Raw genomic sequence first — 57,671 nt, 5'->3', positions numbered from 1 at the left:
TGACAAAGCTATTTTTGTTTTCAAAATTTAAACTTACTAAATTTGGCAAATTTCTAACTAGACTGCGAACCGATTAAATTTATTATCTATAAAATTTATCTTAATACTTTTTGCTAAAGCTATTTTGACTTGCTATCCTTATTAAATTTAGTAGATTTCTGACTTTATCAAAAGGTCACAAGCTATTTTAAATTTAATACCCATAAATTTTGGCAAATTTATCTAACTTTGAGCTTTTTTGCCAGTTGTATTCAGTCTCATTTGCGATCTTTTGGGCTAGCTCCTTGCCAAAATGATCACTGATAAATCCAAGCGCCATATCCATGCCAGCAGCCACGCCTGAAGCTGTGTAAAATTTACCTGCCCTCACCCACCTAGCGCGCTCTTGCCACTTTACAGCTTCGCCGCAACTTTTTACCCACTCAAGCGATCTTTTATTTGAGGTAGCCTTTAGTCCGTCAAGCTCTCCTGTGCGAGCGATGAGCGCCGAGCCAGTGCATACGCTTAGGCAAAATTGTGAAGCCAAAACGCACTCTTTAAGTCTTGAGATAAACTCACTATCATCTACAAGTGCCCTCGTGCCTTGACCTCCAGGAAGTAGCAAAGCGCTCTCTTTTGGCATCTTACTAAGCTTTTTGGTCTTTATAAAAAAGCCTTGCTTGCTTTTTTTCATCCCGCCATCAAACGAGACGTAGCTTATCTTCATTTCAGGCACCCTTGCTAAAAACTCCACTGGCCCCATGAGATCAAGCGTCTCGTACTCATCAAATATAAGGCAAAAAAGATGCATAGTGCGGTCCTTTTGAACTAAAATTTGGCTTTATTTTAGCTAAATTTTCAGATCAAAAACGATAAAAATTAACAAAACTTAAATGTTTTTTATAAAATTTTTAGTAATCTTTTTTGCTAAGGTTTGCTTGTGATTAGCTCTGATATAATAGCCGCAAAACGGCATAGCTGTGTGATTTTAGCATATTTAACCAAAGCTTAAATCATTTAAGCTTTAGCAAATAAAGGAATAAAATGACGAGAATTCTTACTCTACTTTTTACATTGTCTGTTGTGGCAATGGCCATTGAAGGACCAACTGGTGTCAATCAATTTGACAGCACCATTTGGGCAGCACAGAGGATAGAAAATATCAAGCCTTATGAGCATGGCTGGGGCCCGATATTTACTTTTATACAAGGCAACGACTACTTCGCGATAGCTGCACTTTCTATCATTTTAGCTGTTATCGGCGCGTTCGTGCTACACTTCTTGATCATCGGACCAAAACACTTTAGTCACGAGGGCAAAAAAGTATTTGCATTTTCACTAATCGAACGTATAGCTCACGGCTTGGCTGCGATCTCTTGGATCATCTTGGTGCCAACTGGTATCATCATCATGTGGGGTGCAGAGCTTGGCGGTGGCACATTTGTGCGTTTCTGTAGATACTTGCACGATATAGCGACTATTATATTTGCTATTTCTGTGCTTCCTATGTTATTTGCTTGGACTATCAGAATGCTTCCAGCTGTTTATGATATCAGATGGATGATGATAGTTGGTGGTTATCTTTCAAAGAAGAAAAGACCAGTCCCAGCTGGTAAATTTAACGCAGGACAAAAAGCATGGTACTGGATCGCTATCCCTGGTGGTATCGTGATGATCATCACTGGTGCTATCATGTACTTCATGGATCTTAAAGAACCAGCAGTTGCTAGTTGGTTTGGTATCCAACAAATCGATCTTTTAAGATATAGTGTAGTTATCCACAACTGCCTTGGTATCGTCTGTGCGGTATTTTTCTTAGTTCATATCTATATGGCTGCGATCGCTATACATGGCGCTATCTGGTCAATGATCACTGGATACAAAGAAGAAGAAGAGGTCTATGTTCTTCACCACTACTGGTATCAAGAGCTTGTTAAAGAAAACAAGATCCCAGTATCTGACTACGAAAAATCTTACACAAATTTAAAATAATTAACCTTGACCTTGCGGCTTACGCAGGGTCAAACTCTCTTTTATAGCAAATTTCACAGCACAAATCCTTTTAAAAAATTAATATTTTTTAGCTATAATCCAAAATCAGTTTCAAGGTTTGAAATACTAATCACAAAGGAAAAACAATGACAAGAACAATTGATTGTAGAAATTTAGAGTGCCCAAAACCAGTCATCATGACTAAAAACGCACTTGAGGGTTTAAATGAGGGAGAGAGCCTAGAGATAATCGTAAATGCCCTAGCTCCAAAAGAAAATATCTCAAGATTTTTGAAAAATCAAAATATAGAATTTAGCCTAGAAAGCAACGGCAATGAGACTAAAATTTTAGCCATCAAGGGCAAAAGCGCACTTGAGCTTACAAATTTTGATGAATTTGTCTGCGACATAACACCAAAAAATGAAAAAGTGCTCTATCTAAACGAAGAGCGTGCAGGTAGCGGCGATGTTGGCATAAATTTGCTATCAAAATTCCTAGGCGCACTTCTTCAAGTAGAGAAAAAACCAAAGATAATCATCTGCGTAAATAACGCCGTTAAAATGACAACAAACCGCTCACATCCAAGCTTTAAGCCGCTTAAAGATCTTGAAGCTGCTGGCGTTCAAATTTTAAGCTGCGGAAGCTGCTTGGAGGCTTATAAACTAGTAAGCGATCTTGCAGTTGGCGAAATTTCAAACGCTTATGAGATCATCGACATACTCTCAACTCACGAGCAAATCAAACTATGATCTATCACGACAAAAAGCTTACGCAGTTCGTTAAAGCCGCTGGTTGAGCTGCTAAGCTTGACCCGTCGGGTCTTCACAAAACGATTAGTAGTTTAAATTTATCTCATCCAAACCTGCTCTCAAGCATAGGCTCAAACGAAGATGCGAGCGTTTTTAAGCTCTCAGACGATCTTGCGCTCGTTCAGACGCTTGACTTTATCACGCCAGTAGTCAATGACCCATTTATCTACGGTCAGATCGCTGCTGCAAATAGCCTAAGCGACGTCTTTGCAATGGGTGGCGAGGTGATAAACGCCCTAAACATCGTGGGCTTTGATAGCTGCAACCTTGCACCTGAAATTTTAGGCGAAATTTTACAAGGTGGAGCCGATAAAGTAAGAGAGTGTGGCGGCGTCATCGTTGGCGGACACACGATAGAAACGCAGCAGATGTATTATGGGCTAAGTGCGACTGGCAAGGTGAGCCCACAAAATTTCTGGGCAAACAACACAGCAGAAGTTGGTAACGTTTTGATCCTTACAAAGCCCCTTGGCAGCGGCATCTTAAGCACAGCGATCAAGGCTGATCTGTTAAGTTTGGAGCAAATAAATGAGGTCGCAAGCATCATGGCTCAGCTAAATTTCTACGCTCTAAAAGCACTAAGTGGTATCAAAGTTTATGCGGCTACCGATGTGACTGGATTTGGATTTTTAGGGCATTTAAGCGAGATGTTAAACGACAAGATCAGCTTTAATGTCTTTGAAAAAGATGTGCCAGTGATCGCAAGTGCGAAAGAATTTGCCGATATGGGCATCATCCCAGAGGGAAGCTACAAAAACCGCGAATTTGCAAAGCATTTTGTGAGCAAAGAGGCTGATATCTTGCTATATGACGCGCAAACTTCTGGCGGACTTTTGCTAGCTATTAGTGAGAACGATGCGAGCCTAGCACTAAAGCGCCTAAAAGAGGTTGGCTATGAGCGCTCAGCCATCATCGCACAAGCGGTCCAAAAAGGCGAGTTTGATATATTTTTAAACTAACTCTAGGCTAAATTTAGCCTATTTTAAGGCCAGCTAAAGTCTGGCTAAATTTCTTTTAATTTACCTAGTCGCTTTATAATGTCAAGAAATTTAACAAAGGAGATATGATGAACTATCTTGAAATTTTAAAATTTCGTCACGCTTGCAAAATTTTTGATGAGAGCAAAAAGATAGGCGCTGGCGAATTTGACTTTATCTTGGAGGCTGGCAGGCTAAGCCCAAGCTCAATTGGGCTTGAGCAGTGGGACTTTTTGGTCGTGCAAAACAAAGAGCTTAGAGAGAAGATAAAAGCTGTTTCGTGGAACCAAGTGCAAATCACCTCTTGCTCGCATTTAGTTGTCATTTTAGCAAAGATCAAAGAGATAAAATTTGGCAGCAACTACGTTGATAAAATGATCGCTAGAAGGGCTGATAAAGACCCTGAAGCTATCGCTGCAAGGCAGAAATTTTATCACGACTTTTTGCTATCAAATTTCAAAAATGACGATGAGCTAACATTTCAGTGGTCACACGAGCAGTGCATGATAGCTGCGACAAATATGATGAACGCAGCCGCAAGCCTTGGCATAGATAGCTGCCCTATCGAAGGCTTTGACAGACACGCTTTAAATGAAATTTTAGGCCTTGATGAGAGCGAGAAAAGAGTGGCTATCGTAGTGCCATTTGGCTACCGCCTAAACCCACAACCTGAAAAACTACGCAGACAAAGATCTGAAGTAGTTACTTGGATCTACTAAGTCACGGGGCAAAACGCCCTGTGATCTCTTTAAATTTAAACAAAAAGGCATTTTATAAGCTAAAAAAAGTAAATTTGCGTTAAAATCATGGCTAGTTTTAAAAAGCGAGGCTTAAATTTAATGCAAAAAAATAGTGTTAAGTCGATTTTGCAGATTTTTAAGAGGTTCTATGTAAAGATAGCACTACTTCTTTTTGCCTTCATCTTTCTTGCACTTTTTGTCATATTTGCTGGCATAAACGATATAAAATATGAAATTTCAACGCTAAATTTAATCACTAGAAACAATATCGTGAGTACATTTGTAGAGGTAAAAGACAATATCACCACAAAGGCAAGACTCATAGCAAACGGCGTAGAGCCATTTTATGAAGATACTGTTGTAAGTAAATTCTACGCCGCTTTTTACGTGATAGCAAAAGATAACTCCTTGCTTTATGAGCGTAAATTTGATGATGCCTTTGAGCTTCATAGCTACGATATCTCGTGGTTTTCAGATATCAAAGCAGGCGAGTTTAGGCTCTCTGATAGATTTTACAAAAATAGGCGCTTTAAAGATATCTACATAGCTTACGGACTAAAAAATGGCAATAAAATTCTCGTTCAGCTAAATCAAAATCTTTTAAAAAACAAGGTAGATACAGGCTACAATAAAAACCTTGCCGCATACGTCTTTTTGGTTGATAAAGATGGCAACCTCTCAAGAGATGAGTTTTATAGAAAATTTATAAAAGAGGACTTTAACAAATACATCTCGCAAGGTGGCGAGTTTAAAGCTGACAAGATCATTTTTATACTAAAGGATATGAATTTTTACAAGATCAGCTACCTAGAAGAGCAAAAGCTATTTGTCATAACAGGCTCTAGCAGACAAGCACAGATCTTTATCCAGCTAGTTCTAGTCGTGCTTTCGTTCTTCTGCTTTGTCGCATTTAGCATACTTTGGCTACGTGATAACTCATATATAAAAGATAAAATTCTCTCTCCATTTACTAGGATCACTCTTTTTGCGGCAGATAAAAGTAGGCTGGCTGATGAAGAATTTGACGTAAAAGAATTTATCTCGCTAAACAACAGCATCAAAAAACTCTACGAAGATAGAGATAAAGCTTACGAGACGGCACAAAGCTACGAGAGTAGATTTGGCTATGTCTTTGAAAAGAGCTTTTTAAAGATCGTGGTCTTTGACGCTTATACTGGCGTCATCACGGACATTAGCAACGCTCTTTTAGAAAATCTAGGCTACAAAAAAGATGACGTAGCAAATCTAAATATCAAAGAGCTACTTGAAGATGAGTCTAAAAATTTAGCAGAAAATAGAGAAAACGCTATAAATAATGATCTATCTTATGAAGCTAAGCTAAGACGTAAAAATGGCGAGATAATCGATGTTTTAGCAACACAAAGTAGCTTTGAGCTAGAAAACACAAGGCTAAATTTCATACTCATAAAAGATATCACTCAAGAAAAGATGACGCAAAGAAATGACGATATCATCAAAAGCTACGTCTTTTTATCGCCAAATGTCATTGCTATCGCTTCGGCACAAGAGCCATTTTTGATCATCCAAAGCACAAACAATGTCGAGAGAATTTTTAATGTCCAAAGCCAAGGTCTCATAAATTTAGAAGATATCATCGCAAGCGAGGATTTTGATAGCTTTAAAGCTGCTGTGCTAGCAAGTAAAAAAGCCTTTTTACAAGCAAGCTTTAAAAATGAAGAGCTAAATTTCATAGCAAATATGACAAACGCTTACGGCAAGAAAATTCCATTTAAGATAAAGGCTAAATTTATCGATGCAGAAGGGCAAAAGGTCATCTACTCATTTACCGATCTTAGTGATATGCTAAAGCTTCAAGAGAGATTTGAAAAACAAAGCAAAGAGAGCAAAGCACTGCTTTGGGCGAGTGAGGCAAATGTCTTTACTTGGGATAAAAGAAGCGACATGCTTAACATCTCAGATGAGCTAAGTAAAATTCTTGGCACGCAAAGCACTCTAAATTTCGAGCAAGCAAAGTCGGTCTTTGTCGATGAGTTTGATAGTTTTTATAGCTTTTTTGAGAGTTTAAGAGATGCTCAAACATACATCAAAGATATCAAGCTTTACAGCATAGATAAAGAAATTTTACACTTTAGACTAAGGGCAAAAGCGCTTGAATACGACGAATTTGGCGAAGTAAGCTTGATAAAAGGCACATTAAGAGACCTTAGCCTAGAAGATAGCTTCTTTGTCTGCCAAGACCTGCTTGCAAAAATTTTCTCATTTAGCAAAGAAGAGGTCGTCTTGCTTGATGAGGAGATGAGGGTTATTGATGCAAATGACGCATTTTTTGAAAGTGCGGGCGCAAAAGATAGCGTATATCTAAAAGATATCACCTTTATAAAGCAAGGCTTAAGCGATATAAAACACCAGATCATAGAGACTATAAACCAAGGTGGCTCGTGGAGTGGCAAGGTTTGGAGCGAAAATAATAAAAATAAGAGCAAGCTTGAAGTCATAGAAATTTTACCGCTTATCGATGCGAGCGAGAAAAAAACCGGCTACATCATGCTTGCAATGCTGGCAAATAACGAAGCGCAAAATGAGAAATATCTAGAATTTATCGCATATCACGATCCGCTTACAAAACTACCAAATAGATTTTTACTCTACAACAAGCTAAATTCTCTCATACAAAAAAATGAACAAAAAATAGCCGTCATCTACCTTGATATGGATGATTTTAAGAGCATAAATGACAACTTCGGCCACCAAATAGGCGATAAATTTCTAGTAGCTATCTCTGAAAAGATAGGCGCTATGTTTAATGGCAAAAATATCTTTGCAAGGATAGGCGGAGATGAGTTTGTAGGCGTCATAAACTACGAAAATTTAGGCGAAGTCTATGAGATAGCGCAAAATATGCTAAGGCTAGCTTCAGATGAAGTAAAGATAGACGAGCTAAAACTAAAAGCAAGCGCTAGCGTAGGCATAGCCTTGGCTGATAGTGAGCTTGGGGCTGATGATGTGCTACAAAGAGCCGACTGGGCGATGTATCAAGCCAAGATAAGTGGCAAAAACAGAAGCTATACATTTGATGCGAAAAAAGATGTCTATTTTAAGAGCCAATACGAAGATGGCTCAAAGATTTTAAAAGCGCTTGACGCTGGTGAGATGTTTTTAGAATTTCAACCAGAGATCAGCTTTAGCACGGGCGAGACTTTAAGTTTTGAAGCTCTTATTAGATGGAGAAAAGATGGCGAGATCATCTATCCAAGCGACTTTTTACCACTTATAAAGACAAGTAGCGCATCGAGTAATATCGCTTTATTTACGATAAAAGAGGCGCTTTTAGCTAGAAAAATGTGGCTAGAAAATGGCATAAGCGCAAAAGTTCGAGTAAATTTAAGCGTTAAAAAGCTCTTTACAGAAGAATTTTGGCATAAATTTAAAGCGATATTTGATGAGGATAAAAGCCTTGATCCAACTGGGCTTATCATTGATGTTATCGACGCTGCAACAGCTACAAATTTAGAAGTTTTAGAAATTTATGTGAGAAAATATAAAGAGCTTGGCATACACTTCTCGCTTGATGATTTTGCCTCATACTCAAGCTCGATAGAAGCTCTTGGTATGCTAAAGACAAACCGCTTTAATATAGATAATAAATTTTGCAAGCATATCTTTAGCTCAAAAGAGGCGCTTGAGAGCATAAATATGATAAGGTTTGTGGCTGATAAATTTGGACTAAATGCGACTATAAAAAATATCGATGACAAAAGAACGCTTGAGTTTTTACTTGGTCTTGGTTTTGATAAATTTCAAGGCAACATTTTCTCATTAGCACTTTTGGCAAAAGATGCTGCTTCATTTAAATTTGAAAGACCATATCTACACATAAAAGACTATAAAAATAGCGAAAATTTCGAGCTTTTCAAAGGCTTAGTCGTGCTAAAAGAGCTTGCAAATGAAGTGATAGCAAATTTAAATCAAGACGACAAACTAGCACAAAGCCTAAAACAAAAAATAGAAGATGAGATAAAAAATATAGGTAAATTTAATCAAGAAATTTCTATAAATTTAAGCAAACTAGCAAGTAGCAGCGACAGTGGCGAACTCTATAATCTAGCCATGTCCATCATCAAAGAGTGCGATATAAATTTAGGTTTTAGTAAGGAGATAAGAGTTGAGTGATGTAAATGTTTATGAGCACGAGATCCCAAACGGAAGCAAACTTTACTTTGCAAAAAGTGCAAAACTAAAGAGAAAAATCGAGCAAAAAGCGAGTGAAATTTTAGAAGATGAAGGTTTTAGCGAGATCGTAACGCCGTTTTTTTCGTATCATCAACATCTAAGCGTAGATGCGACAAACCTTCTGCGCTTTAGCGACAGTCTAAACCACGAGATAAGCCTAAGAGCTGATAGCACGGTTGATACCGTTAGGATCGTGCTTAGAAGACTTAAAGCAAACGAGCCAAAGAGGTGGTTTTACATCCAGCCAGTCTTTCGCTACCCAAGCCAAGAAATTTATCAAATAGGCGCTGAGCTTATCGGTGAAAACGACATTTTAAAGAGCATAAACATCGTAGCAAAGCTCTTTAGCGAGCTTGAGATCGGCGCTTGTTTGCAGCTTAGCAACATGCAAATCCCAAGGATAATTTGCGAAATTTTAAACTTAGAGATAGAAATTTTTGAAAACTCATGGCTAGAAAAAATTTTAGCCCAAAATGTGCCGTGGCTTAGCAAACTAGCCCTTTTAAAGGACGCTAGCGAGCTTGATGAGATAATAAATTTAGTCCCTGATAAGCTAAAAGAGGCGCTAAAAAATTTACAAAACGTAGCCAAATCACTAGAATATAAAAATTTAAGAATAGTTCCGCTATATTACTCAAAAATGAGATATTATGATAGTTTATTTTTTAGATTTTTAAAAGACAACGCCATCTTAGCAAGTGGCGGGAACTATGAAATAGACGATATTTCAAGCAGCGGTTTCGCTGTTTATACTGATGCATTGATAGAAGAAAAAATTAATTTAAGGAAGTAAGAATGAGAAAGGCTGATTTAGTAGTTGGTGTTCAATGGGGTGATGAGGGCAAAGGCAAGATAGTTGATATGCTAGGACTAAACTATGACATGATTTGTCGCTCTCAAGGTGGCCACAACGCTGGTCATACGATCTGGGTCGATGGCGTAAGATACGCACTTCACCTTGTCCCAAGCGGAATTTTGCACAAAAATATCATAAATATCATCGGCAATGGCGTCGTTGTCTCTCCAGAGGTACTCATCACTGAGATGGCGCAGTTTGACAACTTAGAGGGCAGACTTTATATAAGCGACAAAGCACACTTAAATTTAAGCTACCACAGCCAAGTCGATCAAGCAAAAGAGCGCTTAAAAGGTGAAAAAGCGATCGGAACGACTGGCAAAGGCATCGGACCAACATACGCAGACAAGATAAGCAGAAGCGGCCACAGAGTTGGCGAGCTACTTGAGCCAGAGCGCTTGTGCGATGCTTTGATGCATGATTTTGAAACAAATAAACCAGTATTTGACGCTCTTGGCGTAAAGATACCTGAAGAAAATGAGCTACTTGAAGAGCTAAAAAGATATAAAGAGGTGCTTGCTCCATTTATCGCAAACACTACAAATTTAGTTTGGAAAGCGCTTGATGAAGATAAAAAAGTCCTACTTGAAGGCGCTCAGGGCACACTTTTAGACATCGATCACGGCACATATCCTTATGTAACTAGCTCAAATACCATAAGCGCTGGCGCTTGCACAGGCCTTGGACTAAATCCAAAAGAGATAGGCAAGGTCATAGGTGTCATCAAAGCATATACAACTCGCGTAGGGCACGGACCTTTCCCAACTGAAGACAAAGGCACAAATGGCGATAAGATGTGCGAGATCGGTAAAGAATTTGGCACAACAACAGGCCGCCGCAGACGTTGTGGCTGGTTTGACGCAGTAAGCGTAAAATACGCTTCAAGACTTGATGGCGTCGATACTTATGCGCTTATGAAGCTTGACGTGCTTGATGGCTTTGAAGTGGTAAAAATTTGCAAAGCGTATCAATATAACGGCGAGACGATCGACTACGTGCCAACAGACCTTGAAAATGCAACGCCTATCTATGAAGAGCTTGCGGGCTGGGACAGCGTAAAGGGCATCAGCAGATATGAAGACCTGCCAGCAAACGCAAGAGCATATATCGAGCGTATCGAGGAGCTAACTGGCGTGAAGGTCGGCTATATCTCAACAAGCCCTGAAAGAAGCGATACGATCATTAGATGAAAAGTAAATTTACCTCCGTCGTCCGCGTCAAAAAGCAGGAGATGGATAAGGTAGAGGCTAAGCTCGTCGTTGCTAGGCTAAATGTAAGAAATGCTGAAGAAAAAATAGCACTCTTAAGGACCAAGCTCAACGAATTTAGCCTGCCAAAAAGTGGCAACATAGGCGAGCTAAGAGAAAATTTAGAGCTCATAAATATAGCAAGAGCCGAGCTGAGTGCCTGCAAAGAGAGCTTAGAGATAGCAAAAAAAGAGGTCTTGCACTACGAGCACAAATATAAAAATGCAAATTTAGAGTATGAAAAGATGAAGTATCTAGAAAAAGAAGAATTTAAAAAAGAGATAAAACGCATACAAAAGGCTGAAGCGCTTGCTCTTGATGAGTTTGCGGTTATGAAATTTGCAGCCAAAAGCGAGGCGTGATGAGAGCTGTTTTACTCTTTTTTATGGTCGTAAATTTTGCATTTTGCTTTGAAGTGCCGGTTGATTGCACTCAGATCTTTGAAGCTAGAAAAGAGGAAATTTCAAAGGAGCTTGAGGTCATCGACGAGCAGCGCCAAGCCCTAGAGGTCTTTCGAGCAAGCTCGGCTGCAGCTTATGAAGAGAACAACAAAAAGCTCGCCAAAAAAGAGGCTGATCTGAATGCGACGATGAAAGTGATCGAGCAAAAGCGCAAAGAGATCGACGAAGTTGTCGCTAAAAATGAGAAAATTTTAAAAGAGCTTCGCACGATGACGACTGATAAAGTCAATGAATCCTACGCCAAAATGAAAGATGGCGCAGCAGCCGAAGTGCTCTCACAAATGCCTAGATCAAACGCAGCCACCATACTTTACGCCCTTGATGCAAAAAAGATATCAACCATCATGGCTAAGATGGATCCAAAGGTTGCCTCTGAAGTGACTGCGCTACTTCAAAAAGGGCCTCCATTTGTAGATGAAAAAGGCGATATGCCCGCTCCAGCTGGAAGCATAAATATGCAGTAAATTTAATTTACTGCCAATCTAAAAAACTAAATTTAACTGATAAATTTAACCTATTTGCTTACCCGTCTCTTATTTTTGCCCCTGCTCTTGTTGGCTTTAGCGTGCAAAAAGATGAGTTTTGGTTTAAAGAGCTTAGCGGTGTTAGCCTAAGCGCGGATGTAGTGATAAATACCAAAAATGAGAGCCATAAATTTAGTGGCGATCTACTTTTTACGCATAGAGGCATAAGTGTTCCAGCGATACTAAATGCCTCACTCTTTTGGCAAAAGGGTCGAATTTGCATAAATTTTTTGCCTAAATTTAGTGAGAAAAACTTAGTAAATGGTAAAAAGCAGCTTAGCTCGGTTTTGCCATTGCCAAAGAGATTTGTGCTGGAGTTTTTAAGAAATTTTGGTTTAAAAGATAGGGCATTTTATGAATTTAGTGATGATGAAAAGAGCATCATAAAAAGACTTTTTGCTTATGAGTTTGCCCCAGCTGGGACATTTGGCTTTGAAAGAGCTGAAGTTACAAAAGGTGGCGTAAAAACTATATTTTTAGATGAAAATTTAGAGAGCAAAAGCGTAAAAGGGCTTTACTTTATAGGAGAGGTTTTAGATATCACTGGTATGCTTGGTGGATACAACTTGCATCTTGCATTTGCAAGCGCTATAAAGGTAGCTAACGCTTTAAAAAATAGCTAATTAAATAGAAGTGAAATTTAGAGTGGCAGCCAAAACTGCCACTAAATTTACTATTTCTCGCAAGCTCACAAAGTCCCCAAAGCCCAGCCCTGATCTTATAAAATTCTTTATTAGTCTGAACTATCCGTCTTATACTAGCAAACGGGGTTTTGCTACCCCAAGTGCTAACATCAGTTTTATGGTAAAGATCAAAAAGCGTTGCCATGCCACCAAGGCTAGCTAACGCTTCTACTACGCACTTTTTTTGGTTCATTTCTCACTTAGATACTCTTGCAAGCTTTTTACTTCAAGTGCTTTGCCAGTTTGAACTGTGCTTAGCGACTTGGCAGCTGCAAGTGCTGCACGTATAGTTGTAAAGTATGGGATCTTAAATCTAAGCACATTTTGACGTATCTTTTTGCCGTCATCCACGCTTGATTTAGTATCGCTTGTGTTTATAACAAGTGCTATGTCGCCATTTTTTAGTCTATCTTCGACGTTTGGTCTGCCCTCGCTTATCTTATAGACAAACTCGGCCTCCACGCCAGCTTCGCTTAAGTGCTATGTCTATAAATTCTGGCTCCTTTTCGAGACCAACAAAGTCTCTACCTAACGAATTCTAATACAAGCATATTAGTTGGCATATTTTGCTAGCAAATTTATCAAAAATGATAGGTTTTAAATAGTAAAACAAATGCAAATTTATTGAAAACAAGAACTATAAATAGTGATAGATACTTGCGATATAAAATTATAAATTTTTTGTATCTGAGTGAAGTATTTTATAGTAAGTTATAATCAAAATTTTTATGAAAAGTATTGCATTTAAAATGGTATCAGGCTCAAGAGCCTTAATAGATTTTAACTATCAAGCTTCTTTTATAAAACCGACAGCTTCAAGCGGATTTGCAAATATATGCTCGCTAAACTGCCTTAAATCGGACTCTTTACCATATCCACATGTAAGACCAACACCAGTTATAAGAGCAGCCTTAGCAGCTTTTAGATCCATGATGGTATCACCAGCCATAAAGGCATTATCTTTTTCTTTTTCTAGCCTTTTAAGAGCTAAATTTATAGGTTCTGGATCTGGTTTTGGATTTACTACATCATCTCGTCCAACAACCGTTTTTATAAATTTCATAACGCCTAAATGTTCAAGCAAGATGATAGAAAATTTTGATGTCTTCGTCGTAACAACACCAACATCAGCAAACGCACTAGCTTCTTTTAAAGCATCCATAGCATACGGTAAAAGCACAGTCTCGTCTAAATAGATCTTCTCGTAGCAAGCTTTATACTCTTTTACATATTCACCTATTAAATTCTTTTTAGCACCAAGTTTTTCAAACATTATTTCAAGCGGATACCCTACTAGAGATTTTAGTGCATCATGATCAGGCTCTTTCTTGTCGTGAGCTAAAAACGCCACATCAAAGCCTTTTAAAATAGCAGAAGTAGAGTCTATAAGTGTGCCGTCTAAGTCAAAAAGTATAGTTTTTTTCATGATAATCTCCGCAGAAATAAAAAAGGGCTCAGCCGAAGCCAAGCCCTAAAGAAGTAATTTTAAATAATAAAATTATTTATGGAAAGTAGCTTCAACACGTCTGTTTTGAGCGCGACCTTCTTTAGTTTTGTTTGTAGCGATTGGTTTAAGTTCGCCGTAACCAACTGTAGAAATTTTAGCTTTATCTACACCGTAACCAGCAAGAACCTCAGCCACTGCTTTTGCTCTTTTTTCAGATAGTTTTTGGTTGTAAGCTTCTGCACCTACGCTATCAGTGTGACCAGCAAGTACAACTTTATAATCTTGGTGTTCACCCATAAAGTCAGCTACTTTTTTGATCTCAGCTGCATATTTTGGTCCAACTTTGTAGCTATCAAATGCGAAGTTAACATCTAGGTCTCTAAGAACGATAACTTTCTCGCATCCTCTTTCGTCAACAACTACACCAGCTGGAGTGTTAGGGCATTGATCGATATCATTTGGCACACCGTCATTGTCATCATCAAGAACTGGAGCTGGAGCTGCTGCTGGAGCTGCTGGAGCTGCTGCTACAACTGGAGCTGCTTTTGAATCAAGACCGATGCCAAAGCCTAGTGAATAGAATAGGTTGTGATCAGCATGCTCAAATTTGATAGCATCTCTTGCCTCTGCTTTAAGAGCAAATCTATCAGTTACTTGATATCTTAAACCAAGACCATATTGACCAAAACCGCCATCTTCGTTTTTAACAAAAATAGCTGGAACGTCTTCATAACCAGCACCGATTAAACCATATAGGCTAACTGGTCCAAAGTCAACGATATTTTTTACAAGGTTAGCGTGGTATCTAAGAGCTCTACCCTCTCTTACAACGTTACCTGTTCTCTCTTTAAGTTTTTGAGAGTAATCAACACCAAGTTCAACTTGATCAAAGAAGAAATCTTCAAGGTTTCTAGCCGCTCTAATACCAACAAAGTTGTGGTCTTTTACACGTAGATTTCCTTCTGGATGAACACCACCGATAGTTGGAGTGATCTCATAGTTGTATGCTGCGTTAGACGCAAAAACCGCTGTTGCGGCAACCATAGCTAAAGCAATCTTTTTCATAATAGAATTCCTTTCAAATAGGGGTTTTTAATGTTGACTATAATTTTACCTAAATAAAAATAAATCAACTTTAAATTATAACCAAATTCTTAATGTAAATCTGACAATTTACATAACCTAAATTTTGCAAATGCAAAAGCACTTGCAAAAAACCATTAACGTTTAGAGAATTGTGGGCTTCTTCTAGCCTTTCTTCTACCAAATTTCTTACGTTCAACAACACGAGAATCTCTAGTTAGTAAGCCTTTTGGTTTAAGCGCTGCTCTAAAATCAGCATCCATATCAGCTAAAGCACGTGAAATGCCGTGTCTTAAAGCCTCAGCTTGTGCTGAATAACCGCCACCTAAAGTTGTAGCTACTACGTCTATTAAACTCTCTTGTTTTGTTACTAAAAGTGGTTGAATAACTTTAAGCTTGATAGCCTCGTGACCGCCAAGCCAAGTGTTAAGATCCATACCATTTACTACGATTTTACCGCTTCCAGACTTTATCCAAACCTTTGCTACGGCAGTTTTTCTTTTACCAGTTGCATAAACTTTTGCCATAATTATTTTCCTTCTTTTTTAGCTATTTGTGCCGTATGAGGATGCTCACTGCCAGCATAAACTTTTAGTTTTTTTATCATCTCTCTTCCAAGTTTAGTCTTTGGAAGCATGCCACGAACAGCTAGCTTGAAAAGTTTTTCTGGCTTATTTGCTATCAAATCGCCAAATTTCTCGCTCTTTACGCTGCCAAAATATCCTGAGTGTCTGTGATAAAGTTTATCTTCAGCTTTGTTATTACCAGTAAATTCTACTTTAGAAGCATTTATGATGATAACATAGTCGCCACAATCTACGTTTGGCGTGAAGCATGGTTTGTTTTTGCCACGAAGTATAGTTGCTACCTCAGTTAGCAATCTACCAAAGCGCTTACCAGCTGCATCAACTACGATCCAGTCTCGCTTAACTTCGTTTGGCTTTGTTATTTTTGTCATTTTCTTACCTTTGCCAAGTTAATTTTTGAGTTGTGATTGTATTTAAAGAATGCTTTGACAAAGCTTAAATTAAGTAGCGTTTAAACTTCAATATATAAAATTTTGCCTTCAAGTGCATAAAAAATGACGGCGATTATACTATGTTTTTCATAAAATTTAGAAAGCGCATCTTTATACTCTTTTACCTGCTTTTTGTTCTCTTCTATATTTTTATCTGTCGTTTTATAATCAATCACGCAAATTTCACGCTCATTAAAGCAAAAAAGATCCATCTGTTTTAGCTCATTTTTCACTTTAAATGGCTGCTCTTTATAAATTTCTTTTTCTTTTATACACTCTATAAATTTTGGCTCTCTTATAAGCATTTTTGCCCTAGAAAAGACATCTTCAAGTGCTTCAAGTGGTAAAAATTTATGAAATTTATTTAGCATCAAATTTTTAGCTTTTTCTAGTGAAATTTCATCAAATTTCTCGCTCATCTCAAGCAGATAGTGAAACGCCAGACCAAAATATATCGCACTTAAATTTTTACCACTCGTCTTTTGCTCTTTTGCCTCTACCTCTTGCCTCTCTATCTTTAAAATTTCAGGCATTTTTTCATCTTTTTTTAGCTCTTTTTGCTCAGTTTTGCTAGGCAAAATTTTGCCAAAGCTAAATTCTTTTAGATCAAGATAGTCGTTTGCTTCGCTCTTGTCGCTTCTTGTGTAAAATGAAAAAAAGCTTGGGCTGTTTCCGCTTGGTACGGCTTGCTTGATGATGATGAGCGACTTTGTTGCCCTTGTGAAAGCGACGTAAATTTTATTGATATTTTCTTGCTTTTCAAGCTCTTTCATCTGCTCTAAAACGCTTGCATAGTCGCTGTCAAAATTTTCTCTACCTGAAATTTTACTCTTTACGATCCACTCGCCCTTTTCGCTGTATTCGGTTATGAAATTTGAGTCATCACCCCTGCCCTTGCCCATCATGTCGCAAACTATGACGTGAGCAAACTCAAGCCCCTTTGACTTATGCACGGTCATCACTCTCACGCCGTCGCTACTTTTTGGGCTGATTTTAGAGCTAAAGTTTTCAAGGTTAAATATAAAATCACTTAAATTTTTATACCCCACACTTAGCTCAAACAGCCTCAAGATATCGACATCTGCCATACTTATGCCTAAATTTTTAGCTAGGTAAAATAGGCTATTTGTCGCGCTCACTTCTGGCTTTATATTTAGTTTTTTGACATTTGCATTTACTAGCGCTTTTACATTTTTTTCATAAATTTCTTCTTTAAAGAGGCAAAATTTCGCATATTCGATGATCGCAGCAACAAGCGGCGTTCTTTTTAGCTCCAAAGTGCCTTCATTGACGCTTTTGATCCCTGCGCTACTAAGCACTTCTGAGATGAGGCTAATGTCGCTATTTTTCCAGCAAAGCACAGTTATATCGCTTGCATTTACGCCAGCTTTTAAAAGCTCTTTTGCTTGCGAAACGACCGCACCTGCGATATCTTCATCGCTTAGCACACGCAAGTAGCCGTAGTCATCTTTTTCTACTTCAAAATACGCACACTCGCCACTTACCTCGTAGCTTAGCGTCTCATCTTTTTTAGCTGGCTCTTGTGGCTCAAAACTAAGCCCATATCTATGATAAATTTCTTCAAAAACGGCGTTATTAAATTTTACCAAAGCCTTTAAACTGCGGTAGTTGCTTGGCAAATTTTCTATATCTATCTGAGTAAAATCATCTCCAAGTTTATCAAAAAGCTCCTTTTTGCCACCCCTAAATTTATATATGCTCTGCTTCGTGTCGCCCACGTAAAAGAAGCTTCCAAGCCCGTTTTGTCCGTATCCGGAGACGATTTCAGCGATTAATGGCAAGATGATCTCATACTGGATCACGTTTGTATCTTGAAACTCATCGACTAAGAGGTGATTTATCCTGCCATCGAGCCTAAAATAAAGCGCCTCTTTATCCAAATTTTGCACCAAAAGCTTAAAAACCAGCTTGTTTATATCAGCAAAACTTAGTGCATTTATCTCCTTGTTTAGCTCTAAATTTGACGTCTTATAAAGCTTTAATAGCTTGCTAAAGCCACTTAGCCTATACTTTTCGACCTCTAAAATGTAGTTTTTCGCTGCCTCTTTTAGCTCAAAAAAGAGCCTATCAAGCTCAGGAGTATAAATTTTGCTAAAAGTGCGGTAGTCTAGGCTTTCTCTAGCAAAAACCTTACTCTTAAATAGCTCAAATAAATTCTGCTCTCCAAATGTCTTTTTAGCCACATCGCTAGCGCCATTTTGCAAGGCTATATGCTCATTTATCGCCCTTTGCGCCGCCCTTACTTTGCTATCATCTGGATAGCTTGCGCCACTATCTTTTAGCTCGCCGCCAAAGCTTTCATAAAATTTCGCCAAAGTCTGCGAAAAGCTAGCCTCTTTTTGGCTTGAGATGATCATCATTAAGGCAAGCTCACTAAGAAGCTTTTTATCTTTGCTCGCCTCTTTTACAAATTTTTTCCACGCCAGATCTTGCAGGCTATCTTGCACGCTATAGTCTGGACTAAGCCCTAAATTTTGGCTAAATTTTTTCAAAATCCCAGAGAAAAACGCATCAAATGTATAAATTTTTAGCTCACTTTGCAAAAAGACGCCAAGCCTCTCATCTCGCCTTTTTATCGCCTCATCTTGGCTTATATCAAGCTCCGCGCACACCGCTTCAAGCTCGCCCTTTTTGTTTTGCAAGTCCAAAAAAGTAGCGATTATGCGCTCTTTCATCTCGTTTGCTGCTTTTTTTGTAAAAGTTAGAGCGACGATCTCGTTTATATTTTCGCCTCGAAGCACCAAAGCGATGTAGCGAACGCTTAGCGCAAAGGTCTTACCGCTTCCAGCACTTGCTTTTAGGGCTAAAAAATTTTTCATAACTCTCTCCTACAAAGTGTGACATATTCGCAAAATACGCAAGCACCGCTCTTTCTTTCAAAATTTATCTTAGTTTTGTTTATGGTTTTTAGCTTTTCTATCTCGCCGCTTAGATCCTCTACGCTTTTTTTAGGGCATAGTAAGCTAGGCTCGTTTTTTAGAGCATAGTAGGCACTTCGCACCTCGCCGCCGTAAAGTGCTTCGTAAAAGGCAAGCTGGAGCGAATTTACATTTGCTTCGCCCGTTTTGTAATCAAGTATAAGCACGTCGCCGTTTGCGTTTGCATCGATCCTATCGATAAATCCCTTTATCTGCACGCCGCAAAACTCGCTTTGCACCTCTTTTTCGCACTCAAGCACCCTAAAACCGGCCCTTAAACGCTCGTTTTCATAAATTTCATACTCTTTAAATTTATGCGTCCAAATTTCAAACTCAAGTGGCGTAAGATTTTGCTTTGCTAGCATCTCTTTAAAAACGGCTAGATCAAAGGTGTTATTTTGCTTATAAAATTCACTCGTATAGTATTCAAAAAGTGCGCTATGAACGCTATTTCCTTGCTTTGTGCCAAGCTCACTTGCTATAGCTTTTGGCGCATCTATGTGAGCTATCTTTGTGTAGTAGTATTTTCTTGGGCAGGTTAGAAATAAATTTAGTGTCGAAAACGAGAGTGGGTTTGTGAAAAAATCATGTTCTAAAATAACCTCATCATCACTTAAATTTAAGCTCACCTCTCCTTTTAAAAATAGCTTCAAATAGGCCTCGTCGCTAAATTTTTCATCTTTTATCGTTTTGAAATTTTTTAAAAATCTTGAAGGTATGCTCTCTTCATTTACGCAGCAACTTATCGCCACTTTTTTGGCGTTATTTATGAGGCTTTCGTAGTAAAATCTCTGCAAATTTTCACGCTCAATGTAGCTTATAAGCCCAGCTTTTTGCCTCACTTTTGAGTTTAAAAACATCTCGTTTGCGCTTCTTGCTGGGATGAAGTTGTCGTTAAAATCAACTATGATGACGCCATCAAATTTCATCCCGCGGCTCTCTAGCATGCCCATGACGCTGATCTTTCCGCCGCCCACGTCATCGATGCTTAGGCGCGAGATATTTAGCAAGAAAATCTCACTTAGCTGCTTTAGACTAAAGCTAAAATACCTGCATAAATTCTCCATCCTAAAAAGCTCAAGTGCGAGCTTCTCTTCGCACCTTGGCTCATTTTCAAGCACCAAAAGCTCATCTATTAGCTCTTTAAATTTGCTAAATTCACACGCCTCAAAATAGCTAGCCTTAAATTTCTCAAAAAGCTGCTCGCTCACGCCAAATTCGCTTAAAATAAAGCCAAGCTCCTCGTAGCTCTCACACTTACTTTGATCAAAAACTGGGCTTGCCTCTTCGTTGATCGCTCTTGTGATGTAGTAAAGCGCTTCATAAAATTTTGTATTTTTAAAGCTCTCACCCATGGCGTAGTTGAAAATTTTAGCGCTATCATGAAGCCTTAAAATCTCGCTAAAGCCCTCATCTGGCAATATGACTGCGATATTTTCAGGCTTTATACCATCACGCACAAACTCACTAGCCTTTGCCATAGCATAGGCGCACTGCAAGCTTCTTGTGGCGAAATTTCTTACTAAAACTGGCTCAAATTTTGTGATATTTTCTAGGCAAACTAGCTCATTTGTGTTTAAATTTAGCTCATATTTTTTATAGTTTTCAAACTCGCTAATGGCTGAAATTTGCCTTATCTTTTCTATTAGTTTTTTATTAAAAACGCTAGTTTGAAAGATGATCTTTAGCGTTGTTAGTTTTGAAATTTTTTCTAAAATTTCCCACTCAAACTCGCTTAAAATGCCATCAATATGCAGTGAAATTTCACTAAAACTTCTTATGTAAGCTTCATTTATCGAGTAAATTTTTGGCGGGGTTATATCATCATAAAGATCCTCTTTATCAAGCAAGCTCTCATACTCTTTTAAAACCGCTTCAAGTATGCTTAAATGCTCCTCAAAATCAGCGTAAATGTCGTTAAATTTGATCTCATTAATGCTCTTTTTGCTGATAGCTAGCTCTTTAAAAAATGAAAAAAGATAGTCGTTGTTTTTCAAAAACTCAAAAAACTCAGTTGGGATTTTAAGCACCGAGTTTGCCTCTTTGACGCTGGCACAGGCTCTGTTCATAAGCACCAAAGCATAGGTGCTATCGCACTCAAAGCGGCCATTTACAAAAACGGCCTTTTTATAAAACTCAGCGATGCTTAGACTTTTTGGGATTAGCTCGTCATTAAAGCTAGCGTTAAATTCCCTGATCTTACGCGAGTTTGTAAAGACGAAAAGTTGATTTAGATTGCGCATTTTTCTCTCTTAAATTTTTAAAAAATGATAGCCAAAAGCTGATAAAAGAGCGCTTTTTCTCACTTAAGCTAAGCTTTGAAAATTTTTCTAAATTCATTAAAAATTTAAGCCTTAAAGTGCTGGGGGATACAATTTCAAAAAGGAGCAAAAATTCATAAAGAGTTAAACAGATCTGGCTTTTACTACGGCTTTCCCGTCCTACTTGCCACCACAAAAGATCAAAAAGGGCGAGATGATATCACCGTGCTTTCCTCCTCTTGGACGCTAGGAGATAGCGTGGTGCTTGGCATCGGAGTTGATAACAAAGGCTATAAAAATATCCAAAATGGCTCAGACATCACGCTAAATTTATGCGATGAGAGCTTGCTTGAAGCTATAAAAAAGATAGAAAAACTAACAGGCGATGAGGACGTGCCAGAGGAGAAAAGAGCTCTTGGATATAGCTACGAAAGTGATAAATTTAAGGTGGCAAATTTGCACAAAGAGCCAGGTGTAAAGGTAAAAAGCGCGCGCATAAAAGAGTGCAAGATACAGATAGAAACAACCCTAGAAAAGTGCGAGATAAAGGAGTGGTTTTGCATAGTCACTTGCAGGATAGTTGGCATCTTTGTGGATGAAAATTTGTTAAAAGATGAAAAGATAGATACTAAAAATTGGTCGCCTCTAATCTATAAATTTAAAGAATACGTCACAACTGGCAAGCGTTTGGGATTAAATTTTGGTTTTAAAGAGGTTTGATCTGGCGTTTTGGCTGGCTAGAAAGTAAAATTTACGGGTAAATTTATTTGGTTTTGACCTTGGCTAAAAACTTTTGGATGCAAATTTAACCCTGCTATCAAGTCTTAAAAGCTCGCCGCAAGCAGCCTTTGCGCGCTTACAAATCTCTAAAATTTCATTCATTTTCGCTCCTTAATCTATAAAAACCGTGCGCAAGCGTCCCGCTCCCGCAAGCGCGGCATGGCAAATTTTAGCGACGCGTCTACTAAATTTACCTTTAAATTTGACTTGACTATAGCCAAATTCGCCCGAATTTTATGCGAGCGTAAAAATACGTTATAATCGCCAAAATTTATAGAAAGGAAGCAAAATGGGCGGAATAAAAGAGTTTTTAAAACACGAAGCCAGCGGCGGGATTTTGCTGATGATCGCTACGGTCGCGGCGCTACTGTGTCAAAATACGTTTTTGAGCGATTTTTACAACGAATTTTTAAATACCAAATTTACCATGAGCTTCGGCGAATACGGACTAAGCAAACCCCTGATCTTGTGGGTGAACGACGGATTGATGGCGGTATTTTTCTTTCTCATCGGACTCGAGCTAAAGCGCGAGATTTTGGAGGGCGAGCTAAAAAATCCGTCGCAAATCGCGCTGCCTGCCATCGGCGCGGCAGGCGGCCTGATAGTGCCCGCGGTTATCTTCTATCTTTTTACGAAACACGACTCCTTCGCGCTTGGCGGCTGGGCGATACCGACGGCGACGGATATCGCGTTTGCTCTGGGGATTTTGAGCCTACTTGGGCCTCGCGTACCGACTAGTTTAAAAATTTTCCTCATGACGCTAGCGATCGTCGACGACCTTTGCGCGATCGTGATTATCGCGCTATTTTACACGAGCGAGCTTAGTGCCCAAATGCTTGCGGTAGCGAGCGTTTGCCTAGCCGCGCTTTTCGCACTAAACAGACTCGGCGTAAAGAGCAAGGCGGCCTATCTAATCGTAGGCGCGGTGATGTGGGTAGCAGTGCTAAAATCTGGCGTTCACGCCACGCTTGCGGGCGTCGTGGCGGCCTTTTTCATACCGCTTAGCTTTAAAGACGAGCCTGACAAATCTATGCTAAAAAGTATCGAGCACGACCTGCACGGCTGGGTGGCGTTTGGCGTGCTGCCGATATTTGCCTTCGTAAACGCAGGCATCTCGTTGCGAGGCGTCGGACTGGACGAGATTTTGTCTCCAGTCGCGCTAGGCACGGCGCTGGGGCTTTTCATCGGCAAGCAAGTCGGGGTATTTTCTTTTAGCTTTTTAGCGATCAAATTTAAGCTAGCCAAGCTACCAGAAGGGTCAAATTTCATCCAGCTTTACGGCATCGCGGTACTTTGCGGCGTAGGATTTACGATGAGCCTTTTCATTAACAGCCTAGCCTACAACGACACGGACGCCTTTGCCTACGCCGACAAGCTTGCTATCTTGCTAGGTTCGGTAGTTTCGGGCGCCGCCGGGTTTATATTGCTTAAATTTAGCGCCAAAAACCAAAGCGCGCGCATAAAAGAGTGATTTTGCATCGTTACTTGCAAAATAGTTGGCATCTTTGTGGATGAAAATTTGTTAAAAGATGAAAAGCTAGATACTAAAAATTGGTCGCCTCTAATCTATAAATTTAAAGAGTACGTCACGACTAGCAAGCGTTTGGGCTTAAATTTTGGCTTTAAAGAGCTCTGATCTAACATTTAGCGAATTTGCAGGTAAATTTATTTGATTTTGGCTAAAAGAGACTTTAGGTGCAAATTTAACTTACTTTGTAGCGTTAAAATCAAATTTATAATATCTCGTATCTTGCTTGTCGCTTAGCCTTAAAAGTAGCTGCCACCTGCCCTCTTTTAGGCCAACACTCTCGCTTACAAGCTCGTTTTCTTGCCATGAAGCGTTTAATGTTTTGTTGTCTTTGTTTGTTTGTGGACGGGTAAGTAAAATTTCATATCTAAGGCTTGAAATTTCGCCATTTTTTGGTGTTAGGAGAAATTTAAACTTACCCTGCAAACCTTTAAATTCTGGCTCAAATTTAAGGCCAAATTTCTCATCAAACCTAGCCTCGCTCTCTTTTATAAATGTGATGTTTTCATCGACGCTTTGATGACTTTGCATATAAGCGCTATCCATCTCGACTGGGTTGTTGATCGCAACAACGATGGTTGCGGCGCAAGCCAAGATGATAGCAACTATACTAAGCACGATACCGTAAGGCCAAAAGCTCTTTTTAGCCATTTTTTACCTTTTTATAAAAGATGATGAGCACGAAAAATGCGATCAAGCCGTAGATAAAGATTCGCAAGAAATTTAAGGTCGTCTTGTTTGAGCTGCCGATGCCACTTTCTAGCTTTAAATTTAAGCTCTCAGCGATCTGCTCGGCGATATCAGCGTAGCCGTTTAAGATAGCGGCGTTATAGACGTCTTTGCCGTTTTTTGAGACCAAAATGGGGATAATGGTGCCTGATTCTGGATTTACACTTAGAATTTGCTCCTTGTTAAAGAGCTTTGAAGTGTTTGTATCGCTAAAAATTTCAACCTTTTGTTTATCTTTTATGAGCACTAAAAATACAAAAGGCGAGCTTAAATTTTGCTCTTTAAAAAGCGCGTCTAGCTCGCCATCTTTATATACGCCAACTACTAAATTTATGCCGCTTTTTTGATAAAGCTCACTGCCGATCTCATTTAGTTTTTGGCTCACTTTTTGGCTTAAAATTCCATCATCATTGATAACAAAATTTGCACCCCAAGCCAAATTTTGCCACAGCAAAATGATAAAAATGAGTGCAAATTTCTTCAAATTTAACCTACAAATAGGTGATTTGGCGTAAGTACTGACCAGGCACAAATGGCGCCTGCGACGACTATTAGCAGGATAATGGCTTTTTCTATTATGCCTAGCATCGCTACTCCTTTACAATGACGTGTTTAGCGTTATCTACGCTCTTCATCTCGATGCTAGCTGCATCTTTTAGTGAGTAAGGTTTGGTTGCGACCTCTTTTTGCAAGCCGATGCCAACGTATGTAAGCACCGCTAGGATAGAGAGCAAAAGCACCACCGCTATTAAAAAACCGCTAATGCCGTTTAAGGCAAAGATGTTTCTATTTTTATTTTCCATTATTCGCCCTTTGATAGCGATATGACGTACTCGCCAACTGCTTTTTGCTGGATATCATTTAGCCTGCCATCATTAAATTTAGGCATAGTGCCGATCGCTCCTTTTTTGCCACGATTTAGCACATCAGCCACAAAGCTAGCCGAGCCATATTTGCTAAGATCAACTGACATACCATCCATGCCCTTGCCATCTTCGCCGTGGCATGAGGCACAAGCAGCATAAAGCTCTTTGCCAGTGGCTACTAAATTTTCATTTTTAGTGCTTTTTATCGCGCTTATCTCTTTAGCTACGTAAGCTGCGATCGCCTTTGCACCATCAGCATCGGCTAAGCCTGCTGGCATCTCACCCATAGGGTAATCAAGCCCTTTTGAGCCATTTAGTATAGTCTCGACTATACCTTTTTCGCTGCCCCAAATTTGTAAATTTGCAGCCTTGCCGCCTATGCCATCGCCTGTGATGCCGTGACATGCTGAGCACTGCACGAGATATATGCTCTCGCCCATAGCGTGAAGCGTCTCTTTGCTTGGGTTTGCATACTCTTTTTCAAATTTGGCGTTTGCTTCTTTAACCTCTTTGTTATACTCGCCGATTTGTGAGTAAGAATTTAGTGGGTAGCCCAGCAAATAGTACCAGATCGCCCAAACTAGCGCTAGTAAAAAGACAACCGCCCAGCCAAGTGGGACAGGGTTTTTGTACTCACCTATGCCGTCCCAGTTGTGCTCGCTAAGCTCAACGCTCTCATCTTTTTTAACCTTCATCTGCCCCACATACCTACCAGCTACAACGATGGTAAGCACGATGATTAGAGCCGCTCCTATAAGAGCTAGTAAATTTACATTATCTTCTAAATTTAGCCATTGCATACGCTCTCCTTTGTAGCCTTACGCTCTAAAATTTCGCCACCGATCTCATCGTTAAGCGCTAGTTTTGAGTACTTTTCATAGTTTCTTCTACCAGTTTTTTCGCTCTTATAAAGATGAAAAAAATAAGCATACAAAGTGATCGCCAAAAATGCTGTCAAGAAAAAATAGCCATAAGCTTGAAACTCTCTAATGTTCTCCATCTTACGCTCCTACTTTAGGCTATTTAGATAAGCGATCAGTGCTACGATCTGGCGAATTTCACCTTTTTCAAAAGCACTTTTTACCTGCTCATCTTTCATATTTTCAACGATAGCTGCAGCCTCGGCCTTGACATTAGCATTTGTCTGCTCTAGCGTGCCAAGAGCTGGCATATCTTTTTCGTCATAAGGCGTGTTAAAGACCTTTTTAACCGTTAGCGCTTCAGCGTAAGCAGTCTCTATGTCAGCATTTTTCTTAAATAAAAATGGATATGCTGGCATGATCGAGCCTGGCACTACTGAGGCTGGATTTAGCATGTGATTTTCATGCCAGTCAGTCGTTCTATAGTTGCCCACACGCATAAGATCTGGACCTGTTCTTTTTGAGCCCCAAAGGTGCGGACGATCATAGGCAAATTCGCCACTTAGCGAGTACATGCCGTATCTATCAGTCTCAGCTTTAAACGGACGGATCATTTGTGAGTGGCAAGTGTTGCAGCCATTTTGCATATAGACATTTTTGCCAGCTAGCTCTAAAACGGTGTAAGGCTTTGTGCCCTCAAGTGGTCTAGCTCTGTTTGCAAAGTCTGGTAAAATTTCTATAACACCAGCGTAAGCGATGACTATAAAGACGCAAACTGCAAAAAAGAATGGATTTTTTTCTAACCAAGCAAACATCACATCACCTCCGCACTAGCTTTTGCCCCGCCGCCCATTGGCGAAGCGCTTTTTGGCTCTGCTAAGATAGCTTTAGCAGAAGTTGATTTGTAGATGTTATAAGCAAACATCAAGAAGCCAACTAGATAAAGAAGTCCGCCAATAGCCCTTATATAGTAGTATGGGATAAGCACGACTACCGTGTCTATAAACGAGTAGAGTAAATTTCCGTAGCTATCAGTCGCTCTCCACATCATACCTTGCGTGATGCCAGCGATCCACATAGACGCGAAGTATAAGACGATACCTGTTGTTTGTATCCAAAACTGAGCTTCCATTAGCGACTTTGAGTAAATTTCACGCTTAAATACACGCGGTGTCATGTGATAAAGTGCCGCCATGATCATAAAGCCAACCCAGCCAAGAGCGCCGTCGTGAACGTGTCCTGGTACCCAGTCAGTAAAGTGTGCTAGGGCATTTACAGACTTGATAGAAAGGATAGGTCCTTCAAGTGTCGAGAACATATAAAATGTCGAAGCTAGAACCATAAATTTAATAAGCGGACTCTCTCTAAGCTGCGCCCACTCGCCCTTCATCGTAAGAAGGATATTTATCGCTGAACCCCACGAAGGCAGGATCAAAACGATAGAAAAGACTGAGCCCATAGTCTGCATCCAATCAGGCGTAGCAGAGTAAATGAGGTGGTGCCCGCCAGCCCAAAGATAGATGAACATCAGACCCCAAAATGAAAATAGCGATAGTTTATATGAAAATATTGGCTGACCGCTCTCTTTTGGTAAGAAATAATAAATTTGAGCAATGATCGCCACTGTAAAGACGAATGCAACTGCGTTGTGGCCGTACCACCACTGAACCAAAGCGTCGTTTGAGCCAGCGTACATAGAGACAGAGTGTAGCCATGAGCCATATCCGCTAACAAGTCTTGTTGGAACTTCCATATTGTTAAATAGATACAGCATCGCAACGCCAAGAAATGTAGCGATGTAGTACCAAACTGAGATGTAAAGTGTCTTTTCGCGGCGGATACCGATGAGGCCAAATATACTAACGCCCCAAAGCACCCAAACAACGACTACTGCGATATCTAGTGGCCACTCAAGCTCAGCGTACTCCTTAGCTGTGCTCTCGCCCATAAAAAGCGTAACAACAGCTAAAATCATAACAAGCATATATAGCCAAAAGTGAAGCTTGCCGATAAACATCAAAAATGGCGACTCGCTCATCGAGACCTTTAAAACACGCTGTCCGATGTAGTACCAAGTGGCAAAGATGCCTGAGAGCATGAAGCCAAAAATGATGCCATTAGTATGAAGAGGACGCAACCTCCCAAACGCCGAATATTCGCCGGCAATGTAGTTAAGCTCTGGACAGGCCATTTGAAAAGCTATAACTACGCCAACAACCATGCCTATGATACCAAAGAGTATCGTGGCAAACATAAATAGCTTTGCTACACTATAATCATAGTGTAGTAGCTGAGATGGTCGCATAAAATATCCTCCTAGTTAAATTTATATTAATGATTCGTTATTTTAAAGTATAAGAACTATAAAAAAACTTAATTAATATAAATTCTCATTAACTAAGAAAGTCTTCTATCTATTTTGTAACCAAGTCCTGGGACATTTTTTATAAAGTTGTTGCCAACTTTGTCTCTAACGCGCTTAACAAAGGTTCTGATAGCTGCTTCTGTAACGCTCTCGCCAACCCAAACGACGCTTTTGATCTCATCATGAAGCACGAGCGTACCAAGTCTTTTTATCAAAAGTGAGATAAATGCAAGCTCTTTTTTAGTAAGTGAAATTTCAACACCGTCTCTGATAAGTACGCGCTTAATTTTGTTAAAGCTATATCCGTTTGCAACTTGGATGATGTTTGCAGTTTCTATCTTGCTTTTTGCGACATTTTCTATCGTTTTTAAAAGATCATCTGCCATAATAGGTTTTATTAGATACTTATCAACGCCAACATCGATAGCCTTTAATAAAGTCTCTTTTTCGCTATGCGCACTTAGGACGATGACAGGTGTGTCTTTAGAAATTTCCTTGATATATCTTGTCATATCAAGTCCATCACTAATTGGCATAAATACATCTGTAATTACCATATTTGGGTTGTATTTTTTAAATTTTTTCAAACCTTCATCACCATTTTGAGCAGTAAAAACTTTCTCAAAATTGTCACTTAGCACATCGTGCATGATCTTTTTGCTGTCGCTATCGTCTTCGACAAGCAAAACCGTTAGGTTCTTTAAAATTTTATTCATCTATCTCTCCTTTGTGTGGTAACTTTATTAAAAAACAGGCTCCATTATCGCTGTTGCCCGCTGTTATTTCTGCGTTAAATTGATCGATTATTTGCTTTGACATATAAAGTCCTAAGCCAGTGCCTTTGGCATCTTCTTTGGTGGTAAAATATGGCTTAAATATCTCATCTATCACATTTTTATCTATGCCACCACCGTTATCTTCTACGCTTAGGTAAGCAAATTTTTCATCGCTATCAATCTTTATTTTTATATTTTTATCTTCTATCTTTTGTAAATTTAGTGCGTCTTTTGCGTTATTTAGTAAATTTATGATGACTTGCATGAGCCTGTTTTTATGACCATAAATTTTCGAGTCCCCTAACACCTCAAGCTCTATATGAACACCCTCTTTTTTCATCACGCCTTTTACTATTTGTATCGACGCTCTGGCTGCGTCTGCTAGGCTAAATTCTTGAGAAAGTGTGTTTGGATTTAAAAAGGAGCTAAACTCATCAGTAGTTTCTGACATATACTTTATGATCTGCATAGCCCTCTCATAAGAGCCGATAAATTCACTATCTTCGCTACCAGCGAGCTTTTTCATCTTATATAAAACTAAACTTAGCTAATTTAGCGGCTGCTTCCACTGGTGAGTTATATTTGCCATCATCTCGCCCATCATCGCAAGCTTAGCAATCCTTATGCCATCGCTACTTGATAGAAAATTTTCATCCAAATTTAAACTAGGCATTTGCTCTATATCCTAAAAATGATAGATAAAGTCCGTTTAAGATCATTATGCAAGCTGAGAGCTTAAACATGATCTCTTTAAATTTCTCTCTTAATAAGCCAAAAACAAAGCTAGCTAGCAACATCGCTGGCAAGGTGCAAAGCCCGAAGATAAGCATTATCAGGGATGCGTCAGCCACATTTGCGCTTAAAACCCCAAGCGCTAAGAAATAATAGACCACACCACAAGGCAAAAGACCATTTAAAAAGCCAAGTAGCAAGAAATTTGCCAAATTTCTCTTTTGCACGCTTGTTTTTGCCATTTTTACTATAAATTTAAGTGCTTTTTCGCTCTCTACAAATTTTAAAAGCTCACCCCTAAAAAGCAGTGCGATACCAATAAATGCGATCACTAAGCCAACTATGAAAAATATCACGCCCCTTGCTTGCATACCAAAACTAATGGCTGCCCCAAAAGCACCAAACAAAGCTCCCAAAGCCACATAAGCAAAAATTCTAGCTAGGTTATAAAGCGCGCTTAGCATTAAAATTTCACTCTTACTTTTGCCTTTAAAAAATAGAGCTTGCAAGCTCAAAAACCCACTACACATGCCGACACAATGACTAAAGCTGCTAAAGATCGCAACTGAGATAATCACGTAAAGGCTTATGTTTTGCATATTATAAAATTTCTAAAAACTGCTTAAATATATATTTGCTCTCATTAGGACCGCTGCTTGCTTCTGGGTGATGTTGCACCGAGAAGATCGGATAGTCCTTGTATCTTACACCCTCGATCGTGTTGTCAAACAAATTTCTATGTGTAACAACCGCTACTTCAGCGATGCTCTCTGGCACGTTGTAGTTGTGATTTTGCGTTGTTATCTCGATCGCTTTTGTCTCTAAATTTAAGACTGGGTGGTTTGCTCCATGCTGGCCAAATTTAAGTTTATATGTCTCGTATCCAAAGGCATTTGAAAGCAGCTGATGTCCAAGGCATATGCCAAATATAGGGATTTTTGCCTCTATCATTTTTTTGATCTCAGCTATTTCAGCCTTTAAATTTTTTGGTTCACCTGGACCATTTGATAAAAATACCCCGTTTATCTCGCCATTTTTAAATTTATCTATCAAAACTTCAGCCTTAGTATCGTGTGGCACGACGATGACCTCAAGGCCAGTTTCGCATAGCTCATTTAGGATGTTTCTCTTTACGCCAAAGTCAAAAACAGCTATCTTTTTACCGATACTTTTTAGTGGCTTATATGACTTTAAATTTCTATCCCAAGCGCCTTTTTTATGCTCATACTCGTCCATAGCGCTGACTGTTTTTACATAGTTTATGTTTTCTATGCGTCCGCTACTTTCAAGCCTGCGTTTTAGCTCGTCTTTATCGCTTATCTGCGTTGAGATATAAGCCATCAAAGCGCCTTCGTCGCGTAGCATCTTTGTCAAATATCTAGTATCAACGTCATAAACGCCAAATTTGCCCTGCTCTTCAAAAAATTTGCCTAAAGATTTTTGCGAGCGGTAGTTTGAGGGAATTTCGTTATAGCTTCTCATTATGACGCCACTAGCATGAATTCTAAGGCTCTCCATATCATCTTCGTTTATGCCAACAATGCCGATCTCTGGCATAGTAAAGACGATAAACTGACCAGCATAGCTTGGATCGCTCATGATCTCTTCATAGCCAGTCATTGAGGTATTAAAAACGAGCTCGCCTGCACACTCGCCGTGAGCACCAAAGGCTTTCGCCTCTAAAAAAACGCCGTTTTCAATGTAGATATAAGCTTTCATTAAAGCATTCCTCTTTTTTTAAGCTCATCTTGATACAAACGCTCAAAAATCAGGTCGTATTCGTCAGTTCCAGGGATAAGTTTGCGTTTGTAGTTTTGCATCATCTCATAGACGCTATCTTCTATCTTCTCATAGCTTTTTAGATACTCATCTATCGAGCTATAAATGACATTTTTCACGCGGTTTTCTGATACGTTATACTCGACCAAATCGCTCTTCCAGATAGCTTCAAGTATCTTGTGGGCGACATTGCTAAATCTATCTTCATGAGTTAAAATGACGTCAAATTCGCCAGCAAGTTTCTTTTTGACGAGCCAAAACATATTTTTGCGGTCGATTTGCATAGTCTGCATCTCGTCCTCGTTTTTCTCTAAAAGCTCATTTACTCGCTCATCCAGCGCTCTTTCTTTTTGAACGTCAGTAGTTAAAATTTCACTTGCTTTTGCTACGATTGGCTCGATACCTTTGTTTAACTTTACAAAACCACAGTTTAAAAGATCTATTGCTATTTTATGTGATACATAAGGTACGTGTGGAAGTTTTATACGCATTTTAAACCTTTAAATTTTTATGCCATTGTAACTAAATAAAGGTAAAACTTTACTTTGAAATTTTAACGACTTTATCATTGTCACTTCTTAGAAAATAAATTTCTCTTCGTCCGTCATAAAGGACTTTACCGCTTGTTTTTTGCTCGCTTTGTAAATTTGAAGATAGATCCATCTCAAGTGGCTTACTCATAAAATAAGCCTCGCCCAAGCTTCGTCCAAGATCAGGATACCAACTAAGTGCGCAAAGCACGAGCAAGAGCAGATAAAAGGCTCTAAAAATTTTTCTAAATGGCGCGTAAAAGAAACAATATCCAAATATAAAAAACACAGGTAAAAGCCACAAAAAAGGCACGTTATCCACAAAAATCACATTGAAATACTCGTTTATGCCGTAGTGTGAAAAGTAGTTGTTGTAAATTCCGACAAATAGCGTAAAAATAGGAGCGAGAACAAATATAATGCCAGTAAAAAATGCATTGAAAATTTTCATAAGCTCTCCTTTTTCGTGGGATTATATTAAATTTTAGCTTTATTATTGCTCTAAATTTATAAGCTAAGAGCTTTTAAACTCCAAAATGTCACAAATTTTCAAAAACAAGAGAGTTAAAACGATAAATTTTAAATTAGTGTGACATTTTTTAGATGAAAAATAAGAGATTTTTTTGAAACTTTTAAGGTAAAAAAGAAAAATTTAAAAGTTAGCCTTTGCCATAAAAGCAAAGACTAAAAGGGAGTTTTTAAGCTTTTTTCTTCATATCAAATTTATTAGCCATGAAGCCAACAAGACCAACAAAGAAAAGACCACCGCAGATGTTGCCAAGTGTAACTGGGAGCAAGTTTTTGCTTAAGAAATTTGTCCAGTTGATGACATCTAGTTTATCAGCTGTAGTGTGAAGTAAAGCTGCTGCAGCGTTGATGTCGCCACCGCTTGCTGCTATGTAGTGAGCTTTAGAGATGATAGCTTCAGTGATGATGAACATATTTGCAACGCAGTGCTCCATTGAGCAAGCAACGAATGCGCCGATCATCCACATAATGGCAAAGAATTTACCAGATAGGTTGCTCTCGCTTGTCGCAGTCCAGATAGACATACAAACAAAGACGTTACAAAAGATACCACGGAGAAATAGCTCATGAAATGGTGCTGTGATCTTGCCAATAGCTGCTGGCACGAAGTGTTGCAAGATGTAGCCGTCGTATTTTAGTGGCAAACCAGAGTAGTAGTACATATAAGCAATCAATGCACCGCCAACGAAGTTAAATATCCAAACGATTACCCAGTAGCTTATGGTTTTGCCAAGTGGCAATTTACCCTCATACGCACTAACGCCGCTTAAAACAGAGCTAGTAAATAGGTGACCGCCATAAAATACAACCATCATGAGGCCGCAGCTAAATGTGATACCACCGATGAAATTTGAAAGACCGATAGACTGTTTTTCAGCCATACCAACTGTTGAGTGAGCCCAAAAGATATCACCCATTGCAATAGCAGCTCCAGCCATGATAGCAAGGAAGATAATGCTTACAAGTGGCGTATGAGCTTTGTGCTCCATAGAACTTGACACCGCTTGAGCGGTTTCTGCCGGATTTAACATCACGTCTCCTTTTTATTTAACCTTCTTTGATCTATAAGAAATAAAAGCAAAGAAGCAGTGCCAAAGATAGACTTTTTAGCGTCAAAATTTAATGTTTAAAGCTTGTTTTTACACTAAATTTCAAATCCAAAATGATCAAATTTATCTTTAGCAAACCCCAGATTTAATTTAGCACTTGCTAAATTTAACCAACTAAATTTTTATCAATCTCTACAATTCTTAAAAAGGCTTTTCTCGCACTTTTTTTAGCCTGCTCGCTTAGACCCTCTTCAAAATCAAGGACATTTTCAAGCAAGACGCTAATGCCAAGAAAAAGCGTTTTTGGACAAATTTTACGCAAATAGCTTAAAAGCACCGGCGTTGGGAGGTTGTGGGTTGAGTATATATAGTCTCTATCGTCACTTAGGTCAAAAAACTCTATCTTATCCTCATCAAAACCACTCATCGCATCGACTACTATCAAGATATCAGGCGCAAATTCTCTAATAGCTGAAAATTCATTCTCAGGCACATCTTGCCCAAAAAAGACCTTCCACTCTTTTAGCTCCTGCTCTACGATACGGCCGACTTCATTGCCCACATCATCATCGCCACGCATAGGATTACCGATGCAAAGGATGGCCTTTTTCATCAAAAGTCCTTCCTAAGCACGATATAACCCTCTTTTAAATTTGCCAAAATTTCTTTAAGCTTACACTCACAAAGCTGTGGCAAGAGTCTAGCGATATGCTCAGCAAAAATTTCAACTTCAAAATACTTGCTTAAATTTCCGATCTTAAATTTCACATATTCGCCTGAGTTTTTGATCATCTCGTCAAATTCCTCATCGCTTAGCTCTAAGATCTTCTCGCTAAAATCAATCGTACCAACACCATGTCCCACGCAAGTGGAGAAAATTTTTATCTCCTTTAGCTCACGTGGAAGCTTCTCGTTGTCGTCCATATGCCTTTTTGTAAGCTTATAAACTTGTATCATCTTTTACTCCAAACCTCACTATCAACATCAATCGCAAAATTTTTACCAGCTTTTGCGTATTTTAGATAGACGTCATTATGCAAAAGTGCCATACACTCAGCATACCTAGGATCATCTTCTTTTTTGATAGCTGCTACAACCGCTTCACGTGCAAGCTCTGGGTTGTGGATATCTCTTGAGGCTTTGATAGCGTCCATATATTTTTCAAATAGCGTTCTACCAAAGATATAGCTCATCAGCCTTTTACTTTCAGCTTGTAAGTCGCGTTCAAACAAGATATCGCCCATTACTGACTTCTCAACTGGTGGAGGCGTAGTGCTGTCATTTTCATAGCTTTTTTTCTGAAGCTTTTGATCGATGATACCAAGAGCCATACCTAGACCATAGATAACGCTTGCTGGGTGTGGAGGGCATCCTGGGATATAGACATCAACTGGGATTATCTTATCTATACCACCCCAAACGCTGTAAGCGTCGTGGAAAATTCCACCAGTACTACCACAAGCACCAAAAGCAACTACGATCTTAGGATCTGGAGCTGCCTCGTAAGCACGAAGAAGTGGGTAGTACATCTGTCTTGTGACTGGTCCTGAGCAAAGCAAGATATCAGCGTGTCTTGGGTTTGCTACAAGCTTAAAGCCAAAGCGCTCTGGATCCCACATCGGAGTGATAGCAGCGAAAATTTCGATCTCACAACCGTTGCAGCTTCCGCAGTCGATCCTATAAACGCTAAAGCTTCTTTTGATATTTTTTAAATGCTCTAGCTTTGCAGTTAGGTCATTTGCTGTTTTTATGTCCTCTGGGACTTGATATAGACTCATTTTATAGCCTCCTCAACGCCTTTTGTTAGCCTCTCAGCAGATTGATTTTTCTTGCACTCTGGGCAGATAAAAAGGTACTCTTTTGCCTCTTCAAGTCTGCCTGGAAGTAAATTTGCTGTGCCAAGCTTTTCAAGAGTGAAATTTATAAGCCTTTTTGGTGTAAATGGCTTGCCGCAGCATTTGCAAGTTTGCATCTCAAGCTCGCCTCTTTGTATAAGAGCGCTCTTGTCAAATTTAACCGCAAGCTCAAAGCTATCGCTAAGTCTTACAGCTCCAGTTGGGCAAACCTCATCGCAGCGTCCGCAGAATATGCAACGACCACAGTCAAACTGCCAAACAAGTCTTGTTTGCTCATCGTTCATCTTAAGCTCTATTGCGTTACTAGGGCAAGCGATACCGCAAGCTGCACAACCTATACAAAGATCGTATGTATAGTCTGGCTGACCGCGGAAATTCTCAGGCACAATATATGGCTCAAATGGATAGGCGTATGTCGCCTTTCCATATTTTTCTGTGATGTCAAATAACTTCATCATCTTAAATCCTTCTTACTAACCCCGCCATCTTGACAGAATTTTTTAAGGTCTTTTTCTGTTAAAATTTTACTTTTTTTAGTCCTTACATCAACCAAAGTAACACGCTCGGTGCATGAGTAGCAAGGGTCAAGTGAGCAAACGATAAGCGCAGCGTCACTTATGTTGTTTCCTCTAAATTGATACCTTAGGCTTGGCCAGTTGTTATATGTCGCAGCCCTACATCTCCAGCGATATACTTTTTGAGCGCTACCTTGCATGATCCAGTGAACGTTCTCACCACGTGGCGCTTCATCGTGACCAAGTGCGAAATTTTCAGGTTTGATCATAGTCACAGGATCGATCATGATCGGAGTTTGAGGCATCATCTCAAAGCATTGGCGGATGATGTGGATAGAGCTTTTTAGCTCTTTATATCTAACCATCTCACGAGCAAAAACGTCGCAACCATGCTCAACTGCTACTTCAAATTCTATCTGTTTGAAGAAATCGTATGGGTGATCGTAGCGGTTATCACGTTTAAAGCCAGAGCCTCTCATATTTGGACCAACTGGGCTAAAGTCACGTGCGATTTGGCGGTCTAGGATACCTACACCTTTCCAGCGTCCGATTTGGCGTTTATCTTCCAAAACTGCATCCCAAATTTCTGAAATTTGAATGTCAAGTTTGTTGATGATCTCTAAGCCTTTTTTGATCTCATGGTTTGTCATATCACGTCTTAAGCCGCCCATAACGACGTTGCCGTATGTTTTACGTCCGCCAGTTACAAGTTGAGCTAACTCCATAGAGTACTCACGAACCCTAAAGATGTGCATAAAAGCGTTGTAGTTACCAGTGACCTCACATGCTAGACCGATATTTAAAAGGTGGCTGTGAAGACGCTCGATCTCAAGACAGATGACGCGTATAGCTTGAGCTCTTAATGGGATTTCAAGCTTGATAGCTTTTTCTGCTGCTTCGATACAAGCGATAGCGTGAGCATAACCACAAATTCCGCAAACACGCTCTGCAAGATAGCCCATTTGATCATAGTTCATTCTGTTTTCAGCCAGCTTTTCCATACCGCGGTGTTGATAGAATAAGCGATAATCAGCGTCGATGATCTCGTCGCCGTCACAGAAAAGTCTAAAGTGACCTGGCTCATCAGATGTAACGTGTAGTGGTCCAAGTGGTACATCAACTACTGCATCGCCTGTTGGGAACAAAAACTCCGCATCAGGCTCATCTCTATGATCTACTGGATCAGGGCGGTAGCGGTAGTCCATAGCATCTTTTCTAAGTGGGTGAAGTCCGTCTGGCCAGTCATCACTTAAAACTAGACGTCTTTTATCAGGCAGACCCTCAGCTACTAAACCAAACATATCATAAGCTTCTCTTTCATACCAAACACAAGCTGGCACAAGCGGAGTAACTGATGGGAATGTCGGATCGCTTCCTGGGATAAGGGTTTTAACTGTGATAAAGCACTTATCCTCAGCTGCAAAGTCGTCCGCCTCAGTCATCTTGCTACCTTCCATTGAGATAGCATAGTAAAGCGCATAGCAGCCATTTATCTGGCGCTCGTCGTTTGGTATCATAGTGCTTATAAAGCCACCGATATCATAATAAAGCGTTTTAACAGCTAGTGGAAGATCGTTTCTATCAACCAAAACTGTGATCTGATCGTCTGCTTGACGAGTTACTTCTAAAATTTTTACCTTTGTTTTTAGGATTTCAACAAATTTATCGCCTCTCATTTTAAAGCTCCCATCATTATATTAACACCGTTATTTACTAGCGTATAAAAGCTATCTACGTGCCATACGCCAAAGATTATGATAAGGGCACAGAGTGCTATAAGAGGTAAATTTTCAAATAAACTCATCTCTTTATTATGAACAACCACACCTTTTGGCTCGCCAAAGCTTGCCATGTTAAAGTGCGCAAAGTCAGCTATGAAAATAACTGCAAGTGCAATAGCAAATAGCGCAACTGCGATGTATTGACCACTTGTGATAGCTCCGACAAAGACGTTATATTCGCTAACAAATATAGCAAATGCTGGAACACCAACTAGTGAGCATACAGCTGCACCAAACATAATAGTTGTAATAGGTGCGATCTTAACCATGCCGCCCATCTTACTCATATCTTTGTGACCGTAAATTCTTGCTATGTTACCTGTTGAGCAGAAAGCTAAAGCTTTTGTGAAGCTGTGAGCTAAGCAGTGGAATATCGCTGCAAATAGACCAAATTTACCGCCAACACCAAGTGCAAATGCGATAACACCCATGTGAACGATTGAGTGGTATGCAAACATTCTTTTTACGTTGTGTTGTCTTATTAGGAAAAATCCTGCTACAAAAAGTGTGATAGTTCCTGAAACGATCATTACGCCTTCAACAAAGCTAAATCCAACTGCTTGAGCTGTGATAGCGTAGTATCTTAAAAGTGCAAGCATCGCACATTTTAAAAGTACACCTGATAGCAATGCTGAGATAGGTGCTGGACCTTCAGCGTGAACGTCTGGCAACCAAGTGTGAGTTGGAGCTAGACCAGCTTTTGTACCAAAGCCAATTAGCGCAAACACAAAGATAAGTTTTGCTGCATCTGGATTTAAATTTTTAGCGTTAGCCATTATGCTTGAAAACTGCATAGAAGCCTCTCCGTCTCCTAGTGTGCTATATGTAGCTGAGTATAGAAGAACGGTTGCATAAAGAGCAAATGCTAGACCGATTGAGCAAAGAACGATGTATTTATAACCACTCTCTGTTGATTTTTGATCTTTGTGTATAGCAACCAAAAACACAGAAGCTAGTGTTGTAGCCTCGATAGCTGCCCACATAAACGCAACGTTGTTGCAAATAACACTTAAAGTCATTGTAAAGATAAATACATGGCTTAGTGCGTAGTATTTTTTAAGATCACTTAAGTGGATGTGTCCATCTTCAAGTTCCCATCTCATATAGTGGATAGAGTAGAAATTTACTATAAATCCAGTTACAGCAATAAGCACCAAGAAAACACAGCCTAAGCTATCTAAGAATAAAAATTTATCAAAACTATAAAAAGTTCCGCCACTTAAAACTTTAAGAACATTGTTAAGTAAAGCCACTGATGTCGCAGCAGAAAACAAGACATGAAGTCCGCTAAGTACTGCATAGTTTTTAGGACTTAAAAACAAGATCAAAGCACCAAGGAGCGGTAAGATAAGTATTAAAGCTAAACTATCCATCTCTAACCCCTTAAATTTGAAGCTTTAGAAGTATCTAAGCTATCATAAGCTTTATAAAATCTAATCGCTAGAACGCTCATGATAATAACAGCAAATATCGCATCTGTTAAAATTCCAAGCTCAACTAGCTCATGTGAGTTGTAAGCCATTAGAGCAAGGCTTAGGTGGATACCGTTTTCAAACAAGCAGTAAGCTAGAATTTGTTTTACAAATGAGTTTCTTAGCATAAAGCCAAAAATTCCCATCATAAATACTGTTCCAGCAGCGATCAACATAATCTCTTCTTTGATAAGAGAGAATTTTAAAAATATAGGGTGGATACTCATTGAAAGAGCTAGAGAAAATCCCATAGCAATAACAGGACTTACAAAAAATCCACCAACTGGCTCATCTTCGCTAACTACGCCAAGTTTTTTGATAAGCCAGAACAAAATTCCTGGCACAAAAAGAACTTTGGTAAAAAACGCAACGATCGCCCAAGTTTTTAGCTGCTCAGCGTTAAATTTCTCAGATAGCAAGAAAAATATACTAACTAAAAGTAGTGTCTCTATCGCATAAGCGATGATTGAGAGTTTCAAGCTTCTAAGACCAAAAACCGCAAGCGAAGTTACGATCATGCAAATGGCTAATATATCTAGTGTTTGCATCTCACGCTCCTACTACATAAAGTGTTAGTGCAACAAACGAAATAGCAAGTGCACCAAGAGCATTTTTGCGTAAAGATGAAGTCATTTTAAAGCGTGGTCCAAAGTTGTCTATAAATACAGCTGCGACGTAAAATACTCCAGTTTTTATCACAAAAACGATAATAGCTAAGAAAGGATTGCTAAAATTCCATGGCTCAAATATGCTAAGGAAAAGTCCGATCATAGCAAACTGTTTTAATATAAGTGATGCTTGAACTAAGCCAAGGTCGCTACCAGCGTACTCACCAAGAACACCCTCTTGAAGCTCTTGTTCTGCTTCAGCTAAGTCAAATGGCTTTCTACCAGTCTCAACATACATACACCACAAAAATGCGATAGAAGCAACGGCAAAACTTGGAATTTGATATCCGATAACGCCAGTTCTTACCATCTCTTGGATCTCAACTAAATTTGATGTTTTAGCTGCAAGCATAACTACGATTAAGCACATAATCATAACTGGCTCAACATAAACACCAAGCATTTGCTCCCTGCCGCCACCTGTCGCTGCAAATGGGTTGCCGCTATCCATTGAAGCTGCACCAAATACAAATCTAAGTAGCGCACCAAGATAGAGGATAACAAATATATCTGAATATGCTCCAAATACAGTGTCTTTGCTATAAGTGATAGGTATAGCAGCTAGCACTGCAGCTGAAGTTGCAAAAAGGAAAAATGGAGCCCATCTAAATACCCAGTGAGAGCACTCAGGGACGGTTCTTCCTCTTCTAAAAAGCTTTATAATGTCGCGATATGTTTGAAAGAAATCGCTACCTTGTTTTGATTGAAGTTTAGCTCTAAGTTTTCTTGCCATACCATCAAACAAAGGAGCTACCAAAACGATAACGACTACTTGAAATATCATTAAAAGTATAGTTTGCATTTTCGTCTCCTAAACTAAAAAGTAGCTCACAGCAAGTATGACACAAAGATATAGCAAGATATAAAGTGTATATACATTTGTATAACCACTTTGAACGATACCTAGCTTATCAGCAAATTTCACACACCATTTAATGACTGGCTCATAAAACATTCCCCACCAAATATCTTTTGGATGGTTGTGATACTCAACCGCGTCAAAATAATTTCTAGTAACTACTTTTTTATCAGCTCTAAATAGCCATTGCATAATCTTTCTAAGGTCGCCAGTGAATGGACCACCTGTCATTTGCATACGTGAGCTATATTTAAAGCCACAAGCCCAAGGATCAGTTTCGCGTGGTTTATCTCTGTTTGCTTTCATAACAGCAAGGATGATAAATGGCAAAATCATAGTTGCACATAGGACTAAAGCGATAAGTGGAGTTGAGATCATGCTACCCATAGGTGAAGTTACATTTATAGCACCAAGGCTAGCTTTATAGTCGCTTATAGCGATAGAATTTACAGCTTGCATGATGTAATCAACTATGTAGTTTGCGCCAAGACCAAAACCAACGCAGCCTATCATTAGGATGATCATACCAAGAACCATACCTATCGGACTCTCTTTAGCATTTTCCCAAATTTTTTGATCTCTTGGAGTACCTGCAAAGATAACAGCGTAAAGTTTAAGGTGCATACCGACCAAAACGCCTGTTAGCGCAAGAGCTACGACGCCGAGTGTAAATGCATATCTAACTAATGTTCCTTCTCCCATCGCACCTTGAAGCATACCTTGATATGTAAACCACTCTGAAACAAAGCCATTTACTGGAGGTAAAGCTGCGATACCCATAATACCTATAAACATACCAAGGCTTGTCCATGGCATCTTTTTAGCAAGACCGCCAAGGATGTCCATATTTTGTGTATGAGTAGCGTGGATGACTGAACCAGCGCAAAGGAAAAGCAGACCTTTAAATATAGCGTGATTGACTACGTGGTAGCAACCTGCTAGAAAACCTACTGCTGCAAGTGTTAAATTTCCAGCTGCAACGCCATAAATACCAGTACCAAGACCTAGTAAGATGATGCCTATGTTCTCAACTGAGTGATAAGCAAGCAAGGCTTTGAAGTCGTGTTGGCAAAGAGCGTATAAAACACCAAATAGTGAGCTAGCTGCACCAAGAGCGAGTATTGTAAGACCAAAATATGTGCTAAGTGGTAGATAAAGTGTAAATTTAACTAGTGTAAATAGAGCAACTTTGATCATAACGCCTGACATAAGGGCTGAAACGTTTGATGGTGCTGCTGGGTGAGCTTGTGGAAGCCAAACGTGGAATGGCCACATACCAGCTTTACTACCAAAGCCGACCAAGAATAGTATAAATACAGCAGCAGAAGCGCCAAATGGCATCTTAACACCCATAAATGCGCTAAATTCAAAGCTTCCTGCATAGTAAGCTGTGATAAGCAATCCACAGGTTATACAAAATGCACCGATTTGTGCGATGCCAAGATATACCATAACCGCTTTAAGTGTATTTTTACCGTCATTGACGATGATAAGAAATGATGATACAAGAGTCATAAGCTCCCATAAAACAACAAAGCAAAATACATTATCAGCGCTGATTACTAGAAGCATTGAAAGGATAAATGTGTTAAACAAACATGCAAACACACCAACATTTGCTTTTTTTATGTACTCTTCTGCATAGCTCATACCATAAACACTACTTGCAAATCCGATGAAAACAACGACAAAACTGAAGAAATTTCCAAGTGGATTTAGCGCAAATTTTGGCGAATACAAAAAGCCATCCATAAGAGCAAAGCTATCACTTACTCCCATATTTGCAACGAAGTGACACATCGCATAAAAGCAGCTTATAGCACTTAGTCCAAAACCAACTTTAACAGCGGCTTTTGGAGCGCAGTAGAGCAAGATACTAACGACGGCACTTACAAGAAATAGCATATAAACCGTAGTCATCTTATGCTCCTTGTCCGTTTAAAATTTTAGTAGCAAATTTATTCGCTGCTTCGTAGTCTATCCTCTTGCCAAGCTTATGTTTGCCCTCTTCTGGATCTACCATTATAAGAGCGCTTGTTGGGCATACATCAACGCAAGCTGGTCCATTTTCACGGCCAAAGCACATATCACATTTTACTGCGATGTTTTTTGCGCCTGATTGAGACTCTACTTCAAGATAGTATTTTGGCTCGACAGCGTAATTTACTGAAGGCATAAGCTCTGCACTTGAGCTTATCGCACCATAAGGGCAAGCGATCGTGCACATCTTGCAACCTATACAAATTTCCTCGTGAAGCTCGATGCAATTATCGTTAAATCGCAACGCTCCAGTTGGGCATACATTTGCGCAAGGGCCATCGTCGCATTGTCTGCACTGAGTCGGCATAACACCGCTAGCTTCTCTTAAGACGCTTAGCCTTGCACGTGATAGTTTGCCGCGTTCATAAGCACTTTTAAAACATGCAGCCATACAGGTCGCACATCCTATGCAGCGTTTAGAATCGGCAATCACAAATTTATGTTTTTTCATAAATTCCTCCTAAAAAACAAGGCAAGACCGCCCTGCTCACTAATAGAGTGATTGTTAATCACATGAATAGAGATAGTTAAATTTTTATTTAACATCTCAAACGCTCCTTCCTGAAATTTTTGAAACAATTCTATAACTTCTGGCGATTAAATTCCGTCAGCTATCTGACAAATTTTGTATTTTTAAAATTAAATTTTTATTTTATATTAGTTTAAGATATGCTATTAAACAGCGTTATTATCGTGTGATTAATCAAAAAAGATTAATATTTCATAACGGATAATTAGTAAAAAGAGTAAAATTATCTTAATTAAGTTTAAATTTAAAAATTAGTTTTTTAAGCTTGGGTTAATTAAATGAAACTGAAATTTAAAAATCTAAAATATAATCCAACCTTTAAATTTAAAAGGGTTATTGATGGAAATTTTTATAGTCATAGTTTTATTTATCACTTTAGTTTTTGCTTTTATGAAATTTGCCCCTGTTTTTGGCGGCACACCAGATGCCAAAAGTCAAAAACTGATAGAGGCTTCGCCAAATTTTAATGGCAAAGTTTTTATAAATTTAGAGCCAACGATTGATATGGTAAAAAATCCGCAAGCGTCCATGTTAAATTACGTCCCTCAAGCGCTCTTTCCACCAAAAGGCAAGCTACCAAAGCGCCCTTTGCCAAATTTAAAATTTGACGCAAACACCCTCAAAAATGGCGAGTTTATCTGGCTTGGGCACGTTAGCCTAATCTGCAAGCTTGATGGCAAAATCATCATCACAGACCCAGTTTTACACCGAGCATTCCCTCTGCCAGTTGGCGGCAAGCCATTTGCCTACGAGCACGCCATCACCGCTAGCAACTACCCAGAGGTGATCGACATCGCCCTCATCTCGCACGACCACTACGACCATCTTGACCATAAAACGATACTTGAACTAAAGGATAGGATAGCCAAATTTCTAGTGCCGCTTGGCGTCAAGGCTCACCTCATAAAATGGGGTGTAGATGAAGGCAAAATTTACGAGTTTGACTGGTTTGGTGATCTAAAGATAGGAAATTTAAACTTCACTTTTTGCCCTTCAAGGCACTTTAGCGGGCGCACATTTAAAAGAAATACCACACTTTGGGGCGGCTGGGCGGTAGAGGAGGCTGGCTTTAGCTTTTATTTTAGCGGTGATGGCGGATATGGCGAGCATTTTAAGATGATAAACGAGAAATTTGGTGGCTTTGATCTAGTTTTCATAGAAAATGGCGCTTACAGCGATGGCTGGCCTTACGTGCACATGAAGCCAGAGGAGTCAGCGCAAGCGCTAAAAGATCTTGGTGCAAGGCTTGGCGTGCCGGTGCATTGGGGCAAATTTGATCTTTCTTATCACGCTTGGGATGAGCCGATCAAGCGTTTTGAAAAGGCTGCTACAAAACTTGAGCTAAACTACGCAACGCCAATGATCGGAGAGGTTTTCACCACGCAAAATCCACCTAGAAAAAAGTGGTGGGATGAAATTTAGGAATAAAATTTGCTCTAAATTTTAAAATCCAAAAGGAAGTGCAGATGAAAATTTCTGAAAATTTATCAAATTTAAAAAATGCCATCGACAAGGCAGCGAAAAATGATCTTGACGCAAGTGCGACTGGAAGCTTTTTGCAAAATTTAGAAAAAGCCAACAAAGAGACAGAAAAGATCTACGAGAAGCTTGAAAAAGAGCTAAAGAGCGACGCGCAGATGTTTAAGCAGTTTGACTTCATGCAGATGATGACAAAGCTTCAATACGGCAACCTAAAATCAAGCGAGCGTGAAGAGCTGATAAATAAAATGAGCAAGATCGCTAAAGAAATTTAGCTGTTTAGCGTGGCTTTACGACAGCTAAATTTCGCTGTTTTGCGTAAATTTATGTGATTTTTTGCTGAGTAAATTTGCCAAAAAATGTAAATTTACTCACTTAGTGGCTGTTAATATCCTCACATTTGCCACATCTTTTGCCAAATACCTGTTGCACACTGGGCGAGATAGCACATCGATATATCACATGCGCAAAATTCCAGCAAATTTCTCAAATGCTTTTAACCTCTAAATTTAAGCTAGTCAATCATTAAAGGTGAATTTTAAAATTTCATGAACGAGTAATTTCGGCTCTAAAATTTGAGCTAAGCGGTGAGCGAAGCCAAATTTTAGTAGTCAATTTTTGCGAGTGAATGAAAGTTTAAAATTTGCTTTGAGATGTAAATTTATCAAAAGGGAGACAAGGGGACTTGAATTACGAAGCCGTCCCCTTATCCCCCTTTTTAAATCCCCTAACCCCGACGACGTTAGCGGTGGCATGCGATAGTGCTAAAGCACTGCATGCGTTTTGCTTTAAAAAATTTATAGCAAATTTAAAAATTTGCAAAGATAGTTTGATTAAATTTGTAAAAGAATAATTTTAAAGAATATCTATTTATATATGTAAATTGACTAGAGAGAATTTAAGAGCCAAAAAGGCTCTTAAATTTTAGTGGAGTTCGCTCCAGACTTTGCGTTTCCAAAGCCAAGCAAAAATTCCCAAGATGAAGAAGTAGATCATGACATAAAGTCCTGTGCTCTCGCGCTCAGCCTTTTTGCTGTCGCCTACTTTTTCTATGTAAGATACTATGTCGTCTTCAGCAGCTTTGTTTAAGCCAACTCTAGGCATCGCAGTGCCTGGAAGCATCTTTTGAGTATCGTTTATAAATTTATGCAAGTAGTCTGCACCTTTTGAGCGGATCATCATAGATAGATCTGGTGGGTTTGAGCCCATATATGCTGCAAGGCTTACTTTGTTGCTGAAAGCATACTTTTTATCATACTTCATATCGTGGCATCTTTGACATGCATCAGCAAATACCTTTTCTTCAGTGATCTTGCTCTTTGCATCCGTCTCAGCTGATACCTTTTTAAGATAAGCAACTATGTCAGCGATCTCAGCATTTATATCGCCGCCAGCACCCATAAATGCTGTCATCGGATAAGGATGCTCGTCGTTAAATTTATGAGATAGTTTTACAGCCATAGTTGGATTTTTGATAAGTGCAGCCAAAAATCTCTCGTCATAAATTTTACCAGCTGTGCTAAGATCTGGTGGCACTACGCCAAAGCTTTGGCTAGCTGTCTCAGCGTCCATACTAGCTGGAGTGCCAGCTGCTTCGATGCCGTGACATCCTGTGCATCCAGCTGCGCCAAATGTCTCAGCACCTTTTGCAGCGTCACCTTTTGCAAGGTCGATCGAGTTTATATCAGCCCAAAAAGCTGTGTAGTCATCAAGAATTTTTTGTGCTGTCTCAACATCTTTTGTAGCCGCTTCTATACTAGCCTTATTTCCACTAGCTTTTGCTGCCTCAAGCGCCTCTTTTTTCTGCTCTAAAAAGTGCTTTGCATAGTCAGTATCTTCTTTTGAGAAGTTGTACTCAGCATTTGCAGTGTGCGGATGAAGCTTTGTGTGAGCGTAAGGCTCGATACCCCAGTATAAAATACCTGAAAGGATAACAACGATAGCAAAAATTTTAAGCTCTTTCATGATTAGCCCCTTTTTCTTTCAAGTATTGTGATAACTGGAAGTGCGATTATAAATAGCACTAAAAATAGCAGTGAAGCGTAAAATCCTATCCAGTCGTTGATGCCGCCTGTTGGGAGCTTGCCATATATAGATAAGACGATAAGGTCTGCAACTAGCACCCAAAACCATACGAAAAATAGTGGTCTTTTGTGAGCTGGAGCTACAAGGTCGCTTCTATCAAAGAGCGGTATAAGCATAAACGCAACGCCTGCGAATGCAAATGCGATAAGACCGATGTTATAAGCTGAAATTCCAGCTATATCAAAGAAGAAGCCACGTAAAATTTCATATTGCCACAAGAAATACCACTCCGGATATATGTGTGGTGGAGTTTTTAGTGGATTTGCTGGCTCAAAGTTGATAGGATCCATCGCAAAGTTGAAGTGATAGCAAACAAGATATATGACAAAGATCATGAAAAATGATACATACATGAAGTCTTTTGCCAAAAATCCTGGCCAAAATGGTATAACTTTAGCTTTTGCTCTGTCACCATGCAAGTACTCTTGCGCCTCTACGTCAAAGTCGATATCTTCGCTTGTTAGGTTATTTACGTGAGGAACTCTTAATGAGTAGAAGTGGATAACCAAAACAACGATAGTTACAAGTGGTAGCAAGCAGACGTGAAGCATGAAAAATCTAGTAAGTGTTGAGTCACCAACTGCATAGTCGCCCCTGATCCACTCAACCAAAGCATCGCCGATAACCGGCACACCACCAAAAAGCTGAGTGATAACAGTCGCCGCCCAGTAGCTCATCTGTCCCCATGGGAGCATGTAGCCGCTAAATGCCTCTGCTGAAAAGCAGATAAATAGCACCATACCGCTTACCCAAATGACCTCTCTGCCTCTTTTATATGAGCCGTAGTAAAGTCCGGTAAGCAAGTGGATATACATGATAAGAAATATCGTAGAAGCTGAAACTGCGTGGATATGACGCCAAAGCCAGCCATACTCGACCTCTTGCATGATAGTGTAATTTACACTGTCAAAGGCTAAATTTACATCTGGCTTGTAATACATCATAAGCAAATAGCCAGTGATGATCAAAAGTAAGAAAAGCGTCGTTAGGATAACACCCATCGCCCAAAGGAAATTTATATTTTTTGGGATCCAGTATTCGCTAACTAGAACCTTCATAAGCTTTGTAAAAGCTAGGCGCTGGTCAAGCCAGTCAATAACGCCAGTTGATTTATGAGATAAAGACATCACTAACCTCCTAAGCTTTAGCTACTAATTTTTCGTATTCTGGGCTTGTTTCGCCTAGAACTAGCTTGGTACCATCGATCTTAAATGGTGGGATATCAAGCGGTCTTGGTGGAGGTCCGTATGTTTGTATGCCATCAGCGTTAAATTCGCCGCCATGACAGGCACAGACAAACATTTGCTTGCTAGCTTTATACTCAGGGATACATCCTAGGTGTGTGCAAAGTCCGATAACTACGATATATCTCGCATCTCCAACGACTACATCTCTCTTGTCGTTTTTAGCCATATCTGGGCTTTTTTTGAGGATGAAAATAGGCTTTTTACGCCACTCAACCTGTCTCATCTCGCCATCTTTGATCGGGCTTAGATCGACAGTTGTAAAACCAGCAGCTTTTACACTAGGGAGCGGATCCCAGGTCTTTTTCATGGCAACTAGTGACATCGCGCCACCGACAGCTGCCACGGCACCAAACGCAAGGCCGATAAAGCTTCGTCTTTCTTGCTTTACTGACATTAATTTCCTTTCTATAAATAAAATTTAAACGATTATACTCTCAAAAAATTAAAAAACTATAATCTCACAATATAGTTTGTAAAAATAATATTTAATTAAGTATGATTGTAATTTTCCAAAAATACTCGTATGCTATAAAAAAGCGTAAAGTTTTATGTTCTCACGAGAAGTCTCTTACTTTCTATAAGTTTTTACATATGTCATCTTATATTTCATTGTTTTATTGTAAATTAATATAAAACATTTTAAAAACATATTTTTGTATTTGCCATAGTCAAAACCAATTTTATTGATATCAATAAAAATCATATTAATAATAAATAAAAACTCATTTTTTATAGTTTTTAAAAGTATTTTTTATTATTGGGTTATTAAAAATAGCTATCCTCTTTAGAGTATTTGTATTTTTTCCATATTTTTCTTTCTCAATATTATTTAGTTGTATAAAATTTTTTATAATAATTTTTTGAAAAAGGTTTATGAGAATATTTTTTTTGAAAAATATTCTCATAAGAGAAAAAGAAACAATAAGACTTATTAGTGGGGTAGTTAACACGACAAAAATTAGAAAAAAAGTAGACAATATGCCAATAAAAGGTATCGGCAACAAAGTCATAATATTGTCTAATATAACAATATATACTTCCATTATATATGGGTACAGTATATATCCAAAGAAAAAAAATAATGAAAATTGCGCTAAATACCATGCAATATTATCTGTCATCAAAAGTCTGATTTCAATATCTAATAATTTTATTTCGATGTAATTATTGGCAAGACTTCTAAAAAAATTTGTATTTTTTCTAATCATATTAAGCTTATTTAGTTTTTTAAAAAAAATAAGGATAATAATAATGCCTGTGCCTGTAATTGAGAAATATAACAAATACAACAAATCTACTACAAATAATATACTATTGACAGGCATAAAAATACTTTGAACATTCCTTAGTATATCTATGTTACTTATAATAGAGTAAGTTTTATAAAATAAACTATCTAAGAACATAATTATAGGATTATCTTCATGTAACTTTATAAATATATAAATTCTATTTGCTTCAAATGGGTTGTAAACGTATCTACAAAATAGTCCATACAATATATTACATAGAATAAAAGGGGAAAGTACAAACAATGGTATTTTTAAAAACCTGATTATATAGGCTAATATTAAATTATTCATTTTGTCATCATTTGCGTTCGCTCATCTTTATGTAGATATGCAAAATGTCAATCGCTGCTGGCGTGATACCTGAAATTTCACTCGCCGCAAAGAGCGTTGGCGGGGCAAATTTCTCAAGCTTTTCGACCACTTCGTTGCTAAGTCCGCTTATGCTTCTAAAGTCGAAATTTTCAGGAATTTTCACATCCATCATATCTTTCATTTTTTCTATCTGATTTTTTTGCTCGCTGATGTAGTGCTGATACTTGCACTCGGTTAAAATTTGATCTATGCTCGCATCGTCTAAATTTACAAATCTCTCGTCAAGCTTTCTTAGTTTCTCAGCCGTGAAGCTCTTTCTAGCTACGATCTTTTGAAGGCTCACGTTTTGGCTGATCGGCTCTTCATCAAGGCTGGCTAAAAGCTCTAAATTTGCCTTGCTTGGCGTGATCTGAGTCTCGTTTAAAAACTCTAACCCCTCTTTTAAATTTCTTCTTATATTTTCTATCTCGTTAAAAGTCTCATCATCAAGCAGCCCAAGCTCATGACCATATCCGCCAAGCCTTAAAATGGCATTTTCCTCACGCAAAAGCAAGCGGTACTCTGCCCTACTCGTAAACATCCTATATGGCTCTTTTGTCCCTTTTGTCACAAGGTCATCTATCAAAACGCCGATATAAGCCTCATCACGGCGCAAGATAAGCGGCTCTTTGTTATCCAGCGAAAGCGCTGCATTTATACCAGCCATTAGCCCCTGAGCACCCGCCTCCTCGTATCCTGTCGTGCCGTTTATCTGCCCAGCCAAGTATAGCCCTTTTACTTTTTTAGTCTCTAAGCTATGCTTTAACTGCGTTGGCTCGACATAGTCGTACTCTATGGCGTATCCATGCCTTACTATTTTGGCATTTTCAAAGCCCTTTACAGAGCGTAGCATCTGCACTTGCACCTCATAAGGCAGGCTCGTTGAAAAGCCGTTTATGTAGTACTCTGTCGCTTCAAGAGTCTGAGGCTCGATGAAAAGGTGGTGCCTATCGCGGTCGCCAAAGCGGTTTATCTTATCCTCGATACTAGGGCAATATCTTGGTCCGATACCCTCGATCTGACCTGTAAAAAGTGGCGCTTTGTCGAAATTTGAGCGGATTATCTCATGGGTGGTTTCGTTTGTATAGGCGATGTAGCATGGTAGCTGCGTTGGGGAGAAATTTTTAGTTCTAAAGCTAAATGCAACTGGCTTTGCATCACCATCTTGCTTCTCTAAAATTTCAAAATTTATCGTTTTTGCGTCGATCCTTGGGCATGTTCCAGTCTTTAGCCTGCCTAAATTTAGCCCAAGCTCCCTTAGGCTAGAGCTTAGATCCTTTGCGCTTAGCTCGCCCACACGGCCAGCTTCAAGTTTGTTAAATCCAACGTGGATTAGCCCGTTTAAAAATGTGCCAGTTGTAATTATCACTTTTTTTGCGTTATAGATGTTATTTAGGTGGGTTTTAACGCCTGTTACTTCGCCATTTTCGCTTAAAATTTCAGTGGCGATCTCTTGAGAAATTTCTAAATTTGGCGTATTTAAAAGCAAATTTCTCATATAAACGCGGTATCTATCCATATCGATCTGAGCGCGGCTACCACGTACTGCTGGGCCTTTGCTCTCATTTAGCACGCGAAACTGGATACCAACGGCGTCAGTTGTAAGTCCCATTTGACCGCCAAGCGCGTCGATCTCTTTTACAAGATGTCCTTTTGCGAGGCCTCCGATGGCTGGGTTGCAGCTTGCAGCGCCTATTTGCTCGGCTAAGATAGTGATCAGTAAAGTTTGTTTGCCCATTCTAGCAGCTGCAAGACTTGCCTCAATGCCAGCATGTCCGCCACCAACGACGATGATTTCATAGTCCATGATAAATTTTTCCTTATTTTTGATAGACGGATTTTATCAAAAAGCATATAAAATTTAAATTTTTTCAAAGAAATTTCACCACAAAATTTATGGCTAGAGTTTTTTATTAATGATATTTTAAATATTTTACTGCTAGATTTACAAAATTTTAAATCCAAAAAGGCTTTATTCATGAGGAATTTACTAAAAGTCACTGGCTTTTTGCCCTACCTTGCGATCGCATTTTTAAACGCAAGTGTCGATCTAGCACACAAAATAACTATCCAAAACGTCCTTTTAAAGACCTACTCAGGCGACACGCTTTTTATCCTAACAGCCGTTATAAATGCGATGATCTTGCTTCCATTTATATTTTTATTTTCGCCTTCAAGCTTTATAAATGACAAATTTGCAAAGACAAAGGTTATTAGAATTTGCGCCGTCTTTGGCGTTGTTATCAGCGTTGCGGTGCTTATTAGCTACCTTTTAGGTGCCTTTGGCGTGGCATTTGCACTCACGCTCATACTGGCTGCTCAAAGTGCGATCTACTCGCCTGCAAAATACGGCATCATCAAAGCTCTCGTTGGCCCTGAGCGACTTGGCACAGCAAACGGCGTCATACAAGCACTTACCATCGTAGCGATACTTGTTAGCTCATTTTTGTTTTCATTTATATTTGAAAATTTATACATCCAAGGCGAAAACTCAGAAGAAATTTTAAAAAGCGTCTATCCTATCGGCATCTTTTTGGTCGTATTTAGCGCACTTGAAGCATTTTTTGCCTACAAGCTACCTTATATCAGCGAAACGAACGAACAAAGCGGAGAATTTGAGCTTAAAAGATACATCAGCCTTAGCTACTTAAGAGAAAATTTAAAAGAGGTAAGATCAGATAAAAATATCTGGCTAAGTATCGCTGGCCTTAGCATATTTTGGGGTATCTCTCAGATCATCATCGCAGCCTTCCCAGCTCACTACAAGGCAGTTTTTAACGACGACAGCTCTCTAGCAGTCCAAGCGATCCTTGCAGTAAGCGCCATAGGTATCGCATTTGGCTCATACGTGGCTGGCTCTATGTCAAAGCTACACATCGAGCTTGGCATCGTGCCGATGGGCGCTATTGGTATATTTTTCTCGCTTTTATTTTTTGCATTTGGTTCAAGCATCGGCGTAGTGAGCCTTAGTTCATTTGCATTTGGCTTTTTTGGAGGCATATTTATAGTGCCGCTAAATGCGATGATCCAGTACTTTGCCCCACAAAAGAGCACCGGCAAGATAATGGCGGCAAACAACTTCTTGCAAAACGTCTCAATGCTGCTATTTCTAGCCATTGGCATAGGCTTAGTATATTTTGAAATTTCAACCACAGGGCTCTTTGTCTTTACAGCGCTTGTTTGTTTAATCGGCAGTTTTTACGCCATTTTGCAGCTTCCACACCTTTTTACAAGGCTACTTTTACTGCCATTTTTAAAGACAAAGTACCACTTTTTCGTTGAAGGACTTCAAAATTTACCACAAAGTGGCGGCGCACTACTTCTTGGCAATCACATCAGCTGGATCGACTGGCTCGTGCTGCAAGCTGCAAGCCCAAGGGGCATAAGATTTGTCATGTATAGAACTATCTATAACAAATGGTATCTAAAGCAAATTTTTAAATTTTTTAAAGTGATCCCAATAGGCGCAGGGGCAAGCAAAGAGTCGATCGAGCTAGTTAGAGAGTGCCTAAAAAATGGCGAAGTAGTCGCACTTTTCCCAGAGGGTCACATCAGCTACAACGGCCAGATAAATGAGTTTCAAAAGGGCTTTGAGCTTATCATCAGAGATCTAGAAGAAATTTGCATCGTGCCATTTTATCTTCGTGGTCTTTGGGGATCTAGCTTTTCAAGGGCTAGTAAATTTTATAAAGACCTCACTTCTAAAAATGGCAGACGCGACATCATCGTCGCCTTTGGCAAGCCAATAATCACATTTATAAACGCTGCAAAGATGAAGCAAAAGGTGCTTGAGCTTAGCTTTTCATCGTGGGAGAGCTTCATCTCAAGGCAAAAACCATTAACAAGCGAATGGCTAAACAACGCAAAAGAGGATAAATTTAAAGAGTGCGTGAGCGACAGCACTGGACTAAATTTAAGCAATTTGAAATTTATAACAGCTGTTTTAGTCTTTATCAAAATTTTCAAACGAGAGCTAAAAGATGAGAAAAATATAGGCATCTTGCTACCTAGCTCAAGCATCGCAGCTATCGTCAATATGGCGCTTCTTGCCATGGGCAAAGTGAGCATAAATTTAAACTATATGCTTAATGCTACCTCGCTAAATCACGCCCTAAGAAAGGCAAATATAAATACAGTCATTACCTCTAGCAAATTTCTTGAAAAGCTCGCACTTAAGGGCTTTGATCTAAAAGATGCGATGAGCGGCAAGGCTAAATTTGCAGAAGATCTCTCAGCCAGCGTCTCAAAAAAAGAGAAATTTTTAACGCTTTTAACGGCGTTTTTTGCTCCAACTTGGCTTATTAAGCTTTGCTATTTCAAGCGTATAAGTTTAGAGGATACAGCTACCATTTTATTTAGTAGCGGCAGCGAGGGCGAGCCAAAAGGCATCGAGCTAAGCCACAAAAATTTACTTGCAAACATTAAGCAAATAAGCGAACTTCTAAATTTCAAAAAAGATGACGTGATCTTAAACTCACTCCCTGTTTTTCACTCATTTGGCCTAACAGTCACCACGCTCATGCCACTTTGTGAGGGCATAAAAATGATAAGCGTGCCTGACCCAACAGACGGAGCGACTATCGGCAAAATGGCAGCAAGACACAGCGCTAGCATCATCTTTGGCACCTCAACGTTCTTTAGGCTCTACACCAGAAACAAAAAGCTTCATCCGTTGATGTTTCAAAGTGCCAGAATGGTCGTAGCTGGGGCTGAAAAGCTAAAACCTGAGATAAAAGACGAGTTTAGGCTCAAATTTGGCATAGAAATTTATGAAGGATATGGCGCGACAGAAACTGCGCCGGTCGCTGCCGTAAATATGCCAAATATCCTAGAAAAAGAGAGCCTAAAAGAGCTTACATTTAATAGACCTGGCAGCGTTGGCATGCCTCTGCCTGGCACCATCATAAAAATAATCGACCCAGAGACGCTTGAAGAGCTAGAAACTGGCACAGACGGGCTCATCGTCATCGGCGGATCGCAGGTGATGAAGGGCTATCTAAACGACGAGGCTAAAACAAGCGAGGTCATCACGCACATTGATGGCGTAAGATACTATAAAACTGGCGATAAAGGCCACATAGACGAAAACGGCTTTGTGTTTATCGTCGATAGATACTCAAGATTTGCCAAGATAGGCGGCGAGATGATAAGCCTTGGAAGCGTCGAAGAAGAGCTTGCAAAGGTGCTTGGGGGCGACGTTGTCTTTAGCAGCGCAAACGTGCCAGATAGCAAAAAGGGCGAAGCGATCGCGCTTTTAGTAAAAAGTGGCACAGAGCCTGGAAATATCGAGCAAATTTTAAAAGAGAGCAATCTTGCTCCGATAATGATGCCAAGCTATATATTTATCGTTGATGATATCCCAACGCTTGCAAGCGGCAAGGTTGATTTTAAGGGGGTAAAAGCTCTAGCGGCCTCACTTTTAGCGGAGTGAGGCGCCGCCCTTTTATTTTCGTGATAAAATAGCACCAAAATATTACCTAGGTCGCAGTTGCGACTGACATTTGCATAAATCTTAAATTTATCTTTTTTTGCAAATTCCGTTATTGATTTTATTTTTTATAAGGAGTTTTGTATGAAATTTTCTAGTGCTTTTAAATTTGGTGCGCTCTGCGTAGTTGGCTGTTTGCTCTCTTTAAATTCTGCCTTGGCAAATTCTTACGAGCAGATCAAAAAAGATGGCGTCATAAGGATAGCAACAGAAGGCGTTTATTCGCCATTTTCGTTTCACAATGAAAAAGATGAGCTAATGGGCTATGACGTGGAGATAGCAAGAGCTGTGGCTAAAAAACTAGGCGTAAAGCCAAAATTTATCGAAGCTTCATGGGACGCGATGCTTGCGGCATTTGACGCTGGCAAGGCGGACGTGGTGTTTAACCAAGTAAGTATAACCGACGAGCGAAAGAAAAAGTATGACTACAGCGTGCCATATATGGTCTCTTACTCAGCCATCGTCGTGCATAAAGATAATAACGATATCAAAAGTTTTGCTGATCTAAAAGGCAAAAGAAGCGTGCATTCAGTAAATAGCATGTGGATACCAACCGTTGAAAAGTATGGCGCCAAGCTAGTTGTGGCCGATAGTTTGAGCGATCAGATAAATTTGATCATCACAAAAAGAGCTGATGATACGATAGATGATGCGGTGATGTTTTATGACTACATCAAACAACATCCAAACGCCCCTATAAAGATCATCGAAGCTGGCGATGAGCCGATGTATACGGCCGCGATTGTTAAAAAAGGTAACAAAGAGCTACTAAATAAGATAAATAATGCCCTAAATGAGCTTAGCAAAGAAGGAGTTTTAAGCGAAATTTCGCTTAAATACTTCGGCAAAGACATTTCTAAATAAGGAGAATTAATGAATTTTAAGCCCATTTTTGGCTTTATCGCAGGTGCTTTTTTAGCTTTAAATTTAAATGCTTCAACTATCAAAAAAGGCGAGCTTATAGTTGCAACTGAAGGCACTTACTCACCTTACTCATTTTATGATGAAAAGGGCGAGCTAGTAGGATATGACGTAGATATCGCAAAAGCTGTTGCAAAGAAGCTAAATTTAAAGATCGAGTTTCTAACAGCTCCATGGGATGCGATGCTTGCTGCATTTGACGCTGGCAAAGCAGACGTTGTTTTTAACCAAGTTAGCATAAACGAAGATAGAAAGAAAAAGTATGATATGAGCGTGCCTTACACCATGCCATATCCCGTAATAGTCGTGCATAAGGACAATAACGACATCAAAAGTTTTGCTGATCTAAAGGGCAAAAAAAGCGTGCACTCTGCAACTAGCAACTGGGCAGCGATAGCTGAGAAAAATGGCGCAACAGTGGTCGTAGCTGATGGCTTTAGTAAAGGCGTGGAGCTTATCATCTCAAAAAGAGCTGACGATACGATAAATGACAATGTCACATTTTTTGACTACATCAAACAACGCCCAAATGCACCGCTCAAGATCGCATATACTAGCAATGAGCCGATGCCAACAGCTGCACTTCTTAAAAAAGGCAACACCGAGCTACTAGAAGCGATAAACAAAGCGCTTGATGAGCTAAAAGCCGAAGGCAAGATAAGCGAAATTTCGATGAAATATTTTGGAAAAGATATTTCAAAATAAAGGATCAAAATGAAATTTACAAATTTATTAAAAGTAGTAGCAGTGCTTGCAATGGCTCTAAATTTGCAAGCAAAAACTATAAAAGATGGCGTGCTAACAGTAGCAACAGAAGGCACTTACGCGCCTTTTACATTTTATAATGACAAAAATGAGCTAGTAGGATACGACGTAGATATCGCAAGAGCTGTAGCACAAAAGTTAAATTTAAAAGTTGAGTTTCTAACAGCTCCATGGGATGCGATGCTAGCAGCATTTGATGCTGGCAAAGCAGACGTGGTGTTTAACCAAGTAAGTATAACCGATGAGAGAAAGAAAAAGTATGCTTTTTCAGTGCCTTATACTGTGACATTTGGCGCTATCATCACTAGAAAAGACAATAACGACATCAAAAGTTTTGCTGATCTAAAAGGCAAAAAAGATGCCGACTCAGCAACTAGCAACTGGGCGAAAGTAGCCGTAAAATACGGTGCTGAGCACGTCGTAACAGACAGTTTTGCTAAAAGTATGGAGCTTCTTATATCAAGGCGTGTAGATGCTGTTGTAAGAGATAACATCGTATTTTACGACTTCATAAAAGAGCGTCCAAACGCACCTGTAAAGATAGCTGCCTCACTTGACGAGAAAGACTACACA

General features: G+C 39.4%; 57 protein-coding genes and 1 pseudogene (1 of these 58 running past the window's edge). 19 read left to right on the top strand and 39 right to left on the bottom strand.

Annotation, left to right across the window (positions count from 1 at the left end):
* Nucleotides 1-193 precede the first annotated feature (193 nt).
* A complete protein-coding gene (locus tag CVT07_RS01435; protein WP_107847344.1) occupies nt 194-790 on the bottom strand; it encodes a DJ-1/PfpI family protein in 597 nt (198 codons plus the stop codon).
* A 233-nt stretch (nt 791-1,023) separates the two neighbouring features.
* Between CVT07_RS01435 and CVT07_RS01430 the strand changes: the two genes are divergently transcribed.
* The 10 genes from CVT07_RS01430 (at nt 1,024) to CVT07_RS01385 (ending at nt 12,420) form a co-directional block, all read left to right on the top strand.
* On the top strand, nt 1,024-1,971 hold the full coding sequence (locus tag CVT07_RS01430; protein ID WP_107847346.1) for a formate dehydrogenase subunit gamma: 948 nt from the start codon (nt 1,024-1,026) through the stop codon (nt 1,969-1,971).
* 146 nt (nt 1,972-2,117) lie between these two features.
* Nucleotides 2,118-2,720 carry a sulfurtransferase-like selenium metabolism protein YedF gene (gene yedF, locus CVT07_RS01425; protein ID WP_107847348.1) on the top strand — a complete coding sequence of 201 codons (603 nt, stop codon included), beginning with the start codon at nt 2,118-2,120 and terminating at the stop codon, nt 2,718-2,720.
* A complete protein-coding gene (gene selD, locus CVT07_RS01420) occupies nt 2,717-3,739 on the top strand; it encodes a selenide, water dikinase SelD (protein WP_196088139.1) in 1,023 nt (340 codons plus the stop codon). Before yedF ends, selD begins: the two co-directional genes overlap by 4 nt.
* A 107-nt stretch (nt 3,740-3,846) precedes the next feature.
* Nucleotides 3,847-4,476, top strand: a complete 630-nt coding sequence (locus CVT07_RS01415) for an NAD(P)H-dependent oxidoreductase (RefSeq protein WP_107935595.1) — start codon at nt 3,847-3,849, stop codon at nt 4,474-4,476.
* Between the two features lie 120 nt (nt 4,477-4,596).
* Nucleotides 4,597-8,649 carry a diguanylate cyclase domain-containing protein gene (locus CVT07_RS01410; protein WP_230855719.1) on the top strand — a complete coding sequence of 1,351 codons (4,053 nt, stop codon included), beginning with the start codon at nt 4,597-4,599 and terminating at the stop codon, nt 8,647-8,649.
* Entirely contained in the window at nt 8,642-9,502 is an 861-nt protein-coding gene (locus tag CVT07_RS01405) for an ATP phosphoribosyltransferase regulatory subunit (protein ID WP_107935591.1), read from the top strand. Before CVT07_RS01410 ends, CVT07_RS01405 begins: the two co-directional genes overlap by 8 nt.
* A 2-nt stretch (nt 9,503-9,504) precedes the next feature.
* Nucleotides 9,505-10,755 (top strand): adenylosuccinate synthase, encoded by a 1,251-nt coding sequence (locus CVT07_RS01400; protein WP_012140419.1) that lies wholly within the window; start codon nt 9,505-9,507, stop codon nt 10,753-10,755.
* The gene (locus tag CVT07_RS01395) at nt 10,752-11,174 is read left to right on the top strand and encodes a flagellar export protein FliJ (protein WP_107935589.1); all 423 of its coding nucleotides are present in this window, start codon (nt 10,752-10,754) and stop codon (nt 11,172-11,174) included. Before CVT07_RS01400 ends, CVT07_RS01395 begins: the two co-directional genes overlap by 4 nt.
* Complete coding sequence (locus CVT07_RS01390) at nt 11,174-11,737, top strand: MotE family protein (RefSeq protein ID WP_107935587.1); 564 nt, start codon at nt 11,174-11,176, stop codon at nt 11,735-11,737. The genes CVT07_RS01395 and CVT07_RS01390 overlap by 1 nt, the downstream gene beginning before the upstream one ends.
* Nucleotides 11,738-11,742: 5 nt before the next feature.
* Nucleotides 11,743-12,420, top strand: a complete 678-nt coding sequence (locus CVT07_RS01385) for an NAD(P)/FAD-dependent oxidoreductase (RefSeq protein WP_430748112.1) — start codon at nt 11,743-11,745, stop codon at nt 12,418-12,420.
* On the opposite strand, the gene CVT07_RS01380 is transcribed toward CVT07_RS01385, so the two are convergent.
* The 8 genes and pseudogenes from CVT07_RS01380 to CVT07_RS01345 all read right to left on the bottom strand — a co-directional run bounded on the left by CVT07_RS01380 (nt 12,398) and on the right by CVT07_RS01345 (nt 21,210).
* Nucleotides 12,398-12,673, bottom strand: a complete 276-nt coding sequence (locus CVT07_RS01380; RefSeq protein WP_230855718.1) for a hypothetical protein — start codon at nt 12,671-12,673, stop codon at nt 12,398-12,400. The genes CVT07_RS01385 and CVT07_RS01380 overlap by 23 nt on opposite strands.
* Nucleotides 12,670-12,957: pseudogene (locus CVT07_RS01375) on the bottom strand (hypothetical protein); the annotation flags it as partial. The gene CVT07_RS01380 and the pseudogene CVT07_RS01375, both read right to left, overlap by 4 nt.
* A 310-nt stretch (nt 12,958-13,267) precedes the next feature.
* Nucleotides 13,268-13,906, bottom strand: coding sequence for an HAD family hydrolase (locus CVT07_RS01370; protein ID WP_107935583.1), 639 nt, complete (start codon nt 13,904-13,906; stop codon nt 13,268-13,270).
* Between the two features lie 72 nt (nt 13,907-13,978).
* Entirely contained in the window at nt 13,979-14,992 is a 1,014-nt protein-coding gene (locus CVT07_RS01365; RefSeq protein ID WP_103597987.1) for an OmpA family protein, read from the bottom strand.
* A 155-nt stretch (nt 14,993-15,147) separates the two neighbouring features.
* Nucleotides 15,148-15,537, bottom strand: a complete 390-nt coding sequence (gene rpsI, locus CVT07_RS01360; RefSeq protein ID WP_002939337.1) for a 30S ribosomal protein S9 — start codon at nt 15,535-15,537, stop codon at nt 15,148-15,150.
* Nucleotides 15,538-15,539: 2 nt separating this feature from the next.
* Nucleotides 15,540-15,968: a 50S ribosomal protein L13 gene (gene rplM, locus CVT07_RS01355; RefSeq protein WP_002939292.1), complete on the bottom strand. Its 429-nt coding sequence runs from the start codon at nt 15,966-15,968 to the stop codon at nt 15,540-15,542.
* An 80-nt stretch (nt 15,969-16,048) separates the two neighbouring features.
* Nucleotides 16,049-18,868, bottom strand: coding sequence for a RecB-like helicase (locus tag CVT07_RS01350; protein ID WP_107935581.1), 2,820 nt, complete (start codon nt 18,866-18,868; stop codon nt 16,049-16,051).
* On the bottom strand, nt 18,865-21,210 hold the full coding sequence (locus CVT07_RS01345) for a PD-(D/E)XK nuclease family protein (RefSeq protein WP_107935579.1): 2,346 nt from the start codon (nt 21,208-21,210) through the stop codon (nt 18,865-18,867). The genes CVT07_RS01350 and CVT07_RS01345 overlap by 4 nt, the downstream gene beginning before the upstream one ends.
* Before the next feature lie 126 nt (nt 21,211-21,336).
* Between CVT07_RS01345 and CVT07_RS01340 the strand changes: the two genes are divergently transcribed.
* The 3 genes from CVT07_RS01340 to CVT07_RS10245 all read left to right on the top strand — a co-directional run bounded on the left by CVT07_RS01340 (nt 21,337) and on the right by CVT07_RS10245 (nt 23,644).
* Nucleotides 21,337-21,948: a flavin reductase gene (locus CVT07_RS01340; protein WP_430748111.1), complete on the top strand. Its 612-nt coding sequence runs from the start codon at nt 21,337-21,339 to the stop codon at nt 21,946-21,948.
* Between the two features lie 349 nt (nt 21,949-22,297).
* Nucleotides 22,298-23,479: a Na+/H+ antiporter NhaA gene (gene nhaA, locus CVT07_RS01335; RefSeq protein WP_107935575.1), complete on the top strand. Its 1,182-nt coding sequence runs from the start codon at nt 22,298-22,300 to the stop codon at nt 23,477-23,479.
* A gap of 36 nt (nt 23,480-23,515) precedes the next feature.
* Nucleotides 23,516-23,644, top strand: a complete 129-nt coding sequence (locus CVT07_RS10245; RefSeq protein WP_269059564.1) for a hypothetical protein — start codon at nt 23,516-23,518, stop codon at nt 23,642-23,644.
* 72 nt (nt 23,645-23,716) lie between these two features.
* Here CVT07_RS10245 and CVT07_RS01330 read toward each other — a convergent pair whose 3' ends face one another.
* The 25 genes from CVT07_RS01330 to CVT07_RS01215 form a co-directional block, all read right to left on the bottom strand.
* Entirely contained in the window at nt 23,717-24,187 is a 471-nt protein-coding gene (locus CVT07_RS01330) for a FixH family protein (protein ID WP_103597983.1), read from the bottom strand.
* Nucleotides 24,180-24,749: a hypothetical protein gene (locus tag CVT07_RS01325; protein WP_103597982.1), complete on the bottom strand. Its 570-nt coding sequence runs from the start codon at nt 24,747-24,749 to the stop codon at nt 24,180-24,182. Before CVT07_RS01325 ends, CVT07_RS01330 begins: the two co-directional genes overlap by 8 nt.
* 106 nt (nt 24,750-24,855) lie before the next feature.
* On the bottom strand, nt 24,856-25,068 hold the full coding sequence (locus CVT07_RS01320; RefSeq protein WP_021084770.1) for a DUF4006 family protein: 213 nt from the start codon (nt 25,066-25,068) through the stop codon (nt 24,856-24,858).
* A complete protein-coding gene (locus CVT07_RS01315) occupies nt 25,068-25,931 on the bottom strand; it encodes a cbb3-type cytochrome c oxidase N-terminal domain-containing protein (protein WP_103597981.1) in 864 nt (287 codons plus the stop codon). Before CVT07_RS01315 ends, CVT07_RS01320 begins: the two co-directional genes overlap by 1 nt.
* Entirely contained in the window at nt 25,919-26,131 is a 213-nt protein-coding gene (locus CVT07_RS01310; RefSeq protein WP_002939259.1) for a cytochrome c oxidase, cbb3-type, CcoQ subunit, read from the bottom strand. The genes CVT07_RS01315 and CVT07_RS01310 overlap by 13 nt, the downstream gene beginning before the upstream one ends.
* A 9-nt stretch (nt 26,132-26,140) precedes the next feature.
* Nucleotides 26,141-26,806, bottom strand: coding sequence for a cytochrome-c oxidase, cbb3-type subunit II (gene ccoO / locus CVT07_RS01305; protein ID WP_107935574.1), 666 nt, complete (start codon nt 26,804-26,806; stop codon nt 26,141-26,143).
* Complete coding sequence (ccoN, locus tag CVT07_RS01300) at nt 26,806-28,296, bottom strand: cytochrome-c oxidase, cbb3-type subunit I (protein WP_009294848.1); 1,491 nt, start codon at nt 28,294-28,296, stop codon at nt 26,806-26,808. The genes ccoO and ccoN overlap by 1 nt, the downstream gene beginning before the upstream one ends.
* A gap of 92 nt (nt 28,297-28,388) precedes the next feature.
* On the bottom strand, nt 28,389-29,072 hold the full coding sequence (locus CVT07_RS01295) for a response regulator transcription factor (RefSeq protein WP_012001191.1): 684 nt from the start codon (nt 29,070-29,072) through the stop codon (nt 28,389-28,391).
* Nucleotides 29,065-29,658: a sensor histidine kinase gene (locus tag CVT07_RS01290; protein WP_196375746.1), complete on the bottom strand. Its 594-nt coding sequence runs from the start codon at nt 29,656-29,658 to the stop codon at nt 29,065-29,067. Before CVT07_RS01290 ends, CVT07_RS01295 begins: the two co-directional genes overlap by 8 nt.
* A 21-nt stretch (nt 29,659-29,679) precedes the next feature.
* The gene (locus tag CVT07_RS10240) at nt 29,680-29,805 is read right to left on the bottom strand and encodes a hypothetical protein (protein WP_269059563.1); all 126 of its coding nucleotides are present in this window, start codon (nt 29,803-29,805) and stop codon (nt 29,680-29,682) included.
* Nucleotides 29,798-30,463 (bottom strand): sulfite exporter TauE/SafE family protein, encoded by a 666-nt coding sequence (locus CVT07_RS01285; protein ID WP_230855716.1) that lies wholly within the window; start codon nt 30,461-30,463, stop codon nt 29,798-29,800. Before CVT07_RS01285 ends, CVT07_RS10240 begins: the two co-directional genes overlap by 8 nt.
* A 1-nt stretch (nt 30,464) precedes the next feature.
* Complete coding sequence (gene carA, locus CVT07_RS01280; protein WP_021092889.1) at nt 30,465-31,583, bottom strand: glutamine-hydrolyzing carbamoyl-phosphate synthase small subunit; 1,119 nt, start codon at nt 31,581-31,583, stop codon at nt 30,465-30,467.
* Nucleotides 31,583-32,134, bottom strand: coding sequence for a DUF507 family protein (locus CVT07_RS01275; RefSeq protein WP_002939254.1), 552 nt, complete (start codon nt 32,132-32,134; stop codon nt 31,583-31,585). The genes carA and CVT07_RS01275 overlap by 1 nt, the downstream gene beginning before the upstream one ends.
* Nucleotides 32,135-32,183: 49 nt before the next feature.
* Nucleotides 32,184-32,624, bottom strand: coding sequence for an isoleucyl-tRNA synthetase (locus CVT07_RS01270; protein ID WP_107935572.1), 441 nt, complete (start codon nt 32,622-32,624; stop codon nt 32,184-32,186).
* Nucleotides 32,625-32,871: 247 nt separating this feature from the next.
* A complete protein-coding gene (locus tag CVT07_RS01265; RefSeq protein WP_035142401.1) occupies nt 32,872-33,732 on the bottom strand; it encodes a formate/nitrite transporter family protein in 861 nt (286 codons plus the stop codon).
* Nucleotides 33,733-33,916: 184 nt separating this feature from the next.
* The gene (locus CVT07_RS01260; protein ID WP_021085388.1) at nt 33,917-34,363 is read right to left on the bottom strand and encodes a hydrogenase 3 maturation endopeptidase HyCI; all 447 of its coding nucleotides are present in this window, start codon (nt 34,361-34,363) and stop codon (nt 33,917-33,919) included.
* A complete protein-coding gene (locus CVT07_RS01255; RefSeq protein WP_002939326.1) occupies nt 34,363-34,707 on the bottom strand; it encodes a formate hydrogenlyase maturation HycH family protein in 345 nt (114 codons plus the stop codon). Before CVT07_RS01255 ends, CVT07_RS01260 begins: the two co-directional genes overlap by 1 nt.
* Nucleotides 34,704-35,528 (bottom strand): NADH-quinone oxidoreductase subunit B family protein, encoded by an 825-nt coding sequence (locus tag CVT07_RS01250; RefSeq protein WP_107935570.1) that lies wholly within the window; start codon nt 35,526-35,528, stop codon nt 34,704-34,706. Before CVT07_RS01250 ends, CVT07_RS01255 begins: the two co-directional genes overlap by 4 nt.
* Nucleotides 35,525-36,064, bottom strand: a complete 540-nt coding sequence (locus tag CVT07_RS01245; RefSeq protein ID WP_002939210.1) for a formate hydrogenlyase complex iron-sulfur subunit — start codon at nt 36,062-36,064, stop codon at nt 35,525-35,527. The genes CVT07_RS01250 and CVT07_RS01245 overlap by 4 nt, the downstream gene beginning before the upstream one ends.
* Nucleotides 36,061-37,797: an NADH-quinone oxidoreductase subunit C gene (locus CVT07_RS01240; protein ID WP_009294856.1), complete on the bottom strand. Its 1,737-nt coding sequence runs from the start codon at nt 37,795-37,797 to the stop codon at nt 36,061-36,063. The genes CVT07_RS01245 and CVT07_RS01240 overlap by 4 nt, the downstream gene beginning before the upstream one ends.
* The gene (locus CVT07_RS01235) at nt 37,794-39,275 is read right to left on the bottom strand and encodes a hydrogenase 4 subunit F (protein WP_012001182.1); all 1,482 of its coding nucleotides are present in this window, start codon (nt 39,273-39,275) and stop codon (nt 37,794-37,796) included. Before CVT07_RS01235 ends, CVT07_RS01240 begins: the two co-directional genes overlap by 4 nt.
* Before the next feature lie 2 nt (nt 39,276-39,277).
* The gene (gene hyfE, locus CVT07_RS01230) at nt 39,278-39,922 is read right to left on the bottom strand and encodes a hydrogenase 4 membrane subunit (protein WP_002939315.1); all 645 of its coding nucleotides are present in this window, start codon (nt 39,920-39,922) and stop codon (nt 39,278-39,280) included.
* A gap of 1 nt (nt 39,923) precedes the next feature.
* Nucleotides 39,924-40,844, bottom strand: coding sequence for a respiratory chain complex I subunit 1 family protein (locus CVT07_RS01225; protein WP_002939300.1), 921 nt, complete (start codon nt 40,842-40,844; stop codon nt 39,924-39,926).
* 9 nt (nt 40,845-40,853) lie between these two features.
* Nucleotides 40,854-42,821: a proton-conducting transporter membrane subunit gene (locus CVT07_RS01220; protein ID WP_012001180.1), complete on the bottom strand. Its 1,968-nt coding sequence runs from the start codon at nt 42,819-42,821 to the stop codon at nt 40,854-40,856.
* A 1-nt stretch (nt 42,822) separates the two neighbouring features.
* Nucleotides 42,823-43,392 (bottom strand): 4Fe-4S dicluster domain-containing protein, encoded by a 570-nt coding sequence (locus CVT07_RS01215; RefSeq protein WP_002939266.1) that lies wholly within the window; start codon nt 43,390-43,392, stop codon nt 42,823-42,825.
* 417 nt (nt 43,393-43,809) lie between these two features.
* Here CVT07_RS01215 and CVT07_RS01210 point away from each other — a divergent pair, with 417 nt between their 5' ends.
* Nucleotides 43,810-44,892 carry an MBL fold metallo-hydrolase gene (locus tag CVT07_RS01210; RefSeq protein WP_107935568.1) on the top strand — a complete coding sequence of 361 codons (1,083 nt, stop codon included), beginning with the start codon at nt 43,810-43,812 and terminating at the stop codon, nt 44,890-44,892.
* Between the two features lie 44 nt (nt 44,893-44,936).
* Nucleotides 44,937-45,224, top strand: coding sequence for a hypothetical protein (locus tag CVT07_RS01205; RefSeq protein WP_087581727.1), 288 nt, complete (start codon nt 44,937-44,939; stop codon nt 45,222-45,224).
* A gap of 649 nt (nt 45,225-45,873) precedes the next feature.
* Here CVT07_RS01205 and CVT07_RS01200 read toward each other — a convergent pair.
* The 5 genes from CVT07_RS01200 to mnmG all read right to left on the bottom strand — a co-directional run bounded on the left by CVT07_RS01200 (nt 45,874) and on the right by mnmG (nt 51,731).
* Complete coding sequence (locus CVT07_RS01200; protein WP_107935566.1) at nt 45,874-46,914, bottom strand: c-type cytochrome; 1,041 nt, start codon at nt 46,912-46,914, stop codon at nt 45,874-45,876.
* Between the two features lie 2 nt (nt 46,915-46,916).
* Nucleotides 46,917-48,161, bottom strand: a complete 1,245-nt coding sequence (locus CVT07_RS01195) for a cytochrome b (protein ID WP_103572049.1) — start codon at nt 48,159-48,161, stop codon at nt 46,917-46,919.
* Between the two features lie 10 nt (nt 48,162-48,171).
* Nucleotides 48,172-48,675 carry a ubiquinol-cytochrome c reductase iron-sulfur subunit gene (petA, locus tag CVT07_RS01190; protein ID WP_103594594.1) on the bottom strand — a complete coding sequence of 168 codons (504 nt, stop codon included), beginning with the start codon at nt 48,673-48,675 and terminating at the stop codon, nt 48,172-48,174.
* Nucleotides 48,676-49,003: 328 nt separating this feature from the next.
* Nucleotides 49,004-49,864 (bottom strand): hypothetical protein, encoded by an 861-nt coding sequence (locus CVT07_RS01185; protein ID WP_103597972.1) that lies wholly within the window; start codon nt 49,862-49,864, stop codon nt 49,004-49,006.
* 7 nt (nt 49,865-49,871) lie between these two features.
* Nucleotides 49,872-51,731 carry a tRNA uridine-5-carboxymethylaminomethyl(34) synthesis enzyme MnmG gene (gene mnmG, locus CVT07_RS01180; protein ID WP_107935564.1) on the bottom strand — a complete coding sequence of 620 codons (1,860 nt, stop codon included), beginning with the start codon at nt 51,729-51,731 and terminating at the stop codon, nt 49,872-49,874.
* A gap of 171 nt (nt 51,732-51,902) precedes the next feature.
* Between mnmG and CVT07_RS01175 the strand changes: the two genes are divergently transcribed.
* From CVT07_RS01175 to CVT07_RS01160, 4 genes are all read left to right on the top strand, one after another.
* A complete protein-coding gene (locus CVT07_RS01175; protein WP_107935562.1) occupies nt 51,903-55,355 on the top strand; it encodes an acyl-[ACP]--phospholipid O-acyltransferase in 3,453 nt (1,150 codons plus the stop codon).
* A 141-nt stretch (nt 55,356-55,496) separates the two neighbouring features.
* A complete protein-coding gene (locus CVT07_RS01170; protein WP_103569424.1) occupies nt 55,497-56,276 on the top strand; it encodes an amino acid ABC transporter substrate-binding protein in 780 nt (259 codons plus the stop codon).
* 9 nt (nt 56,277-56,285) lie between these two features.
* Nucleotides 56,286-57,038, top strand: a complete 753-nt coding sequence (locus tag CVT07_RS01165) for an amino acid ABC transporter substrate-binding protein (RefSeq protein ID WP_021093337.1) — start codon at nt 56,286-56,288, stop codon at nt 57,036-57,038.
* Between the two features lie 9 nt (nt 57,039-57,047).
* Nucleotides 57,048-57,671 carry the 5' portion of an amino acid ABC transporter substrate-binding protein gene (locus CVT07_RS01160; RefSeq protein WP_107935560.1) on the top strand. 129 nt of this gene lie beyond the right edge of the window, so the window shows 624 of its 753 coding nt (coding positions 1-624); it begins with the start codon at nt 57,048-57,050; its stop codon lies off the right edge, out of view.

Origin of the sequence: Campylobacter concisus, from assembly GCF_003048875.2 — a bacterium.
In the GTDB taxonomy this organism is placed as follows: Bacteria; Campylobacterota; Campylobacteria; order Campylobacterales; family Campylobacteraceae; genus Campylobacter_A; species Campylobacter_A concisus_AU.
This window is presented reverse-complemented; position numbering and strand designations above follow the sequence as displayed.

Bases quoted from the DNA above. Each gene is read 5' to 3' on its own strand.
- CVT07_RS01435 (WP_107847344.1), bottom strand. From the start codon at position 790: ATGCATCTTTTTTGCCTTATATTTGATGAGTACGAGACGCTTGATCTC.
- CVT07_RS01430 (WP_107847346.1), top strand. From the start codon at position 1,024: ATGACGAGAATTCTTACTCTACTTTTTACATTGTCTGTTGTGGCAATG.
- yedF (WP_107847348.1), top strand. From the start codon at position 2,118: ATGACAAGAACAATTGATTGTAGAAATTTAGAGTGCCCAAAACCAGTC.
- CVT07_RS01415 (WP_107935595.1), top strand. From the start codon at position 3,847: ATGAACTATCTTGAAATTTTAAAATTTCGTCACGCTTGCAAAATTTTT.
- CVT07_RS01410 (WP_230855719.1), top strand. From the start codon at position 4,597: ATGCAAAAAAATAGTGTTAAGTCGATTTTGCAGATTTTTAAGAGGTTC.
- CVT07_RS01400 (WP_012140419.1), top strand. From the start codon at position 9,505: ATGAGAAAGGCTGATTTAGTAGTTGGTGTTCAATGGGGTGATGAGGGC.
- CVT07_RS01395 (WP_107935589.1), top strand. From the start codon at position 10,752: ATGAAAAGTAAATTTACCTCCGTCGTCCGCGTCAAAAAGCAGGAGATG.
- CVT07_RS01390 (WP_107935587.1), top strand. From the start codon at position 11,174: ATGAGAGCTGTTTTACTCTTTTTTATGGTCGTAAATTTTGCATTTTGC.
- CVT07_RS01380 (WP_230855718.1), bottom strand. From the start codon at position 12,673: ATGAACCAAAAAAAGTGCGTAGTAGAAGCGTTAGCTAGCCTTGGTGGC.
- CVT07_RS01370 (WP_107935583.1), bottom strand. From the start codon at position 13,906: ATGAAAAAAACTATACTTTTTGACTTAGACGGCACACTTATAGACTCT.
- CVT07_RS01365 (WP_103597987.1), bottom strand. From the start codon at position 14,992: ATGAAAAAGATTGCTTTAGCTATGGTTGCCGCAACAGCGGTTTTTGCG.
- rpsI (WP_002939337.1), bottom strand. From the start codon at position 15,537: ATGGCAAAAGTTTATGCAACTGGTAAAAGAAAAACTGCCGTAGCAAAG.
- rplM (WP_002939292.1), bottom strand. From the start codon at position 15,968: ATGACAAAAATAACAAAGCCAAACGAAGTTAAGCGAGACTGGATCGTA.
- CVT07_RS01350 (WP_107935581.1), bottom strand. From the start codon at position 18,868: ATGAAAAATTTTTTAGCCCTAAAAGCAAGTGCTGGAAGCGGTAAGACC.
- CVT07_RS01345 (WP_107935579.1), bottom strand. From the start codon at position 21,210: ATGCGCAATCTAAATCAACTTTTCGTCTTTACAAACTCGCGTAAGATC.
- nhaA (WP_107935575.1), top strand. From the start codon at position 22,298: ATGGGCGGAATAAAAGAGTTTTTAAAACACGAAGCCAGCGGCGGGATT.
- CVT07_RS01330 (WP_103597983.1), bottom strand. From the start codon at position 24,187: ATGGCTAAAAAGAGCTTTTGGCCTTACGGTATCGTGCTTAGTATAGTT.
- CVT07_RS01320 (WP_021084770.1), bottom strand. From the start codon at position 25,068: ATGGAAAATAAAAATAGAAACATCTTTGCCTTAAACGGCATTAGCGGT.
- CVT07_RS01315 (WP_103597981.1), bottom strand. From the start codon at position 25,931: ATGCAATGGCTAAATTTAGAAGATAATGTAAATTTACTAGCTCTTATA.
- CVT07_RS01310 (WP_002939259.1), bottom strand. From the start codon at position 26,131: ATGGAGAACATTAGAGAGTTTCAAGCTTATGGCTATTTTTTCTTGACA.
- ccoO (WP_107935574.1), bottom strand. From the start codon at position 26,806: ATGTTTGCTTGGTTAGAAAAAAATCCATTCTTTTTTGCAGTTTGCGTC.
- ccoN (WP_009294848.1), bottom strand. From the start codon at position 28,296: ATGCGACCATCTCAGCTACTACACTATGATTATAGTGTAGCAAAGCTA.
- CVT07_RS01295 (WP_012001191.1), bottom strand. From the start codon at position 29,072: ATGAATAAAATTTTAAAGAACCTAACGGTTTTGCTTGTCGAAGACGAT.
- CVT07_RS01290 (WP_196375746.1), bottom strand. From the start codon at position 29,658: ATGAAAAAGCTCGCTGGTAGCGAAGATAGTGAATTTATCGGCTCTTAT.
- CVT07_RS10240 (WP_269059563.1), bottom strand. From the start codon at position 29,805: ATGCCTAGTTTAAATTTGGATGAAAATTTTCTATCAAGTAGCGATGGC.
- CVT07_RS01285 (WP_230855716.1), bottom strand. From the start codon at position 30,463: ATGCAAAACATAAGCCTTTACGTGATTATCTCAGTTGCGATCTTTAGC.
- carA (WP_021092889.1), bottom strand. From the start codon at position 31,583: ATGAAAGCTTATATCTACATTGAAAACGGCGTTTTTTTAGAGGCGAAA.
- CVT07_RS01275 (WP_002939254.1), bottom strand. From the start codon at position 32,134: ATGCGTATAAAACTTCCACACGTACCTTATGTATCACATAAAATAGCA.
- CVT07_RS01270 (WP_107935572.1), bottom strand. From the start codon at position 32,624: ATGAAAATTTTCAATGCATTTTTTACTGGCATTATATTTGTTCTCGCT.
- CVT07_RS01265 (WP_035142401.1), bottom strand. From the start codon at position 33,732: ATGTTAAATCCGGCAGAAACCGCTCAAGCGGTGTCAAGTTCTATGGAG.
- CVT07_RS01260 (WP_021085388.1), bottom strand. From the start codon at position 34,363: ATGAAAAAGGCCATCCTTTGCATCGGTAATCCTATGCGTGGCGATGAT.
- CVT07_RS01255 (WP_002939326.1), bottom strand. From the start codon at position 34,707: ATGATACAAGTTTATAAGCTTACAAAAAGGCATATGGACGACAACGAG.
- CVT07_RS01250 (WP_107935570.1), bottom strand. From the start codon at position 35,528: ATGAGTCTATATCAAGTCCCAGAGGACATAAAAACAGCAAATGACCTA.
- CVT07_RS01245 (WP_002939210.1), bottom strand. From the start codon at position 36,064: ATGATGAAGTTATTTGACATCACAGAAAAATATGGAAAGGCGACATAC.
- CVT07_RS01240 (WP_009294856.1), bottom strand. From the start codon at position 37,797: ATGAGAGGCGATAAATTTGTTGAAATCCTAAAAACAAAGGTAAAAATT.
- CVT07_RS01235 (WP_012001182.1), bottom strand. From the start codon at position 39,275: ATGGATAGTTTAGCTTTAATACTTATCTTACCGCTCCTTGGTGCTTTG.
- hyfE (WP_002939315.1), bottom strand. From the start codon at position 39,922: ATGCAAACACTAGATATATTAGCCATTTGCATGATCGTAACTTCGCTT.
- CVT07_RS01225 (WP_002939300.1), bottom strand. From the start codon at position 40,844: ATGCAAACTATACTTTTAATGATATTTCAAGTAGTCGTTATCGTTTTG.
- CVT07_RS01220 (WP_012001180.1), bottom strand. From the start codon at position 42,821: ATGACTACGGTTTATATGCTATTTCTTGTAAGTGCCGTCGTTAGTATC.
- CVT07_RS01215 (WP_002939266.1), bottom strand. From the start codon at position 43,392: ATGAAAAAACATAAATTTGTGATTGCCGATTCTAAACGCTGCATAGGA.
- CVT07_RS01210 (WP_107935568.1), top strand. From the start codon at position 43,810: ATGGAAATTTTTATAGTCATAGTTTTATTTATCACTTTAGTTTTTGCT.
- CVT07_RS01205 (WP_087581727.1), top strand. From the start codon at position 44,937: ATGAAAATTTCTGAAAATTTATCAAATTTAAAAAATGCCATCGACAAG.
- CVT07_RS01200 (WP_107935566.1), bottom strand. From the start codon at position 46,914: ATGAAAGAGCTTAAAATTTTTGCTATCGTTGTTATCCTTTCAGGTATT.
- CVT07_RS01195 (WP_103572049.1), bottom strand. From the start codon at position 48,161: ATGTCTTTATCTCATAAATCAACTGGCGTTATTGACTGGCTTGACCAG.
- petA (WP_103594594.1), bottom strand. From the start codon at position 48,675: ATGTCAGTAAAGCAAGAAAGACGAAGCTTTATCGGCCTTGCGTTTGGT.
- CVT07_RS01185 (WP_103597972.1), bottom strand. From the start codon at position 49,864: ATGAATAATTTAATATTAGCCTATATAATCAGGTTTTTAAAAATACCA.
- mnmG (WP_107935564.1), bottom strand. From the start codon at position 51,731: ATGGACTATGAAATCATCGTCGTTGGTGGCGGACATGCTGGCATTGAG.
- CVT07_RS01175 (WP_107935562.1), top strand. From the start codon at position 51,903: ATGAGGAATTTACTAAAAGTCACTGGCTTTTTGCCCTACCTTGCGATC.
- CVT07_RS01170 (WP_103569424.1), top strand. From the start codon at position 55,497: ATGAAATTTTCTAGTGCTTTTAAATTTGGTGCGCTCTGCGTAGTTGGC.
- CVT07_RS01165 (WP_021093337.1), top strand. From the start codon at position 56,286: ATGAATTTTAAGCCCATTTTTGGCTTTATCGCAGGTGCTTTTTTAGCT.